The sequence below is a fragment of the Micromonospora sp. NPDC005161 genome (assembly GCF_053599855.1).
In genome coordinates this window covers 285471-342256 of record NZ_JBSFYQ010000001.1, presented here as the reverse complement: position 1 = coordinate 342256, position 56786 = coordinate 285471, and the positions used below count along the sequence as shown (strand labels likewise).

Here is a 56786-nt window from a genome sequence, read left to right as displayed (position 1 = left end):
ACCCGAACACCGTGCGCCGGATCGTCACCGCCGCCGGCCTGACCCCCGACGACGTGGCCCTGGAGGTCGGCCCAGGGCTCGGCTCGCTCACCCTCGGGCTGCTGCCAGTCGCCGGGCACGTGCACGCCGTGGAGATCGACCCGGTGCTCGCCGGCGCGCTGCCGGAGACCGCCACCCGGCACGCCGGCGCGGACGCCGGCCGGCTCACCGTGCACCGCGCCGACGCGCTGCGCGTCGACGCCGCCGAGCTGGCCGACCCGCCGCCGACCGCGCTGGTGGCCAACCTGCCCTACAACGTGGCCGTGCCCGTGGTGCTGCACCTGCTCGCCGAGCTGCCCAGCCTGCGCAAGGGCCTGGTGATGGTGCAGAAGGAGGTCGCCGACCGGCTGGTCGCCGGCCCCGGTTCCAAGGTGTACGGCATCCCGTCGGTGAAGCTCGCCTGGTACGCCCAGGCGCGAGGCGCCGGCCGGGTGCCGCCGAACGTCTTCTGGCCGGTGCCCAACGTCGACTCCGGCCTGGTCGCCTTCACCCGCCGCGAGCCACCCCGAGCCGACGTACCCCGGGAACGGGTCTTCGCCGTTGTGGACGCCGCGTTCGCGCAGCGCCGAAAGACCCTGCGCGCCGCGTTGGCCGGCTGGGCCGGCGGCGCCGACCGGGCGGCCGCCACGCTCACCGCGGCCGGCGTCGACCCCGGCGCCCGGGGGGAGTCGCTGACCGTCGAGCAGTTCGCCGCCATCGCCGCGTCGGCTCCGGTCGGTACGCCGGCCGCGAAGTAGGCTGACGCCGTGCCCGCCGAGGAGGCGTACGGGTGAATGCCGACCACGCCGAGGAGCTGATCGTGATCAAGTCGTTCGACATCCGCCTGGCCGTTCGGGACATCGCCCCGTGACCGAGGCCTGGCGACCGGACGAGGACGACGAGCGCCGCGGGGCCATCGGACCGGTGAAGGTCCGGGTGCCCGCCAAGGTCAACCTGCACCTCGGGGTGGGCCCGCTGCGCCGCGACGGCTACCACGAGCTGAACACCGTCTACCACGCGATCTCCATCTACGACGAGCTGACCGCCCGTCGGGGCGACACGCTCGCCCTGACCATGGAGGGCGAAGGCACCGGCGAGCTGGCGCTGGACGACACCAACCTGGTGATCCGCGCCGCGCACGCCCTGGCCGGGTACGCCGGGGTCCTGCCGCACGCCCGGCTGCACCTGCGCAAGCAGATCCCCCTCGCCGGCGGGCTGGCCGGCGGCAGCGCCGACGCCGCCGCCGCGCTGGTGGCCTGCGACGCGCTCTGGGGCACCGGGCTGTCCCGTGACGAGCTGGCCGGGATCGCCGCCGACCTCGGCTCCGACGTGCCGTTCCTGATCTACGGTGGCACCGCGCTGGGGACCGGCCGGGGTGAGGCGGTCAGCCCCGTGCTGGTCCGCCCCACCTCCTGGCACTGGGTCGTGGCCATCGCCGACGGCGGCCTGTCCACCCCGGCCGCCTACCGCGAGTTGGACCGGCTCCGCGACGCCGGCACCGCCGGCGCCCCGCTGGGCAGCACCGACGCGCTGCTGGGCGCGCTGCGTCAGCGCGACCCCCGGGTGCTCGCGCGCACGCTCGGCAACGACCTCCAGGACGCGGCGCTGGCCATGCGCCCGGCGCTGGCCGACACCCTCAAGGCCGGCGAGGCGGCCGGTGCGCTCGCCGGCATCGTCTCCGGCTCCGGCCCGACCTGTGTCTTCCTCGCCGCCGACGCGGCCGACGCTGAGCGGATCGCCGCCGAGCTGACCGCCGTGGGCGTGTGCCGGGAGGCGCGGGTCGCGCACGGCCCGGTCGCGGGCGCCCGCGTCGGCTGACGTCCCGTCCCTCCCGCGCTGCGGGCGCGCGGCGCGGGAGGCTGGGGTGTCCGCGTACCCTTGTGGGAGGCGTCCAGGTGCCCGCCGGCACCGGGACGCCTTGATCATGAAGGGTGGAACGTGGCGAACATCGTCAATCTGGACCGGGTGTCCAAGGGGTACGGCGCCGCGGGGCGGCTGCTCACGGACGTCTCGCTCGGTCTGGACGACGCCGACCGGATCGGCGTGGTCGGCCTCAACGGCGCCGGCAAGTCCACCCTGCTGCGGCTGCTCACCAAGCAGGAGGATCCCGACGACGGCCGGGTCACCCACCGCCGCGACCTGCGGGTGCTCTGGCTGCCGCAGCAGCTCACCCTCGCCCCCGAAGCCACCGTCCGGGACGTCGTGCTCGGCACCGCCTGGCTCGCCGAGGGCATGGGCGCCGAGCACGAGTGGGCCGGTGACGCCGGGGTGCGCGCCATCCTCGATGGCCTCGGCATGCCGCACCTCGGCCTCGACCAGCCGGTCGGCCCGATGTCCGGCGGCGAACGGCGCCGGGTGGCGCTCGCCGCGCTGCTCGTGCGCGACTCCGACCTGCTGATCCTCGACGAGCCCACGAACCACCTCGACGTGGGCGGTGTCGACTGGTTGGCCCGGCACCTGGTCGGTCGCAAGGGTGCCCTGGTCGTGGTCACCCACGACCGGTGGTTCCTGGACGCGGTCTGCACCACCACCTGGGAGGTCGCCGACCAGACCGTCCGCGCCTACGAGGGCGGCTTCGCCGCCTGGATCCTGGCCCGCGCCGAGCGCGAGCGCGTCGCCGCCGCCACCGAGGCCCGCCGCCAGAACCTGCTTCGCAAGGAGATCGCCTGGCTGCGCCGCGGCCCGCCGGCGCGTACCTCGAAGCCCCAGTTCCGCATCGACGCCGCGAACGCCCTGATCGCCGACGTGCCGCCGGCGCGCGACACCATGTCGCTGCAGCGGATGGCCACCTCCCGGCTCGGCAAGCAGGTCTACGACCTGGAGAACGTCGAGCTGCACGCCGGCCCCAAGGAGATCCTGCGGGACGTCACCTGGCTGGTCGGGCCCGGCGACCGGATCGCGATCCTCGGCGCCAACGGCGCCGGCAAGACCACGTTGCTGCGGATGCTCGCCGGCATCACCCGCCCCGACGGTGGCCGGCTCGGCACCGGTACCACCGTGCGGCCGGCTTTCCTCTCCCAGGAGCTCGCCGAGCTGCCCGGGCACCTGCGCGTGCTCGAAGCCGTCGAGGAGGTCGCCCGCCGGGTCCAGCTCGGCGACCGGGAGGTCTCCGCCGCCCAGCTCGCCGAGGTCTTCGGCTTCGACGACCGACGGCTCTGGACCCCGGTCAGCGACCTCTCGGGCGGGGAACGCCGCCGGCTGCAGATGCTGCGGCTGCTCGCCGGGGAGCCCAACGTGCTGCTCTTCGACGAGCCCACCAACGACCTGGACACCGACACCCTGGCCGCCCTGGAGGACCTGCTCGACTCCTGGCCCGGCACGATCATCGTGGCCAGCCACGACCGCTACCTCATCGAACGGGTCACCGACACGGCGTACGGGATGTTCGGTGACGGCCGGCTGGTGCACCTGCCCGGCGGCGTCGACGAGTACCTCGCCCGGACCGCCGAGCGAGCCGGGCCCTCCCGGGCTGGCGCCACCCCGGGCGCCGGCCCGGCCGCCGTGCCGACCGGCACCGGCGCGACGGGCATGTCCGCCGCCGAGGTCCGACAGGCCCGCAAGGAGTTGACCCGGCTGGAACGCCAGCTCGGCAAGCTCGACCAGCGCGAGGCCACGCTGCTCGGCCAGCTCGCCGCCGACGCCACCGACTACGCCCGGGTCGCCGAATTGGACACCCAGCTCAAGGATCTGCGCGCCGAGCGGGAGCGGATCGAGGAGACCTGGATGACGCTCGCCGAGGACCTGCCCGAGACCTGATCCGGGCGGGGCGCGCCGCCCGGGGGCCGTGTGCGGCGTCACATCTCCGCGTGCGGGACAATCGTCCACGACACCTCACCCCACGGCGTTGGAGACTCAGATGGCCCACACCCCCGTCAACCACCCCGCGCGGCCGATCTACCGGGCGATCGGCGGGCTGACCGGTCTTTACCTGGTGGTCTTCGGTGTGCTCGGCATCATCGCGAGCGCCGGCAACGAGATTTTCGCGCAGGACGACACCAAGGTCCTCGGCCAGGGCACCAACATCGGCTTCTCGCTGCTCAGCGTGCTGCTCGGGCTCCTCGTGCTGGCCGGCACCGCACTCGGCCGCAACATCGACGTGGCGATCAACCAGTGGCTGGCGTACGCCCTGATGGTGATCAGCCTGGGCGGCCTCGCGTTCATCCGGACCGACGCCAACTTCCTCAACTTCAGCATCACCACCGTGGTCGTGGTGATGGCGGCGGCCCTGGTGCTGCTGATGGTCGGCATGTACGGCAAGGTCGGCACGGACGACGAGGCGGAGGCGTTCCAGAAGGCTCGCCTGGTGCTCTGAGTTCTTGCTGGTTGCGGTGGTGGGTTTCGCCGGAGCCCGAGCTGCTCCGGGCGGTCAGGCTTGATCCCTGCGCAGCTCGGGCTCCGGCGAAAACCTGACTTGGTCCGGCCTGCGGCGAACCCTCCGCCTTTGTGGTTCTCCGGACAGCCCCCTCTGCCTCAGGTGACAATCCTCCTGAAATGGTTTTTCTCGGGGTGGATGGGGATCAGGGCATGGCGCACTTTCCGGTGAACCATCCGGCACGGCCGCTTTACCGGGTCCTCGCCGGCCTGATCGGCGTCTACATCCTGGTCTTCGGCGTCTGGGGCGTCGCCCAGACGCTCGGGGATCCGCTCTTCAACCGGGGCAGCCACTGGGTGCTCGGGCTGCGCACCAACCTGGCCTTCTCGCTCGCCTCAGTGGTCTTCGGAGTCGTTCTGATCATCGGGGCGTCCCGGCGCACCAACCTCGGCCACTACATGAACCTCACGGCCGGCGTGGTGTTCCTGGTGACCAGCATCCTGATGATGTCCGTGCTGCAGACCGACGCGAACTTCCTCAACTTCTCGATGTCGACCGTGGTCGTGTCGATGCTGTTCGGCCTGATCCTTCTCGGCACCGGCCTGTACGACAAGGTCGGCCCCGAGGACCACGCCGAGGCGGAACGTCGCAACCGCAGTCACCCGGTGGCCGAGGTGCACACCCGCCGCTGACCGTGGTCAGCGTCGGCGGGCGGTGATCAGCGTCGGCTTCGCCTCCAGGTGGGACAACCCGTTCCACGCCAGGTTGACCAGGTGTGCCGCCACCGTCTCCTTGCGTGGCTTGCGCACCTCCAGCCACCAGCGGCCGGTCAGCGCCACCATGCCCACCAGCGACTGCGAGTACAACTCCGCCAGCTTCGGGTCGTACCCGCGGCTCTTGAACTCGGCGCCCAGGATGTGCTCGACCTGGTGTGCCACGTCGTTCATCACGCTGATGAAGTTGCCCGTCGCGGACATCACCGGCGATTCGCGGACCAGCACCCGGAACCCGCTGGTCTCCTCCTCGATGTAGCCCAGCAGGGCCATCGCCGCCTGCTCGAGCAACTCCCGCGGGTGCCCGGCGGTCAAGGCCGTGGTGATCCGGTCGAGCAGTGCCCGGACCTCCCGGTCCACCACCACCGCGTAGAGCCCTTCCTTGCCGCCGAAGTGCTCGTACACCACCGGCTTGGAGACCTTGGCGCGGGCCGCCACCTCCTCGATGGAGGTGGCGTCGAAACCGCGCTCGGCGAAGAGTTGCCGGCCGGTCGCGATCAACTGCTCCCGCCGCTGGGCCGCTGACATGCGGACCCGGGAGGTGGGTTTGGCGGGTGGAGCCGGCGTCGCACGCCGGCCCCCCGCTCCGTCTTTGAGCTCAGGCATGTCGCCGCCTCGCTGGCGCTCGGTCACGCCCTGCCGTGGGATGATGCCTCCGCTGTGCCCGTTCACGTCGTCGCCTCACTGGCGGGCGGTCCGACCGCCCAGCCGCGCCGTCCGACCGTACCCGGATCGGGCCCGGCTCCCCGGCCGCCGAGCCGTCCGGTCCCCCCGCGTCGCTCGGTCACCCGGCCATCCTGCCAGGCGGCCTCCCGGAGCACCGCCCGCTTTTAGCGGGGTGCGACCGGCTTCACCAGCTTCGCCGCGAGACGCTCCGGCTTCGGCCAGCGCACCTGCGACGCGGCGCCGACCTTCTCGAACAGCCAGATCACCCGGGCGGAGATGTCCACCTGACCACGCAGCACGCCGTGTCGGGCGCTGGTCGGGTCGGCGTGGTGCAGGTTGTGCCAGCTCTCGCCGAACGACAGGATCGCCAGCGGCCAGAAGTTCGACGCCCGGTCGCCCTGGCGCATGGCGAACGGACGCTCGCCGTAGACGTGGCAGACCGAGTTGATCGCCCAGGTGACGTGGTGCAGCAGGCCGATCCGGACCAGCCCGGCCCAGAAGAACGCGGTGAGCGCGCCCTGCCAGGACCAGGTCACCAGGCCGCCGATCAGCGCCGGGCCGAGCAGCGAGATGGCCACCAGCAGCGGGAAGAGTCGGTCCACCCGGCGGATGTCATGGTCGGCCAGCAGGTCGGGGGCGAACCGCTCACGATTGGACAGCTCGCGCCGGAACAACCAGCCAACGTGGGCGTGGAACAGGCCCCGGGTCAGTGCCCAGAGGCTCGTGCCGAAGCGCCACGGCGAGTGCGGGTCGCCCTCCAGGTCGGAGAAGGCGTGGTGCCGTCGGTGGTCGGCCACCCACTGGATGATCTCGCCCTGCACCGCCAACGAACCCGCGACCGCCAACGTCACCCGCAGCCACCGCTTGGCCTTGAACGAGCCGTGCGTGAAGTAGCGGTGGAAGCCGACCGTGATGCCGAGCCCGGAGACCACATACCAGACCAGGCCGATGGCGATGTCGGTCCAGCCCAGCCAGCCGCCCCACGCCACCGGCACGGCGACCAGCAGGGCGACGAAGGGGATCACGACGAAGGCCCAGAGGGCGACCAGGATGCCGGGGGACTGGCTGCCGTCGGTGAGGGGTTTCGGGCCGGGCCCAGCGGTGTTGGGTTCGAGCAGAGCGGTCGACATGGGACCTCGCAGAGGGGATGGAAACGATCACGAAGCTACGCCTACGTCACCGTAACTTACGGCACCGTAGATCGCACGGGGAACTTTCCGAAATCGTGCTGAGGGCCAGGTCAGGGCCCTGATCAGGGCTGCGGGCAGTGGTGCCGTCGGCCCCGTCCCGGCAGGGCCGGCGCGGCGCTGCGGGTCGCGCTGCGCGGTCGGGAGGCATCGAGGCTCGGCGTTGCCGACGACGCCCCCGAGGTGATCCCCCTTCGTCCGGCTCCGCCCGTCCGGGCCGCCGCCGTGTGGGCGTGGCGGAATGAGCGATGGCGTCCGGCGGGCGGGGCGCTAAGGTGTAGCGGCGGGATCCCCATCCCCGGATGTGACGCGCTCGCGTCGCTGATCGGCCGTGGTGTAATTGGCAACACCCGGGTCTTTGGTACCCGTATTTCAGGTTCGAACCCTGGCGGCCGAGCTGCCCCCTAAGTCTGGTTTAGGTTCCAGTGGGGTAAGGCAGAGACGTTCCCGGCGGCGCGGTTAGCATGACCGCGAGAGTGTCCGCCGTCCCGACGGGAGCCACATCGTGCCCCAGCCCCACCTTCGTACCGTCGTCGTGCTCGCCGCCGGTGAGGGCAAGCGGATGAAGTCGACACTGCCCAAGGTGCTGCACCCCCTGCTCGGCCGGACCCTGCTCGGTCACGTGCTGAGCGCGGCCGCGCCGCTGGCCGCGGACCGCACCGTCGTGGTGGTGGGGCACGGCGCCGACCAGGTCCGGGGCCACCTGACCGAGGTCGCCCCGGAGGCCACGCCGGTGCTCCAGGCCGAGCAGCTCGGCACCGGGCACGCCGTCCGCATCGCGCTGGACGCCGTGCCCGAGGGCGCCGGCACGGTCGTGGTGATCAACGGAGACGTGCCGCTGTTGCGGCCGGAGACGGTGGGCGCGCTGGTGTCCGCACACGAGGAGGCCGGCGCGGCGGCCACCGTGCTGGCCGCCGAGGTGCCCGACCCGACCGGGCTCGGGCGGATCGTCCGGGACGCCGACGGCCGGCTGGAGCAGATCGTCGAGGAGCGCGACGCCGATGCGACGCAGCGCGCGATCCGGGAGATCAACGCCGGCATCTACGCGTTCGACGCGGTGCGGCTGCGCGACGCGCTGGGCAAGCTCTCCACCGACAACGATCAGGGTGAGGAGTACCTGACCGACGTCTTCGGCCTGCTCCGCTCGGCCGGCGAGCCGGTCGCGGTGCACGTGGCCGTGGATCACGTCGAGACGTTGGGCTGCAACGACCGGGTGGAGCTCGCGACGCTGCGCCGGCTGCTGCGCGACCGGGTCAACGAGGCGTGGATGCGCACCGGCGTGAGCCTGCTCGACCCGGCGACCACCTGGATCGACGTGACGGTGGCCTTGGACCGCGACGCGGTGATCGACCAGAACACCCAGCTGCGCGGCGGCACCGTGGTCGGGGCGGGCGCGCAGATCGGCCCGGACGTCACGCTGATCGACACGGTGGTCGGCGCGGGCGCGACCGTTCTGCGCAGCCACGCGGTGGGCGCCGAGATCGGGCCGGGGGCCAGCGTCGGGCCGTACGCGTACCTGCGCCCGGACGCGCGGTTGGCGGAGAAGGCCAAGGTCGGCACGTTCGTCGAGGTGAAGAACTCCGAGGTCGGCCCGGGTGCGAAGGTGCCGCACCTGTCGTACGTGGGTGACGCGACGATCGGCGCGAAGGCGAACATCGGCGCGGCGACGATCTTCGTCAACTACGATGGGGTGCACAAGCACCGGACGGTCGTGGGCGAGGGCGCGTTCGTCGGCTGCGACACGAGCCTGATCGCACCGGTCGAGGTGGGCGCCGGAGCGTACGTGGCGGCGGGTAGCGCGATCGCTCAGGATGTGCCGCCGGGCGCGCTCGGGGTGACCCGCGCGCCGCAGCGCAACATCGAGGGCTGGGTGGCGCGCAAGCGCCCCGGAACGGTCTCCGCGGCGGCGGCCGAGCGTGCGCTGCGGGCTGCTGAGGGTGCGTCGGGTGTGGCCGGTACCGCAAGCGACAGTGAGGCAATGCACGGGCAGGCCGAGACGGTGGGCGGCACCTCCGGCACGGGAGATACTGCAACCGAATAGTCCCCGACCCACCACCACCGGGCCGGGTACCACCGACAAACGGGAGCAGACGGGCCCATGGGCAGCATCGTCGCCGAAAACCGCAAAAGCCTGATGCTCTTCTCCGGACGTGGTTTTCCGGAGCTGGCCAAGGAGATCGGCGAGGTGCTCGGCGTCGCGCCGACGCCGGCCGACGCGTACGAGTTCGCCAACGGCGAGATCTTCGTACGGTTCAAGGACTCGGTCCGTGGCTCGGACGCCTTCGTGGTGCAGTCCGTGACGCACGGGGTGAACACCTGGGTCATGGAGACCCTGATCATGGTGGACGCGCTGAAGCGGGGGTCGGCCAAGCGGATCACCGTGGTGCTGCCGTTCTACCCGTACGCGCGGCAGGACAAGAAGCACCGGGGTCGGGAGCCGATCTCGGCCCGACTGGTGGCGGACCTGCTGAAGACGGCCGGCGCGAACCGGATCCTCACCGTCGACCTGCACACCGCGCAGATCCAGGGCTTCTTCGACGGCCCGGTCGACCACCTCTTCGCGATGGACATCCTGGCCGAGTACGTGGAGCGCAAGTACGCCGGCCGGCCGATGACCGTGGTGGCACCGGATTCGGGTCGGGTGCGGGTGGCCGAGCGGTGGACCGACCGGCTGGGCGGTTGCCCGCTGGCGTTCATCCACAAGACCCGCGACCCGATGAAGCCGAACCAGGTGGTGGCCAACCGGGTGGTCGGCGAGGTCGAGGGTCGGGTCTGCCTGATCGTCGACGACATGATCGACACCGGGGGCACGATCACCGGCGCGGCGGACATCCTCAAGGAGTCGGGCGCGGCGGAGATCGTCGTCGCGTCCACCCACGCGCTGCTGTCGGACCCGGCCACCGAGCGGCTGAAGAACAGCTCGATCAGCGAGGTCGTGGTGACCAACACGCTGCCGTTGCCACCGGAGAAGCAGCTGGACAAGCTGACCGTGCTGTCGATCGCGCCGCTGCTGGCGCGGGCGATCCGGGAGGTCTTCGACGACGGCTCGGTGACCACCCTCTTCGGTGGTCTGAGCTGAGCGTCGCGCTGCGGTGAGGGCCCGTTCCCGCCGGCGTCCCAGCCGGCGGGAACGTCCCTCAGCGGCGTCGGGCGCGCGTCCGGCGCCCGTTTGTGAGTGGTGACCTGGGGACTGCCGGAAACCTCGGAATCAGCTCGGGTAGACTAGTGCGGTTGCCACGGCGAGGGTGCCCGGCGGGCCGCTGAATAGCGCCGCACGGAGGCACCGTCATCGACGCGGTGCTCCGGGCAGTCGTTCATGACGCATGAGCCCCAGCGAGCCCCTCGCCCCAGCACCGCAAGACGACAAGCCGCCGCAGCGAAAGCATCAGGAGTTTCCCCGTGTCCGAGGTAAAGATCAGCGCCGAGCCCCGTACCGAGTTCGGCAAGGGTGGTGCCCGTCGTACCCGCCGGGCCGGCAAGGTGCCCGCCGTGCTGTACGGCCACGGCGAGAAGCCCAAGCACATCGCGCTGCCGTCCCGGGAGTTCGCCGCGGCGATCCGGAAGGGTGGCGCCAACCAGCTCTTCGCGATCGACATCACCGACGGCACCCAGGTGCTGGCGCTGCCGAAGGCGATCCAGCGTGACCCGATCCGCGACACCTTCGAGCACGTCGACCTCATCCTGGTCCGCCGGGGCGAGAAGGTCACCGTCGAGGTCCCGATCCAGCTGACCGGTGAGGCCGCACGGGACACCCTGATCGTGCACGACCACGACACCCTCTCGGTGACCGCCGACGCCACCAAGGTGCCGGACCACCTCGAGGCGTCGATCGAGGGCCTGGAGGCGGGCTCCCAGGTGACCGCCGCTGACGTGCAGTTGCCGGCCGGTGTCGAGCTGGCCGTCGACCCGGAGCTGACGGTCGCCGCGGTGACCGCCGCGCCGACCGCCGAGCAGCTCGAGGCGACGCTGCCGGAGGTCGAGGAGGCCACCGAGGAGGCCGAGGCCGAGGTCGGCGAGGGCACCGAGGGCTCCGAGGGCGCGGACGCCGCCCCGACCGCCGAGGGCGGGGAGAACACCGAGGCGCGCACCGAGGCCTGATCGGTTCGTACTGTGCGGCAGGCGTCCCCGAGCGTTCGGGGGCGCCTGTTGTCGTATCGGGAGTCGGTGGGACGGACGTCGGGAGGGGCGGGTCGTGACGGACGAGGCGGGGCCGTGGCTGGTGGTCGGCCTGGGAAACCCGGGCCGGGAGTACGCCGGGAACCGGCACAACGTCGGGTTCATGGTGGCGGACCTGCTGGCCGGGAGGATCGGCGCGCGGTTCGGCCGGCACAAGCGGGCGGTCGCCGAGGTGGCCGAGGGGCGACTGGGCTTCGGCGGGCCGAAGCTGGTGCTGGTCAAGCCACTGACGTACATGAATCTGTCCGGCGGGCCGGTGGCGGCGCTGGCGCAGTTCTACAAGGTGCCGCCGACGCAGGTGATCGCGACGCACGACGAGCTAGACATCGGGTACGGCCAGGTGCGGGTCAAGTGCGGTGGCGGCGAGGGTGGGCACAACGGCCTGCGCTCGATGTCGAAGTCGCTGGGCACCAAGGAGTACATCCGGGTGCGATTCGGCGTCGGCCGGCCGCCGGGGCGGCAGGACCCGGCGGATTACGTGCTGTCGGATTTCGGCGCGGCAGAGCGCAAGGAGTTGGATTTCCTGGTGGACCGGGCTGCCGACGTGGTGGAGTCGGTGATCGTCAAGGGTGTGGAGCCGACACAGAACCTCTACCACGGCGGTTGAGACCGTCGGGGAAGTCCCGCACCGGGTTGGCGGGCCGGTAGTCTGCGCCTTTCGGCGTGCCGCGATCGGCGACGCGGGTCGCGGCGTGGCGATCCGGGTGGGCAGGGGTCGCGGCGAGGCGACGGGAGCGGGCAATGAGCAGTCCTCCGATGATCGACGGCGCGTTCGCCCGGTGGTTGGCCGCCCGGGCCGGGCAGGCGCTGCTCGACCTGCGGGCGGAGCTGGGCTTCGCGGACGCCGGCGCGCTGAAGTCGGCCGGGGACAAGGTGTCGCACGACCTGATCCGTACGGAGCTGGCGAAGTGGCGGCCGGGCGACGCGGTGCTCTCCGAGGAGGACGAAGGGTCGCGGCTGGCCTGGGCGGCCGAGGTGAACGCCGAGGCGGTGTCCCGGTTGGCCGCCGACCGGGTGTGGATCATCGATCCGCTGGACGGCACCCGGGAGTTCGCCGAGGAGGGCCGCTCGGACTGGGCGGTGCACGTGGCGCTCTGGGCCCGCAGCGCGCCGAGTCCGCACGGGCTCGTCGCCGGCGCGGTGGGACTGCCGGCGCAGCACCGGGTGCTGGGCACGGACTATCCGCCGGCGTACCCACCGATGACGGTGGAGGCCGCGACGGCCGGCACGCGGGTGATCCGGTTGGCGGCGAGCCGGAGCCGGCCGCCGGTGTTCCTCACCGACCTTGCCGAGGACGTGGGGGCGAAACTGGTGCCGATGGGGTCGGCCGGGGCGAAGATCGCCGCGGTGATCAACGGTGAGGTGGACGCCTACATTCACGCCGGCGGGCAGTACGAGTGGGACTCGGCGGCGCCGGTGGCTGTGGCGACGGCCACCGGACTGCACGCTTCCCGGATCGACGGTTCTGCGCTGAGATACAACGAGGCGGATCCGCGCCTGCCGGACCTGCTGGTCTGCCGCAGGGATCTCGCCCCCCGGTTGCTTGCAGCGCTGCAGAGGCATTCCGGGTAGCCTGGGGCACTTCTTGACATGCCCGACCGGAAAGGTCTGGAAATCGGATGAGCGAGCGAATCGAGCCGGTGTCATGACCACCCCCGCGGCCTACCGGGTCTCCCATCTGGACGCGCTGGAGGCGGAGAGCATCTTCGTGATGCGCGAGGTGGTCGCCGAGATGGAGCGCCCGGTGCTGCTCTTCTCCGGCGGCAAGGACTCGATCGTCATGCTGCGGCTCGCGCAGAAGGCGTTCGCCCCGGCCAACATCCCCTTCCCGGTCATGCACGTGGACACCGGGCACAACTTCCCCGAGGTTCTCGAATACCGCGACCAGCGGGTCGCCGAGTTGGGGTTGCAGCTCGTCGTGGCGAGCGTGCCGGAGGCGCTGGCCAGCGGGCTGGTCCGGGAGTCCGGCGACGGCATGCGCAACCGGATCCAGACGCCGGTGCTGCTGGACGCGGTGGAGAAGCACCGCTTCGACGCGCTGTTCGGTGGTGCCCGCCGGGACGAGGAGAAGGCCCGGGCCAAGGAGCGAATGTTCAGCTTCCGCGACGAGTTCGGCCAGTGGGACCCGAAGAACCAGCGGCCGGAGCTGTGGTCGCTGTACAACGGCCGGCACCATCCGGGCGAATCGATCCGGGTCTTTCCGCTGTCCAACTGGACCGAGCTGGACGTGTGGCACTACGTCGCCCGGGAGCGGATCCCGCTGCCGTCGATCTACTACGCGCACGAGCGTGAGGTGATCGAGCGGGACGGGATGTTCTACGCGGTCAACGAGTTCTTCCGTCCCCGGGCGGGTGAGGAGCGCTTCAAGGCGCAGGTGCGCTATCGCACCGTGGGCGACGCCTCCTGCACCGCGGCGGTCCGCTCGGACGCGGACACCGTGGAGAAGGTCATCGAGGAGGTGGCGGCCACCCGGATCACCGAGCGCGGCGCGACCCGCGGTGACGACCGGGTCAGCGAGGCCGCCATGGAGGACCGCAAGCGGGAGGGCTACTTCTGATGACCACCGAGATCGTGGCCCCGGCTCCCGAAGCCCGGCCGATGGACCTGCTGCGGTTCGCCACCGCCGGCAGCGTGGACGACGGCAAGTCGACCCTGATCGGCCGGCTGCTCTACGACACCAAGTCGCTCTTCACCGACCAGTTGGCCGCGGTGGAGGCGGTCAGCGCGGCGCGTGGGGACGAGTACACCAACCTGGCTCTGCTCACCGACGGCCTGCGGGCCGAGCGCGAGCAGGGCATCACCATCGACGTGGCGTACCGGTACTTCGCCACGCCGCGACGCAAGTTCATCATCGCGGACACCCCCGGGCACATCCAGTACACCCGCAACATGGTCACCGGGGCGTCCACCGCCGACCTGGCGCTGATCCTGGTGGACGCGCGCAAGGGCCTGGTCGAGCAGTCCCGCCGGCACGCGTTCCTCTGCTCCCTGCTGCGGGTGCCGCACCTGGTCCTCTGCGTCAACAAGATGGACCTCGTGGACTGGTCGCAGGAGGTCTACGAGCGGATCGCCGACGAGTTCACCGCGTTCGCCGCGAAGCTCGACGTGCCGGACCTGACCGTGGTGCCCGTCTCCGCGCTGCGCGGCGACAACATCGTCACCCGGTCGGAGAACATGCCGTGGTATGAGGGCCCGTCGTTGCTGCACCACCTGGAGCGGGTGCACATCGCCAGCGACCGCAACCTGGTCGACGTGCGGTTCCCGGTGCAGTACGTGATCCGGCCGCAGTCCACCACGGTCACCGACTACCGCGGCTACGCCGGCCAGGTCGCCTCCGGCGTGCTGAAGCCGGGCGACGAGGTGATGGTGCTGCCGTCCGGCTTCACCAGCCGGATCGCTGCGGTGGAGACCGCCGACGGGCCGGTCGCGGAGGCCTTCCCGCCGATGTCGGTGACGGTACGGCTGGCTGACGAGATCGACATCTCCCGGGGTGACCTGATCTGCCGGCCGAACAACGCGCCGGCGGTGGCACAGGACATCGAGGCGATGGTCTGCTGGATGGACGAGACCCGCCCGTTGCAGGTCGGCGGCCGGTACGCGATCAAGCACACCACCCGGTCGGCGCGGGCGATCGTGCGCGGGCTGCACTACCGGCTGGACATCAACTCGCTGCACCGCGACGAGACGGCCGACGCGCTGCGGCTCAACGAGATCGGCCGCGTGCGACTGCGCACCACGGTGCCGCTGCTGGCCGACGAGTACCGGCGTAACCGGACCACCGGCGGTTTCGTCATCATCGACGAGGCCACCAACCGCACCGTCGGCGCCGGCATGATCGTCGAAGCCAGCTGATCCTGGGCTTCGCCAGGCTCAGGTTCGCGCGGGATCACGCTCGATCCACGAAGTAGTGGCCTCGCCCGATGGGCGAGGCCACTACTTCCACGAACGAGCACGATCTCGCCGCCGGGGGTCGCGGCCCGGTCGGGTGGGGTCAGTCGAGGCGGGTGGCGCCGGGGGCGGGGAGGACCGTGATGGTGCCCGGCGCGGTGAAGCCGCGCTCGGCGTAGGCGGCGGTCACGGTTGCGGCGACCGCGTCGGCCCGGTCTGTGTCGACCAGGGCGAGGACGCACCCCCCGAAGCCGCCGCCGGTCATCCGGGCGCCCAGCGCGCCAGCGGCAAGCGCCGCCTCGACCGCGGTGTCGATCTCGGGCACCGTGATCTCGAAGTCGTCGCGCATCGAGACGTGCGAGGCGGTGAGCAGCGGGCCGATGTCCCGGACCCGGCCGGCGCGCAGCAGCGCCACCGTGTCCAGCACCCGCTGGTCCTCGGTGACCACGTGCCGGACCCGCCGCCGGGTCTCCTCGTCATCGAGCCGGGCAAGCGCGGCGTCGAGCTGGTCGACGGCCACGTCGCGCAGCGCGGAGACGCCGAGCGCCTTGGCCGCCGTCTCACAGGACCGACGGCGGGCGGCGTACTCGCCGTCGGCGTGTCGGTGCGGCGCCCGGCTGTCGATCACCAACACGGCCAGCCCGGCGGCGTCCAGGTCGAACGGAATGTGCTCGACGGACTCGTCACGGCAGTCGAGGAAGAGGGCGTGCCCGGCACGGCAGCGGATCACGGCGGACTGGTCCATGATCCCGGTCGGCGCGCCGACGTAGAGGTTCTCCGCCCGCTGCGCCAGCCGGGGCTGCCGCTCGGCGGGCAGCTCCAGCCCTCCGAGGTCGAGCAGCGCGGCGAGCACGGCCGACTCCAGCGCGGCCGAGGAAGAGAGCCCGGAGCCCAGCGGCACGTCGGAGGCGATCGCCAGCAGGGCGCCGGGCACCGGGTGGCCGGCCTCGCGCAGCGCCCAGACCACGCCGGCCACGTACGCGCCCCAGCCGGTGACCCGGCCCGGCTCGGCGACGTCGTCCGCGCCGAAGGTGATCGTCTCGTCGGAGAGCTCGGACCAGACCGTCCACCGCTCGCCGTCCTGCCGGTCGGCGGCGACGACCGTCCGCAGTGGCAGTGCGAAGGGCAGCACGAACCCGTCGTTGTAGTCGGTGTGCTCGCCGATCAGATTGACCCGCCCGGGAGCCGCCCAGCGGCCGGCGGCCCGGCCGCCGTACTGCGCGGTGAAGCCGGCGGCGGCCCGCTCGGCGACGTCACCGGTCGGGTGGGTCATGACCGCTCCAGGATGTGCGTGCGGTAGAAGGCCCAGGCGTCTCCGACCATGTCGTGCAGGGTCGGCTTCTGCGGCGTCCAGCCCAGCTCGTCACGGGCCAGCGCGGAGGAGGCGACCAGCTCGGCCGGGTCGCCCTCGCGGCGGGGCGCCACCTCGACCGGCAGCGCGTGCCCGGTGACCTCGCGGACGACGTCGACCACCTGCCGGTTGGTGAAGCCGTTGCCGTTGCCCAGGTTGTAGATCCGGTGCTGGCCGGCGGTCGCCGCGTCCAGCGCCAGCAGGTGGGCCCGGGCCAGGTCGGCGACGTGGATGTAGTCGCGGACGCAGGTGCCGTCGACGGTGGGGTAGTCGTCGCCGAAGAGTTGGAGCTTCTCCCGCCGGCCGGCGGCGACCTCCAGCGCGATGGGGATCAGGTGCGTCTCCGGGTCGTGCCGCTCGCCGAGCGCGACGTCACCGGCGAGGTGCGCGCCGGCCACGTTGAAGTAGCGCAGCGACACGGCGGCCAGCCCGTGGGCGATCGTCTCGGAGGTGAGCGCCATGTCGACGGCGAGCTTGGTGGCGCCGTACGTGTTGGTGGGCGCCTTGACCGCGCTCTCCGGGATGGGCAGCTCGGTGGGGTTGCCGTAGACGGCGGCGGTGGAGGAGAAGACCATCCGGGGCACCCCGGCGGCCCGGACCGCGTCGATCAGGGCGAGCGTGCCGACCGTGTTGGTCTGCCAGTACAGCTCCGGCTTGACCATCGACTCGCCGGCGGCGATCAGAGCGGCGAAGTGCAGCACCCCGTCGAAGCCGGCGTCGGGAGTGACGATCCGGGCGGCGTCGTGGATGGACGCCTCGACGTGGGTCGCATCCGGAGCGAGCGCCTCGCGGTGGCCGGTGCGCAGGTCGTCCAGGACCACCACCCGGTGACCCGCGTCGAGCAGCATCCGGGTCACTACGCTGCCGATGAAGCCGGCGCCCCCGGTGACGAGCAGTTTCACGTCGTTGCCTCCCTGCCTGGCCCGCCCGGGACGTGGCCTCGGTGAATCACCCTACGGCGGCGGGTGGCCCCCGGCCGATCCCGCCACCATCGCCATTCCATCATAATCTCTCACGATTAAACAGACCCGAACATTCGATCCGCTCCGTGCGAACCCCGGTGCGGCGGGCCGTCGGTGTCTACCATCTCTGTCATGCGGGAAGCGGCCCGTACCGGGCTCCGGCGAGGCGCGCGGGGGAGGCCCCGCCGCGACCCTGGCCCGCTCGCCCGGGCCGTCGCCCGGGTCGTGGTCCGCGCCGCCGACGGCGCCACCCGTCTCGTCACCGACCTGCTGGGGGCCGGCCCAGCAGCCGGCCGGGAGCGCATCTCCGAAGCCGAACTGCGGGACCTGGTCGCGGCGAACACGCTGCTCGACCCGGATGAGCGGCGGATCATCGACGAGGTTCTGGTGGCCGGAGCCAGCCTGGTCCGTGAGGTGATGATGCCCCGCACCGAGGTGGTCTTCCTGCCCGCCCGGCTGACCATCGCCGAGGCCGCCCAACTGGTACGCGCCGAGACGCACACCCGCTACCCGGTCACCGACGGCACCCACGACGACGTGGTCGGCTTCGTGCACCTCCGAGACGTGCTGCTGCGCCCGGACGCCGACGCGTGCGCCACCGTCGGCGAGCTCACCCGGGAGGTGAAGCGCCTGCCCGGCAGCAAGCGGGTGCTGCCCGCGCTGACCGAGATGCGCCGGGAGGGTCAGCACCTCGCGGTGGTCGTCGACGAGTACGGCGGCACCGCCGGGATCGTCACCCTGGAGGACCTGATCGAGGAGCTGATCGGCGAGATCCGCGACGAGTACGACGTCGCGCCGGACCCGGTGCACGCCGGCCTGCCCGCCGTGGTGGATGGTCGGCTCAACCTGGCCGACTTCGCCGAGCGGACGGGCGTCGCGCTGCCCGCCGGGCCGTACGAGACGGTCGGCGGGTTCGTGATGGCCGCGCTGGGCCGACTACCGGTCACCGGCGACGAGGTGCCCGTACCCGTTGAGCCGGCCGAAGCCGGCGGACCCGACCCGGCCGACCCCCTGGGCGGTTGGCTGCTGCGGGTGCTGGCCCTCGACGGACGCCGGGTGGCCCGGGTCGCCGTCTCCGCCGTGCGGGTGCCGGAGCAACGCCGTGAGTTTGGCGCCGGGTTGGCGCGGGACGCCGGGGCGGAGCAGGCGTGGGAGGCGCTGCCGGGGCAGCAGATCGAGGCCGGTGTCGCGCCCGTCCGCCGGGTCGGCGCGAGGGAAGCGCGCGAGGTGAACGCCCCGACACCGGCGGGCCGCGGCCGACCCGCCGGCCCGTCATGACGGACCCCGCTGCTTGCTGACAGAATTATCGGCATGTCCGACGTTCCCGCCCGCCCCCGCGTCTTCTCCGGCATCCAGCCGACGGCCGACTCGTTCCACCTCGGCAACTACCTCGGCGCGGTGCGGCACTGGGTGGCCCTGCAGGAGACCCACGACGCCTTCTACTGCGTGGTGGACCTGCACGCCATCACGGCGGGGCACGACCCGGCGCTGCTGCGCCAGCGGACCAGGGTGGCCGCCGCCCAGCTCTTCGCGGTCGGTCTGGACCCGGAACGCAGCACCCTGTTCGTGCAGTCGCAGGTGCCCGAGCACCCGCAGCTGGCCTGGGTGCTCGGCTGCATCACCGGCTTCGGCGAGGCCAGCCGGATGACCCAGTTCAAGGACAAGTCGCAGAAGCAGGGCAACGAGCGGGCCAGCGTCGGCCTGTTCACCTACCCGATCCTGCAGGCCGCCGACATCTTGCTCTACCAGGCCAACGCGGTGCCGGTCGGCGAGGACCAGCGCCAGCACCTGGAGCTCTCCCGGGACCTGGCCCAGCGGTTCAACTCGCTGTTCGGCCCGACGTTCACCGTGCCCGCGCCGCACATCGTCAAGGACACCGCGAAGATCACCGACCTGCAGGACCCGACCGCGAAGATGTCCAAGTCGTCGTCCTCGCCGGCCGGCATCATCGACCTGCTGGAGGACCCGGCCCGGTCGGCGAAGAAGATCCGCTCGGCGGTCACCGACACCGGCCGGGAGATCGTCTTTGACGCCGAGACCAAGCCGGGCGTGTCCAATCTGCTGACCATCCACTCGGCGCTCAGCGGGCGCGACATCGACGAGCTGGTGGCCGCGTACGCCGGTCGCGGCTACGGCGACCTGAAGAAGGACCTGGCCGAGGTGGTGGCGGAGTTCGTCCGCCCGATCCAGCAGCGCACCAGCACGTACCTCGACGACCCGGCGCAACTGGACAAGCTGCTCGCCGCCGGCGCGGAGAAGGCCCGGGCGGTGGCAGGGGCCACCCTGCGGTCGGCGTACGAGCGGGTCGGGTTCTTCCCGCCGGTGCGCGGCGAATAGCGCCGCGGGACAGGTGGGCGGGTCGGTGGCCGAAGGGGCGACGCGGAGCGTGGATCGCAGTGGTGGGGTGCCGCCGACCGGCGACACCATCCAGATCGGCATCGCGGTGGACATCCCGGAGCCGTGGGGGGCCCAGCTCACCCGGCGGCGGGTCGAGGCCGGTGACCCGCTGGCCGTACCCGCGCACGTGACGCTGCTCGGGCCCACCGAGATCCCGACGACCAACCTGCCGACCATCGAGCGGCACCTCGCCAGCGTCGCCGCCGCGCACCTGCCGTTCACGCTGCACCTGCGGGGCACCGGCACGTTCCGCCCGGTGACCCAGGTGGTGTTCGTGGCGGTGGCCGCCGGGATCAGCGAGTGCGAGCTGCTCGCCTCCGCCATCGCCGCGACGCCGGGCCTGCACCGCCAGACCCGGTTCCCTTACCATCCGCACGTCACCGTGGCGCAGGACGTGGCGCCGGAGGCGCTGGACAAGGCGTACGAGGACCTGGCCGACTTCTCCGCGATGTTCGAGGTCGAGGCGTTCACCCTGTTCTCGCACAGTGGGCAGGCCCGATGGCGGCCGCGCCGGGACTTCCGCCTCGGCGGCTGAACCAGCCGGCGACGCGCCGCCGGGCGAGCGCGGGAAGCCGGTTGCCACCACGGCGGCGGGAGATCGGCGAGGATGACCGCGTGAACGTGATCGGCCGGATCGAGGCGGGCATCGACCGCTGGGTGAACGCCGCGCGCTGCCGGTCGGGGCTCTTCGACCACGTGTGGCGAGCCGGCGCCCTGTACGCCGAGGTGCTGGCCGGGCGGCTGGCGGCGGCGATCGCCTACTACGGCTTCTTCGCGGTGTTCGCCCTCGCACTGGTCGCGTACTCCATCTTCGGCGCGATCCTGGAGGACAACGACGAGGTCAGCGCGGCGGCGGCCGATTTCCTAAAGGACAACCTGCCGTTCCTGGACGCGCAGCAGATCGCCAACTCCAGCGGAACGGTCGGTGTGGTCGGCCTCGTCATCCTGGTCTTCACCGGGATCGGCTGGGTGGAGGCGATCCGCTCCTCGCAGCGGTTGATGTACCGGCTCAACCAGCAGCCCGGCAACCTGGTGATCCGGCGGCTGGTCGACCTGGGCGTGATGATCGGCGTCTTCGTGCTGCTCGGCGTCTCGGTGGCGGCGGTGGACGCGTTGGAGTCGCTGCTGCGCTTCCTGCTGCGCAGCACCGGCTCGGTCGGCCTGACCACGATCAGCGCCGTGCTCAGCGTGCTGATCAACGCCGTGCTCGCCACCGCGCTGCTGCTCGCGGTGCCCCGGCTGCGGATGAGCCGGTCCCGGCTGCGCCCGGTGGTGCTGCTGGTCGCGGTCGGCATCACGCTGCTGAACACCGTCGGGCGGTACTACGTGGTGCGCACCGAGCGGAACCCGGCGTACACGGTGGTGGCCGGTGCCGTCGGCCTGCTGCTCTACCTCTATCTGCTCAACCAGCTGGTGCTGTTCGGGGCGGCGCTCCTCGCGACCAGCATGCGCGGGCGGGTGGTTGACCTGGCGGAGGGCGCCCCGCCGGCGAATCTCGACGAGGACACCGATCCGGGTACGCCGGGCGGCGCGGGTTGATGACGGAAGGTGTGCAGGTGCTGATCTCGGTCGATCCGGACTCGTCGGTGGCGCCGTACGAGCAGGTGCGCGGACAACTCGCCGAGCTGATCGGCGACGGCCGGTTGCCGGTGGGCACCAGACTGCCGACCGTCCGACAGCTCGCCGCGGACCTGCGGCTGGCGGCGAACACGGTGGCCAGGGCTTACCGGGAGCTGGAGGCGGCCGGGCTGCTGGAGACCCGGGGGCGTAACGGCACCTTCGTGGCCCCGGGCCGGGACGACGCCGTCGACCGGCTGCACCGGGCGGCGGCCGGTTACGCGGCCGAGGCGGTCCGGCTCGGCGTGCCGCCGGCCACCGCGCTCGCCCTGGTCCGCGCGGCCCTGGACGCCACCCGCCCCGGCTGATCGGAGCCTGATCGGGCGCCGGACGGGCGAAAACTGAGGCGAACGGCGTCACGGCTCGCGTTGGCCGACCATGATGAGCCGGTGGGCGCACTCATGACACTGGACCTGCCGGCCGACTCGCCGATGCTCGGCCTGCCCTGGATCATCACCTTCGGCCCGCTCGGTGACCTCGATGAGTGGGAGCCGGTGGTCTGCGGGCCGTACGAGCGGCCGCACGCGTTGGCGCTGGCCGAGGCGGTGGTGGCTGAGGAGCAGCTGATGGCGGTTGTGGAGCCACTGCTGCCGGCGCTGTCCGCCGACGAGATCCGCAGCGAGATCGCCGCCGCGCAGGTCGCCGCCGAGGATGAGGCCCGGCAGGTCGAGGGGGCCGACCTGTACGGCGACTTCGAGGATGTGATCGACGAGGAGTTGGACGCCGCCGCCGACGAGGCGGGCCATGGCGAACCCGCCGAGCCGCCGGACGAGGCCGAGGTGCGCGCGGGCTTCACCCGGATCGCGGCGCTGCTCACCGCGAAGTGAGCGACACCCACCGGTGACGGCCCGGTCAGCGGGTCGGTGCGCTGTCCAGCACGCAGAACTCGTTGCCCTCGGGATCGGCGAGCACCGTGAACTGCTCGCTGCCGCTCTGCCCGACGTCCAGGTGCCGCGCGCCGAGCCCGATCAGCCGCCGTACCTCGGTCTGCGGGTCACCGTCGGCGACCAGGTCGAGGTGGAGCCGGTTCTTGCCCCGCTTGGTCGTGCCGGAGCCCTGCAACCAGACGCTGGGCATCGCGGCGGAGGGCTGCCCCGGCGGCCAGAGTTTGGCGCTGCCGTCGCCGCCCTCCTCGACCTCGTGGCCGAGGGCCGCCGACCAGAACGTCATCATGAGGTCCAGGTCCTCGACGTCGAGTGTGCACTGCGCTATCCGTACCACCATGCTCCGTGTGGTACCCCCGGCGGCGACGACGCACACCCCGCGCAGACGGACACCGGCGCCGCGCGGAGCGGACTCCGCGTGGCGCCGGCGCCACCTCACCCCCCACCACAAGGGGCCGGTAGCCCAGTCGCCCGTCGGCGCGGGGCACGACGGACGACCAGGTCGATGACGGGTTACCCGCTCAGCGTCGTTCCAACCAGGCGGCCGCGTCGACCGGCAGCAGGTGGCCGGAGCCCTGCCCGGTGAGCGCCTCGCTGGCGACGAGCGGTTCGCCGTACCCGTCGATGGGGACCGGTGCGCCGCTGAGGTTGACCACGCAGGTCAGCACGGTCGCGCCGGCGGCGCGGGAGAACGCCAGCACGCCCGGCCCGCTCTCCAGCCAGGTCACCCCGCCGGCGTCGACGGCCAGCGCCGGGTGTTCGTGCCGGATCCGCAGCGCCGCCCGGTAGAGCTCCAGCGTCGAGCCGGGCACGCCGGTCTGCGCGGTGACCGAGAGGGCCGCCCAGGTCGCCGGCGCGGGCAGCCAGCTCAGCTCGCTGCCGGCCGGCCCGAAGCCGTATGGGGCCAGCTCACCGCTCCACGGGATGGGCACCCGGCAGCCGTCCCGGCTCTCGCCGGTCCGCAGGAACGCCGGGTCCTGGCGCAGTTCGTCGGGGAGGTCGAGCACCTCGGGCAGGCCCAGCTCCTCGCCCTGGTAGAGGTATGCGCAGCCGGGCAGGGCGAGCATCAGCAGGCTGGCCGCGCGGGCACGGCGCAGCCCTTCGACGCCGTCGCCGTAGCGGGTGACGTGTCGCTGCTTGTCGTGGTTGGACAGCACCCAGGTGGTGGGCGCGCCGACCACGGTCGACTCGGCCAGCGCGGTGTCGATCACCTTGCGGAACGAGTCCGCCGACCAGGTCGCGTCGAGGAAGTCGAAGCTGAACGCCTGGTGCAGCTCGTCCGGGCCGATGTAGCGGGCCAGCCGCTGCGGGGTCTCGGCCCACGCCTCGGCGACGGCCATCCGGCCTCCGGGGTAGCTGTCCAGGATGGGCCGCCAGGCGCGGTAGATCTCGTGCACCTCGTCCTGGTCGAAGTAGGGCAGCCGGCCCTTGCCGAGCAGCTCGACCTGGCGCTGGCCGGTGGTCAGCGTGCTGAAGCCGACGTCCGGCAGACCCTCGGCCTTGATCATGCCGTGTGCCACGTCGATCCGGAAGCCGTCCACGCCCCGGTCCAGCCAGAAGCGCAGCACGTCCTCGAACTCGGCGCGGACCTCGGGGTGGCGCCAGTTCAGGTCCGGCTGGGCCGGGTCGAACAGGTGCAGGTACCACTCGCCGTCCGGGACCCGGGTCCAGGCGGGGCCACCGAAGATGCTCTCCCAGTCGTTCGGCGGCAGCTCGCCGTGCGCGCCCCGGCCCTCGGCGAAGAGGTAGCGGGCCCGCTCCGGCGAGCCGGGGCCGGCGGCGAGGGCGGCGGTGAACCAGCGGTGTGCGCTGGAGGTGTGGTTGGGCACCAGGTCGACGATGATCCGCAGGCCGAGGGCGTGCGCGTCGGTGATCATCGCGTCGAAGTCGGTGAGGGTGCCGAACATCGGGTCGACGTCCCGGTAGTCGGCGACGTCGTACCCGCCGTCGACCATCGGGGAGGTGTAGAAGGGGGTCAGCCAGAGCGCGTCCACCCCGAGGTCGCGCAGGTACGGCAGGCGCTGCCGGATGCCCTGGAGGTCACCGGTGCCGTCGCCGTCGCTGTCGGCGAAGCTGCGGACGTAGACCTGGTAGACGACCGCGGAACGCCACCAGTCGTCGTCGGCGGCGGTGCGGGGCGGGGTGGCGGTGCTGGCGGTCATCGGTTGGCGTTCCCCGTCTGTCTCTGGCCGGGTGCGGTGGCACCCGGCGGGGTGTGGCCGATGGCCCGCCGGGTGTCTGAGCAATATGCCGGCCGAGCGCTGCAAGAGTCAAGCAGTTCTTGCGCAAGGCAACAACCGCAGTTGCTGCGGCAGTTGGCAGCCGGGACCGTGTGGCGTCGATCAGCCGGGACCGTGCGGGGCCGATCAGGCAGGGACGGCCAGCGCCGAAGAGCCGCCCCGGTGCCGGTTGGAGCCGACGGCGCCGGGGCGGGCCGGGACGACGGCGGTGGAGCCGCGTACCACCAGCTCCGGGCGGAACAGGTACTCCGAGTGCGGAGCGCCATGCCCGTTGATCTCGTCCACCAGGGCCCGGACCGCGGCCACCGCCATCGCGATGACCGGCTGCCGCATCGTGGTCAGCGGAGGGTCGGTGAAGGCCATCAGCGGCGAGTCGTCGTAGCCGACCACGGAGAGGTCGCCGGGGACGGTCAGGCCGCGCTGGCGGGCCGCCCGGATCGCGCCGAGCGCCATCAGGTCGGAGCCGCACACCACACCGGTCACGCCGCGGTCCAGCAGCCGGCCGGCCGCGGCCTCGCCACCCTCCACACCGAACAGCGACAGCTCGGCCAGGGAGCCCAGGTCAGCCTCGGCGACGCCGGCCAGCCGGGTCATCGCGGAGCGCCAGCCGGCCACCTTGCGCTGCACCGGGACGAATCGGTCGGGGCCGGTGATCAGGCCGATCCGGCGGTGCCCGAGTGCGACCAGGTGGGCCACCGCCAGCTCGGCGGCCTCCCCGTCGTCGCAGGAAACGAAGGGGGCACCGATGCCGGGCACGTACCCGTTGATCATCACGACCGGCAACGGCCGGGCGATCAACGCCCGGTAGCGGTCGTGGTTGGCGGCGGTGTCGGCGTGCAGGCCGGAGACGAAGACGATCCCGGAGACCTGCCGGTCCAGCAGCATCTCGACGTACTCGTCCTCGGTGACGCCGCCGGCGGTCTGGGTGCAGAGCACCGGGGTGAACCCGCTCTGCGCCAGCGTCGACTCGATGACCTGGGCAAAGGCGGGGAAGATCGGGTTGTCCAGCTCCGGGACCACCAGGCCGACCAGCCCGGCGCTGCGCTTGCGCAGCCGGGCCGGCCGCTCGTAGCCGAGCACGTCGAGGGCGGTGAGGACGGCCTGCCGGGTCTCCGGGGCCACGCCGGGGCGGTCGTTGAGCACCCGCGACACCGTGGCCTCGCTGACTTCGGCCTGCTGGGCGATGTCGGACAGTCGAGCGCGCATGGCGGCACTTTAGCCCACCGGCAAGTTCTTGCGGGACTCTCTGCAAGCTCTTCCATTATCTGCAACCTCTTGCTAACGTCCCGGCAACATGCGAGAGCAGCGGCGCGACATCGATGCGCCGGTTGGCAAGAACTTCCAGAGCTTCCCACTGGCGGGCTGCCCTTCCCCCGGCGGACCCGCCATGACGACAGGAGTACCGATGCGCATCCGTACCGCGGGTGTGGTCGCCCTCTTCGCCCTGGCGCTCGCCGCCTCCGGCTGTGGTGGCGACAGCGACGAGCCGGCCGCGAAGGAATCCCCCAAGGCCGCCGGCGGCAAACTGGTGATCTGGGCGGACGACAAGCGGACCGCCGCCCTCAAGCCGTTCGCCGAGAAGTTCGGTCAGGAGAACGGCGTCACCGTCGAGGTCGAGGCCGTCAGCAAGGACCTGCAGACCAACTTCGTCACCGCCTCCCAGCAGGGCAGCGGCCCCGACGTGGTGGTCGGCGCGCACGACTGGATCGGTAACCTGGTGCAGAACGGCGCCATCGACCCCGTGCAGCTCGCCGCGGAGCAGAAGAGCGCGTTCAACGAGACCGCCATCAAGGCGGTCACCTTCAACGGTCAGCTCTACGGCGTGCCGTACGCGCAGGAGAACCTGGCGCTGATCCGCAACACCGAGCTGGCCCCCGAGGCGCCGAAGACGATCGAGGACCTGGTCGCCACGGGCAAGCAGCTCAAGACGGCGAAGAAGGCCACCGAGACGCTCTGCCTCCAGGTCGGCCAGAACGGCGACGCGTACCACATCTACCCGCTGTACACCTCGGCTGGCGGCTACCTCTTCGGCACCGGCGCCAACGGCGACTACGACCCGAAGGACCTGGGCGTGGGCAAGCCCGCGTCGATCGAGGCGTTCAAGAAGATCGGCGCGCTCGGCGAGAAGGGCGCGGGCGTGCTCAAGCGCTCCATCGCGGACACCAACTCGATCGCCACCTTCACCAGCAAGAAGTGCGCGTTCCTGGTCTCCGGTCCGTGGGCGGTGGCCGACGTCAAGAAGGCCAACATCAAGTACGACATCTCCGCCATCCCCGGCTTCGCCGGTGGCAAGGAGGCCCAGCCGTTCGTGGGTGTGCAGGCGTTCTACGTCGCCACCAAGGGCAAGAACAAGGCGCTGGCCCAGGAGTTCGTGGCCAACTACACCACCACCCCTGAGCTGGCTGTCGCGCTCTACAACGCCGAGCCCCGGCCGCCGGCGCTGACCGCCGCCCTCGACCAGGTCAAGGGCAGCGACCCGGATCTGGCCAAGTTCCAGGACGCCGGCAGGAACGGCCAGGTGCTCCCGGCCATCCCGGCGATGGCCGCGATCTGGGACCCGTTCGGCAAGGCCGAGGCCGCCGTCATCGGTGGCGCCGACCCGACCAGCACCATCACCGCGGCCGGCAAGACCATCTCCGGCCAGATCAAGTAATGAGCACGCCGCTGTCCGGCCCGGGGTCTGCCACGCAGGCCCCGGGCCGGGGGCCTGTCGGCTCCCGGCCCCCGCGCTCCCGTGCCGCGCGTGACCACGCGCCGATCACCCTGACCGGCCTGGCCGGCAAGGTGCTCCTGCTCGGCCTGACCGCCGGTATCGCGGTCTGGGCGGCCTTCCCGCTCATCGACGCAGGGAAGTGGGTCGGTCTGGCCCTGCTGGCGGCGACCACCGCCGGACTGTTCTACCTGTACCTCACCCGCCGGCACATCCCGGCCAAGTACCTGGTCCCAGGCACCCTGTTCCTGATCGCCTTCCAGGTCTTCCCGGTGCTCTACACGGCCAGCACCGCCTTCACCAACTTCGGCGACGGGCACCGGGGCAGCAAGGACGACGCGATCGTCGCGATCCAGACCTCCTCGGTCACCCAGGTGCCCGGCTCCGCCGAGTACGCCCTGTCGATCGCCACCAAGGGCGACCCGGCCACCGGACCGCTGGTCTTCCTGGTCACCAACCCCGCCACCGGCACGGTCTCCGCCGGCGACACCGGCGGGCTACGCCAGCTCGACGCCGCCGACGTCACGGTCACCCCGGCCGGCAAGGTCACCGCCGCCGCCGGCTACACCGTGCTGAACTTCGGCCAGGCCAGCGCCCGCAGCAAGGAGATCACCGACCTGGTGGTGCCCACCGCCGGCGGCGCGCTGCGCTCCAGCGGCCTGTCCCGCGCGTACGAGGGCAAGGCGGTGCGGGCGTACGAGGCCGGCTGCGACTGCGTCCGGGACACCGAGACCGGGCAGACCTGGACCGCCGACGAGGAGGTGGGCGCCTTCGTCGCCGCCGACGGCGAGCGGCTCGCCCAGGGCTGGAAGGTCAGCGTCGGGCTGAGCAACTTCACCCGGGTGCTCACCGACAAGAACATCTCCGGCCCGTTCCTCGGCACCCTGATCTGGAACTTCGCCTTCGCTGTGGCTTCCACCGGCGGGACGTTCCTGCTCGGCGTGCTGATCGCGCTCGTGCTGCACTCGCCCCGGATGCGCGGCACCAACCTCTACCGCGTGCTGCTGGTCCTGCCGTACGCCATGCCGTCGTTCGCGATGCTGCTGGCCTGGCGGGACATGTTCAACGCCGACTTCGGCCTGATCAACAACCTGTTCGGCCTGGACGTGGACTGGTTCGGCCACGCATGGACGGCGCGCCTCGCGGTCATCCTGGTGCAGCTCTGGCTCGGCTACCCGTACATGTTCCTGGTGGCCACCGGTGCGTTGCAGGCCATCCCGCGGGAGTTGACCGAGGCGACCTCGGTCGACGGGGCATCGCCCTGGCAGTCCTTCCGGGCGGTCACCCTGCCCCTGCTGCTGATCGCGCTCTCCCCGCTGCTCATCTCGTCGTTCGCGTACAACTTCAACAACTTCAACGCGATCTACCTGACCACCGAGGGTGCGCCGTTCCCGGCCGACAACCCGACCAACGGCGCGACGGACCTGCTCATCACGTACACCTACCGGCTCGCCTTCGGCGGGCAGGGCGCGGAGTTCGGCTTCGCGGCCGCGATCTCACTGTTCATCTTCGCCATCGTCGCGGTGGTCTCGGCGGTCAGCTTCCGGCGGACCCGTAAGCAGGAGGAGGTGTACTCGTGACCACGCTCACCGGGGCCATGCGTACCGGCGACACGGCAGGTCCGCCGCCGGCGGTCAACCGCAACGTCACCGGCCGGCGGCGCAACCGCTGGTTCGCCCAGGTCGGCTGGCGGCACCTGGTCGCCGTGCTTGGCGTGCTGTTCAGTCTCTTCCCGATCGTGTTCGTGCTCTCCGCCGCGCTCAACCCGCTCGGCACGCTCTCCACCACCGACCTGGTGCCGACTGACGGGGTGTCGCTCGGCAACTTCGGCGGGTTGTTCGAACGGACCGCCTTCGGGCGGTGGTTCCTCAACTCGCTGTTGATCGCCGGGGTGGCCTCGTTCGCGTCGGTGCTCCTCTCCGCGCTGGCCGCGTACGCCTTCTCGCGGATGCGGTTCCGCGGCCGCCGGGTGGGGCTGCTCGCCCTGCTGTTGATCCAGATGTTCCCGCAGTTCCTGGCAATCGTGGCGATCTACCTGATCTTCGGCACGATCACCGACCTGTGGCCGTCGATCGGCTTCAACACCCCCTGGGGGCTGTTGCTGCTCTACATGGGTGGCGCGCTCGGGGTGAACACCTGGCTGATGAAGGGCTTCTTCGACACCCTGCCCCGGGAACTGGACGAGTCGGCGACCATGGACGGGGCGTCGCACGCCCAGGTCTTCTTCCGGATCATGCTGCCGCTGGTGGCGCCGATCCTGGCGGTGACCGGGCTGCTGGCGTTCATCGGCACCATCAACGAGTTCCTGATGGCCAACGTGTTCCTCACCAGCAGCGACTCGAAGACCCTGGCGGTCGGCATGTACGGCCTGTTGCAGGGCAACGAGCGCAACAACAACTTCGGGATCTTCGCCGCCGGGACCCTGCTCACCGCGATCCCCACCGTGCTGGTCTTCCAACTGCTCCAGCGCTACATCGTGTCCGGGCTGACCGCCGGCGCGGTGAAGGGGTAGTCGGCCTGGGGCTGGGTGTGGGTCGTGACACGGGCGCGGGCTTGGGCGCGGGCCGGGACACCCTGCCCTGCTGCGGCAGCTGGCCCGGCTCACCGTCGTACCCCCGCGCCCCGGACGAAAGGAACATCGTGCAGCCGCACCACGACGGATCCGCCAGTTACGTCCCGCAGCAGGAGCCCACGCTGGGGGAGACGGTCGACGTCTTCGTCCGGGCGCCGGCCGGGGGCGACATCCAACAGGTATATGTGCGCACGACTGGCGATGGCGAGCCGCGTTTCCGCGAGGCCACTGTGGACCGCGTCGACGATGAGGTGGTCTGGTGGCGGGCCGAGATCGAGGCGCGCAACCCGGTGAGCAACTACCGCTTCCTGCTCTCCGGGCGACGGCGTACCCGGTGGCTGACCGCCGCCGGTCTGGTCGACCACGACGTGCCCGACCACGGCGACTTCAAGCTGGTCACGCACGCGCCGCCGCCGGCCTGGGCGCGGGACGCCGTGATCTACCAGATCTTTCCGGACCGGTTCGCCCGCTCCGCGGCGGCCGGCACCCGGCCGCTGCCGGACTGGGCGATCCCGTGCGACTGGGACACCCCGGTGATCGGGCGCGGCCCGGAGACGCCGCACCAGCTCTACGGCGGCGACCTGGACGGGATCGCCGAGCGGCTGGACCACCTGGACCGGCTCGGGGTGAACACCGTCTACCTGACCCCGGTCTTTCCGGCCCGATCCAACCACCGCTACGACGCGGCCAGCTTCGACCGGGTGGACCCGTTGCTCGGCGGGGACGCCGCGCTGGCCCGGCTCGCCGACGCGGTGCGAGCCCGGGCCTGGCGGCTGCTCGGCGACATCACCAGCAACCACACCGGCGACGCGCACGACTGGTTCACCGCCGCGTCCTCCGACGTCCGCGCTCCGGAACGGGAGCTGTACTACTTCGACGGGAGCACCGGGGACTACGAGTCCTGGAACGGGGTCAAGTCGCTGCCGAAACTGAACTGGGGCAGCGCCGAGCTGCGCCGCCGCTTCGCCACCGCCGACGACGCGGCGCTGCGCCGCTGGCTCCGACCGCCGTACGGGCTGGACGGGTGGCGGGTGGACGTGGCGAACATGACCGGCCGGCGGGGCGCCGACGCGTACACCCACGAGGTGGCGGCGCTGCTGCGCTCGGTGGTGGCCCAGGACCGCCCGGACGGCCTGCTGATGGCCGAGCACGGCCACGACCACACCGGTGACCTGGACCGCGACGGCTGGCACGGCACCATGAACTACGTCGGCTTCACCGACCCGGTCTGGTCCTGGCTCCGCCACGGCGACCAGCCGGTGCCGAACTTCCTCGGCACGCCGGGCGGGGTGCCCCACCGGGACGCGGACGCGGTGCTGGCCACCATGGACGCCTACCGGTCACTGGTGTCCTGGCGTTCGTACGTGCACTCGTGGCAACTGCTCGGCTCGCACGACTCGGCTCGGATCCGGACGGTGGTCGGCGACGCGGCCCGACAGGAGGTCGCCGCCGGGCTGCTCGCCACCATGCCCGGCATCCCGATGATCTTCGCGGGGGATGAGCTGGGCCTGACCGGCACGAACGGCGAGTCGTCTCGTACCCCGATGCCGTGGCACCGCCCCCGGAGCTGGGACGCCGGCACGTTCGCCGCGTACCGGGCGCTGATCGCGCTGCGGCGGGGTGAGCCGGCGCTACGCCACGGAGGCCTGCGGCGGCTGCACCACGACCCGGACACGCTCGTCTTCCTGCGCGAGGCGCCGACCGGGGCGGTGCTGGTGCTGGCCCGCCGGGCACCCGGCGGCCCGGTGCGGCTGGCCGGGCTGCCGGCGGCCGAGAACCTGTACGGGGGTGCGCCAGCGCTCCGACCCGGCCCGGACGGCTCGTTGACCCTGCCCGGTGACGGCCCCACCTTCCAGGTCTGGCGGCTGTGCTGAACGCGGTCGGCCAGCCTCGACGCGCCGATCCGCAGGACCCCCTACTACAAACTGTCGTTGATAGGGGAGGATGGGCGGCGTGGAAGCTCTGCGACTGACTCTCCTCTATGTCCATCTGATCGGTTTCGCCCTGCTGCTCGGCGGCTCGATCGCCCAATACATCAGCGGCCGGCTGCGGATCAACCCGGCCATGCTGTGGGGGGCGGTGATCCAGTTGCTGACCGGGCTCGGCCTCTCCGCCCCGCTGCGCGACGGTGACGAGCCGGCCCCGGCGAAACTCGTGACGAAGCTGGTGATCGCGCTGCTGATCTTCGTCATGGTCTTCTTCTCGCGGAAGCGGGACGTGGTCAATCGCGGTCACTTCCTCGCGATCGTCGGCCTGACGCTGGTCAACGCGGCGGTCGCGGTCTTTTGGCGGTAGCGTCCGAGGAGGGGGCCGCCCCCGAAAAACGGACGTTCGTGACTCCTGGGCTGCTCGCCTACCAGCACGAAGAGTGACTTGCCCCACGCGCGGATTACACCCGGGTAACAGGCACTCAACAGTCGTGCACGATTGTCGGCTGGTGGGTGGGCGCGGGCGTACGCTCCCGTCCGTAACGTGGGACAGCCGGCGGCACACCGCAGGTCGGCTGATGGGCTGCCACCGCACTAGGCGCGGTGTGCAATGGGAAGGAGACGTCTTGCGCTCGGTGCGTGGGATGCGGATCGCCTCGATCTTCGCGGTGGGTGGGCTCGCGCTCACCGCCGCCGCGTGTGGCGAGGCCCCCAAGGATGACAACAACGCGGGCAGTGGCGCCAAGAAGTTCAGCGCCTGCATGGTGACCGACGTCGGCGGCATCGACGACAAGTCGTTCAACGCTTCGGCCTGGAAGGGCCTGCAGGAGGCCAAGGCCGCCAACGACAACATCGACATCAAGTACGTCGCGTCGAAGGCCGAGGCCGACTACGAGCCGAACCTGACGCAGTACGTCAACCAGAAGTGCAACTTCATCCTGGCCGTCGGTGGCCTGATGTCGAACGCCACCTCGAAGATCGCCAAGGCGAACCCGAACCAGGAGTTCGGCATCGTCGACGCCAACCCGGGTGACGCCAACGTCTACCCGATGCAGTTCGACACCGCGCAGGCCGCCTTCCAGGCGGGCTACCTGGCCGCCGGGCTGACCAAGACCGGCAAGGTGGCCACCTACGGCGCCCTGCCGATCCCGCCGGTGACCATCTTCATGGACGGCTTCGTCGACGGCGTGGCGTACTACAACACCACCAAGAAGAAGAACGTCCAGGCGCTCGGCTGGGACAAGGCGACCCAGAAGGGTTCCTTCACCAACGACTTCGCCAAGCAGGACGAGGGCAAGAAGGTCTCCGACACGCTGGTCGCCCAGGGCGCGGACATCATCATGCCCGTCGCCGGTGGCTCCGGCCTCGGCACGACCTCCGCGGCCAAGGCCTCGAGCGGCAAGTACAACACCATCTGGGTGGACGTCGACGGCTGCGAGAGCACCCCGGACTGCGCGGCGATCATCACCACCGTGGTCAAGAACATCCCGGACGCCGTCAAGGAGGCCGTGGTCAAGGCCGCCGCCGGCGACAAGCTGCCGGCCAAGCCGGGCTTCGTCGGCACCCTGGCCAACAACGGTGTCTCGCTCGCCCCGTACCACGACTTCGACAGCAAGGTTCCGGCCGAGCTGAAGGCCGAGATCGACAAGATCAAGGCGGACATCGCCGCCGGCACCATCACCGTCACCTCGAAGGCCCAGCCGACCAAGTGACGACCGGCCGGTCCCTCCGGTGAGATCATCGGAGGGTCGGCGGGGACAGGTACGACCGATCCGGCCGCTCCGGCGCCGCGGGTGACCACCCGTGGGGCCGGAGCGGCCGATCGCGCGCCACGGTGACCGGGCCAGCCGGGCCGGGTCGACGGCAGCTACGCTGCACCATCGCTCGCACTCCAGGAGGTTGCGCTGAGACTCGAACTGCGCGGCATCACCAAGCGGTTCGGTGATCTGGTCGCCAACGACCACATCGATCTGACGGTGGAGCCTGGAGAGATTCACGCCCTGCTCGGCGAGAACGGCGCGGGCAAGTCGACCCTGATGAACGTGCTCTACGGGCTCTACCAGCCCGACGAGGGCGAGATCCTGGTCGACGGCAAGCCGCTGAAGCTGAAGGGCCCGTCCGACGCGATCGCGGCCGGGATCGGCATGGTGCACCAGCACTTCATGCTGGTGCCGGTCTTCACGGTCACCGAGAACATCATGCTCGGAGCCGAGCAGGTCCGGGGCGGCATCGCCGGCTTCCTGGACCGGCGGCGTGCCCGGCGCGAGGTCGCCGAGGTGTCCGAGCGCTACAACCTGCAGGTCGACCCGGACGCGGTGATCGAGGACCTGCCGGTCGGCATCCAGCAGCGCGTCGAGATCGTCAAGGCGCTCACCCGCGACGTCGACCTGCTCATCCTGGACGAGCCGACCGCGGTGCTCACGCCGCAGGAGACCGAGGAACTGCTGACGGTCATGCGGTCGCTGAAGGCGGCCGGCAAGTCGATCGTCTTCATCACCCACAAGCTCGGCGAGGTCAAGGCCATCGCCGACCGCATCACCGTGATCCGACGCGGAAAGACCGTCGGCACCGCCTCGCCGGAGGCCAGCCGTGACGAACTGGCCGCGCTGATGGTGGGGCGCAGCGTCCGGCTCACCGTGGACAAGGGCAATGCGACACCGGGCGAGCCGATGCTGGAGGTGGCCGGGCTGGTCGTCGACGACGACCGGCAGATCCGCGCGGTCGACGGGGTGGACCTGACCGTACGCGCGGGCGAGGTGCTCGGCGTGGCGGGTGTGCAGGGCAACGGTCAGACCGAGCTGATCGAGGCGATCATGGGCTTGCGCCCGGTGCTCGCCGGCACGGTCAGCCTGGCCGGCGACCGGATCGACGGCTGGACGACCAAGAAGGTGCTCCGCGCCGGCGTCGGCTACGTGCCGGAGGACCGCAGCGTGGACGGCCTGGTCAAGGAGTTCAGCGTCGCGGAGAACCTGGTGCTGGACATCTACGACCGGCCGCCGTTCGGTGCGGGGCTCGCGCTCAAACCGGACGCGATCGCGACCTCGGCGAAGGAGCGGATCGAGCAGTTCGACGTCCGCACCTCATCGGCCGACGCGCCCGTGGGCACCCTATCCGGCGGTAACCAGCAGAAGGTGATCGTGGCCCGGGAGCTGTCCCGGCCGCTGAAGCTCTTCATCGCCGCCCAGCCGACCCGCGGCGTCGACGTCGGGTCCATCGAGTTCATCCACAGCCGGATCATCCGCGAGCGGGACATCGGCACCGCCGTCATGGTGGTTTCCAGCGAACTCGACGAGGTGATCGGGCTGGCCGACCGGATCGCGGTGATGTACCGAGGTCGGATCATCGGGATCGTCGGCCCGGACACCCCGCGCGAGGAGATCGGCCTGCTGATGGCCGGCATCAGCCCGGACGCGGCCCACGAGCAGGGTACGGATGCCGTGCCCACCGACGGCGCGGCTACCGACGGGAGCCCGGCGAGCGACGCAGGCTCCGCGAACGAGGACGAGGCATGAGCGACCCCATCCCGCAGTCCGGCTCGCCGGACAAGGAGCCGGCGAGCGAGGCGCAGGCCGCGCAGAACGCGCTCGGCAACACTGAACGGGCCGAGCCGGCGACCAAGCCGGACCCGTCGGCACCGGAGCCCAAGCCCAGCCTGGGTCGGCTGTTCCTGGACAACCTCTGGGCGGCCAACACCTTCACGGTGACCCTGCTGTCGTTGGTGCTGGCGATCGTGGTCGGCGCGGTGCTGATGATCATTTCTGATCCGGCCGTGCTCTCCACCTACTCCTACATCACCGCCCGCCCGGCGGACGCGTTCAGCGCCAGCTGGACGCTGGTCAGCGAGGCGTACGCGAACCTGTTCAAGGGGTCGATCTTCGACCCGGAGGCGTTCTCCGGCTGGCTGAACGGCAGCAACGGCTGGCAGGCCGTGCTCGCGCCGATCTCCGAGACGCTCACCTACGCGGCGCCGCTGGTCTTCACCGGCCTGGCGGTGGCGCTGGCCTTCCGCGGCGGCCTGTTCAACATCGGTGCCCAGGGCCAGGCCACCGTCGGCGTGGTCCTGGCGGCGCTGGCCGGCTTCCTGCTGCCGCTGCCGCCCGGTCTGCACCTGCTGGTGGCGGTGCTGGCCGGGGCCCTGGGCGGGGCGATCTGGGGTTTCATCCCGGGCATCCTCAAGGCCCGCGCCGGGGCCCACGAGGTGATCAACACGATCATGCTCAACTACGTCGCCACGTACTTCCTCACCTGGTTGATCGTGCAGAACGGCGTGCAGGACCCGACCCGTCCCGACGCGATCAGCAGGGCGGTGGACACCTCCGCCCAGCTGCCCCGGCTGCTCGGTGACAACCTGCGGGTGCACGCCGGCATCCTGCTCGCCGTGCTGGCCACCTGGGCGGTCGCCTGGTTGCTGAACCGCTCGACGCTCGGCTTCGAGCTGCGCGCGGTCGGCGCCAACCCGGACGCCGCCCGGACCGCCGGAATCAGCGTCACCCGGACGTACATCCTGATCATGGTCTTCTCCGGAATCCTGGCCGGCCTCGGCGGCTCGAACATGGTGCTGGGCTCCACCGCCAGCGCCCTGACCCCGCTGGTGGTCGCGCAGATCGGCTTCGACGGCATCCTGGTGGCGCTGCTCGGCCGGGTGAAGCCGTGGGGGGTGCTGCTGGCAGGGCTGCTGTTCGGGGCGCTCCAGGCCGGCGGCAACCGGATGCAGTCGTACTCGGGGATCTCGCTGGAGCTGGTGACCGTGCTCCAGGCGCTGATCGTCATCTTCATCGCCGCGCCGGCCCTGGTGAAGGCGATCTTCCAGCTCCGGGCCGCGCGCGCCGCCCGGTTGCAGACGAGCCTGGCGAAGGGCTGGTAACTCATGTCCACCATGGCTGTCCCCGACATCGCGGTCGCCCCGGTCGACGAGGGCTTCTGGACCCGTAGCCGCAAGGTCGGTCTGACGCTGCTGGCGCTCGGTCTGCTGTCGGCGGTGCTCTTCGGCGCGCTCGCCACCGACCAGCAGGCCCGGTTCACGCTCAGCGACGACGCGGCCGGCGCCGCATTGGAGATCAACGGCACGATCGGGGCGATCCTGTTCGGGATCATCGCGATCGCCGCCGGCGCGGCGCTGCTCGCCGGGGTGCCGAAGCGCTGGTTCCTTCCCGTGCTCGGCGTCGGGCTGGTCGGCTTCGTGCTCTCCTTCCTCTGCTGGCAGGTCTCCGCCGCGCCGGCCGGGCAGAACTTCATGCCGCTGGTCAACATCATCCGGGGCACGTTCATCCTCGCGCTGCCGCTGATCTTCGGCGCGCTCGCCGGGGTGCTCTGCGAACGGTCCGGCGTGGTCAACGTGGCCATCGAGGGTCAGTTGCTGATGGGCGCGTTCAGCGGCGCGCTGTTCGGCAGCCTCTCCGGCAGCGTCTGGGTGGGTCTGGTCGCCGCCGCCCTCGGTGGCGCGTTCATCTCGCTGCTGCTGGCCGTCTTCGCCATCCGCTACCTGGTCGACCAGGTCGTCATAGGCATCGTGCTGAACCTGCTGGCGGTCGGTGTCACCGGCTTCCTCTACGAGCGGCTGATGCAGACCGACGCGACGAAATACAACAGCGCACCCCGCTTCAGCAACTGGAACATCCCGCTGCTCGAGGACATCCCGGTGCTCGGCCCGGCGCTGTTCCGCGGCAACATCTTCCTCTACCTCGGCCTGCTCCTGGTGCTGGTGATCCACATCGGGCTGTTCCGGACCCGGTGGGGGCTGCGTACCCGCTCGGTCGGCGAGCACCCGACCGCCGCCGACACGCTCGGCGTCAAGGTGCTGCGGGTGCGTTACCGCAACGTGCTGCTGGCCGGCGTGGTCGCCGGCATCGGCGGCGCGTCCTACACGCTGGCGCTCTACTCGTTCACCAAGAACATGATCGGCGGCAAGGGCTTCATCGCACTGGCCGCGCTGATCTTCGGCCGGTGGAACCCGACCGGCGCGCTGCTCGCCGCGCTCTTCTTCGGCTTCGCCGACCAGCTCGCCACCTATCTGGGCGCGATCAACAGCGTGATCCCCAGCCAGTTCCTGGCCATGCTGCCCTACCTGGCGACGATCCTGGCGGTCGCCGGGTTGGTCGGCCGGGTCCGGGCACCGGCCGCGGACGGCAAGCCGTACATCAAGGGCTGACGCCCGGCGTCGACGCGGCGGGGCCGAGGTGGTCCCGCCGCAGGCAGCGATGACGGTGCGGCAGAATGATGGGATGGCTGAGATCGACTGGGCGCAATTGCGCGCCGCCGCCTCCGACGCGATGCGGCACGCGTACGCGCCGTACTCGACGTTCCCGGTCGGCGCGGCCGCGCTGGTCGACGACGGCCGCGTGGTGGTCGGCTGCAACGTGGAGAACGCCGCGTACGGGGTGACCCTCTGCGCCGAGTGCGGGGTGGTGTCCAGCCTGCACGCCACCGGGGGCGGCCGTCTCGTCGCGCTCTCCTGCGTCGACGCCACCGGTGAGCCGTTGATGCCGTGCGGCCGGTGCCGGCAGCTGCTCTGGGAGCACGGTGGGCCGGAGTGCCTGATCGAGACCAAGGGTCGCCCGCTGCGGATGGCCGAGCTGCTGCCGCACGCCTTCGGTGTGGAGGACCTGGAGGCGGTGACCGGTGAGACGCCGGTGCTGGTGGTCCCGGAGCGGCTGGCCGCCTGGCGCGGGCGCGGCACCGTCTTCGTGCACCCGGACATGTCCGCCGGGCAGCAGGTCTGGACGGCGTACTGGGAGCGGTCGGCCGGGGACGACGCGGGCGCCGAGACCGGCGTGCTGGAGGAGGCCCCGAGCTGGGACGACCCGGCGGAGGCGATCACCTGGGGGATGGCCCGGACGCCTCGGGTGGTGGTGGTCGACGCGACCGGGACCATCTTCTGGGCCGGTGAGGGTGAGCCGCCTCTGGAGATTCCGGTTCGTTGGGCTGCTGGTTGAGCTTTGGGGATTGGGCGGACCGTGCCCGGCTCCGGGCGGTCAGGCTTGATCCCTCCGCCGGGCACGGTCGGCCCAATCCCTCGGTGTTCACGGTCCGTGGGTCGGGATCTACATACGACTAGGAAAGATCTTTTCTGATGAGTAGTGGTTTTGCTGCTGTTGATGTCATTCGCGTGAAGCGGGACGGGGGTGTGCTGTCGGACGCGCAGATCGACTGGGTGATGGACGCGTACACCCGCGGGGTGGTCGCCGACGAGCAGATGGCCGCGCTGGCCATGGCGATCCTGCTCAACGGCATGACCGGCCCGGAGATCGCCCGGTGGACCGCCGCGATGATCGCCAGCGGTGAGCGGCTGGACCTCTCGGCGGTACGACGCCCGACGGTCGACAAGCACTCCACCGGCGGCGTCGGCGACAAGATCACCCTGCCGCTCACCCCGTTGGTGGCGGCGTGTGGCGCGGCCGTGCCGCAGCTGAGTGGGCGCGGCCTCGGGCACACCGGCGGCACGCTGGACAAGTTGGAGTCCGTCCCGGGCTGGCGGGCCGCGCTGAGCAACGACGAGTTCATCAGCCAGCTCGGCGACGTCGGCGCGGTGATCTGCGCGGCCGGCGCCGGCCTGGCTCCCGCCGATCGGAAGCTGTACGCGCTGCGCGACGTGACCGGCACGGTGGAGGCGATCCCGCTGATCGCCAGCTCGATCATGAGCAAGAAGATCGCCGAGGGCACCGGCGCGCTGGTCCTCGACGTCAAGGTCGGCTCGGGCGCCTTCATGAAGTCCGTCGACCAGGCCCGTGAGCTGGCCCGCACCATGGTCGAGCTGGGTGGTGCGCACGGCGTGCGGACGGTCGCCCTGCTCACCGACATGTCCACACCGCTCGGCCTGGCGATCGGCAACGCGGTCGAGGTGACCGAGTCGGTCGAGGTGCTGGCCGGAGGTGGACCGGCCGACGTGGTGGAGCTGACGCTGGCCCTGGCGCGGGAGATGCTCGACGCCGCCGGCCTGCCGGACGCCGATCCGGCGTCGGCGCTGCGGGACGGCCGGGCGATGGACTCCTGGCGGGCGATGATCCGGGCGCAGGGCGGCGACCCGGACGCGCCGATGCCGGCTGCCCCGGAGTTCGAGGTGGTGCGCGCGGAGCAGGACGGGCACGTGGCGGCCGTCGACGCGTACGCCATGGGGGTGGCGGCCTGGCGGCTCGGCGCGGGCCGGGCCCGCAAGGAGGACCCGGTGAGCGTGCCGGCCGGGGTGGTGCTGCACAAGCGACCCGGCGATCCGGTGCGGGCCGGTGACGCCCTCTACGAGCTGCGCGCCGAGGACCCGGCGCGGATCCCGGCGGCGCTCGCGGAGGCGGCCCGCGCGGTGCGGGTCGCGCCGACCGCGCCGGTGCCGACGCCGCTGGTCATCGAGCGGATCGGCTGACCCGACCCGGGGTCGGGGCGGCGTGGTGCCGGTCACCAGGGAGCGCTATTCTCGCAGGCCAAGGGGGGATAACCGGCCTTGAGCCGTCGCAAGCAGACAGGAAAACGCGCCGTGACCGTACCTGCCCCCGACCCACGAGAGGTACGCGAGGCGAGCCTGGACGAGTTGTCCCGGCTCCGCCTGCCGTTGCCGCCTCCCCAGTTCCCGCTCGTCTGGGAGCCGGGTGACCAGATCGACCTGCGCCCCACAGCGGAGATCGAGGCGCGGATCGCCGTGCTGCACCTGATCCTGGCCCGCTGCTTCGGGATGCCCCCGCAGGCGGCGATGAGCTGGCTGCTCGGCTCGCACCTGATGGAGATGGTGACCCCGCCGGAGTGGCAGTTCGTGACCGGCGGCAAGGGCGACCACCGGTCGTTCGTGCTGCACCACGACGCGCTCTTCGCGCTGGCCTGGGTGCTCGGGCTGAGCAAGCAGCTCGACCCGACCCTCGCCGTGGACGAGCGGCTGGTCGAGCGGCTGCCGCACATCGCCGAGGGGGAGACGTTCCCGCGCTGGCGGTCCCGGATCCTCACCGCGCCGCAGCATCCCGCCGACGCGGCCGCCCTGCTCGACCTGCACTACTGCCTGGACTGGGCTTACCTGGAGACTGAGCGGGTCGGGCGGTCGCTGCCCGGTCTGGTCGATGCGAACGCGATCGGTCAGCGGCGCTGGGCACTGGAGTGGGCGGTGATCCTGCGTGGGCCGTACCACGATGAACCGCCCGGCTGGGAAGAGGTCGACCTCTCCACCTGACCTCAGCGGGGCCGCTGGACGTCGAGCCGGACCGCCACGGTGACCCGGACCGGTTCGGGCAGCGCGACCAGCCGGGCGGCGAGAGCGGCCGGGTCGGTGTGCCAAGCGCTGGGGCCCATCCCGACCAGGGTGGCGACCTCCGGCCGGGTCAGCGTCAGCTCCGCCCGGTGTACGGCCGAGTTGACCCCGGTGAAGTGCCCGCCCAGGCTGCCGGCCACCCGGTCGGCCTTGTCCGGGTCCACCCGCAGCAGGCCGAGAGCGTCCACCAGTTCGGCGAGGTGGTCGGCGGCGGGGGTGACCACCAGCAACGTGCCGTTCGGGTGAAGCACCCGGTGGAACTCCGCGCCGTTGCGCGGGGCGAAGACGTTCAGCAGCACGGAGGTCGACGCGTCGGCGAGCGGCAGCCGCTGCCAGGTGTCGGCGAGCGCCGCGGCCGCCCGGGGATGCGCCCGTGCCGCGCGGCGGAGCGCCGGCTTGGACACGTCCAGGGCCAGACCCACCGCGTCCGGCAGCGCCGCCAGCACCGCGCCGAGGTACCGGCCGGTGCCGGCGCCGGCGTCCACCACCAGGGGGTACGCCTCGAAGTCGGGCGTCGGCGGCTCAACCCGTACCTCTGCGGTTGTGTCCTTTGCTCTGCTTACCTCCGCGCAACGGTTCTGTCCGGAAACCGTTGCGTCGGTTGAAGCAGAGCAAAGGGCGGACGGTGTAGGCCCCGGGTGCGTGGCGGCCGGCGCGCGGAGCCGGCCGACGGCGTCCGTGGCGGCAGCGGCGAGGGCGGCCGAGATGACGTCGTAGTGCCCGGCGGCGAGGAAGTCCGCCCGGGCGGCCACCATCTCGGCGCTGTCGCCGGCGTGCGGGGCGTGCCCGGCCAGCAGGTTGACGTACCCCTGCCGGGCGATGTCGAAGCTGTGCCGGCGCGGGCAGCGCAGCGCCCTGGCGGTGCCGGCGGTCGACTCGGACAGCGGCTCGCCGCAGACCGGGCAGCGCAGCCGGTCGAGGATGCGCGGGTCCACGTCAGGCCGCCGGTTCGGGCTGCGGGCGGGTGGCCCGCGGCTCGGGGCCGGCGAGGTGGTCGACCACCCGGTGGGTGAGCGCGCCGAGCGCGTCGACCTCAGCGGGGGTGAGCAGGTCGATCAGGTGCCGCCGGACGGCGGCCACGTGGCCGGGAGCAGCGGACTCGATGGCCTGCCGACCCGCCAGGGTGAGCACGACGATGGAGCCGCGGGCGTCGTCGGCGCACTCCTCGCGGGTCACCAGGCCGCGTTGCTGCATCCGGCTCAGGTGGTGCGAGAGCCGGCTGCGCGACCACAGCATCCTGGCGGCCAGCTCGCTGAGGCGCAGCCGCCCCTGCTGGGTCTCGGAGAGGTCGGAGAGCACGTCGTAGTCCGGCTCGGAGAGGCCGGCGTCCTGGGTCAGCTCCCGGGCCAGCTCCAGATCGAGCAGTCGACGCATCCGGCGGTAGCCGCGCCAGGCGCGGGCCTCCCGTTCGTCCAGCCACCGCGGTGTGTCCATACGTGGAGTCTAGCGGTTTGGTTGACATGTCACCGATCCGCCTTCTAGATTGATGACATGTCAACAAGTTCATTCGAGGGCGACCCGACCACCCGCCGCCTCAACGTGATCGTCGCGAGCACGCGCCCCGGCCGGGTGGGTCGGATGATCGGCGACTGGTTCACGGACGCCGCCGGCCGCCACGGCGGCTTCGACGACGTCCGACTGGTCGACCTCGCCGAGGTCGGGCTGCCGTTCCATGACGAGCCGCATCACCCGTCCGAGGGTCGCTACCTCTACCGGCACACCCAGCGTTGGAGCGCGACGACCGCGGCCGCGGACGCGTTCGTCTTCGTGATGCCCGAGTACAACTACGGCTTCAGCGCCCCGCTCAAGAACGCGATCGACTACCTCTACCACGAGTGGCAGCACAAGCCGGTGGGCTTCGTCAGTTACGGCATGAGCTCCGGCGGCCTGCGTGCCGTTCAGATGATCAAGCAGGTGGTAACCACCCTCAACATGGTCCCGGTCAACGACGCGGTGACCATCTTCTTGCGACAGGCGCTGGACGGCTCCGGCCGGCTGGTGCCGGATCCGGGGCGGGACGCCGCCGCCGAGGCGATGCTCCACCAGCTCGGCCGGCTGGCCGCCGCGCTTGCGCCGCTGCGGGTGCCGGCATGAGCGACCGACTGTGGGGGCTGTTCGGCACGCGCGGGCGCGGGGTGCTGGTCACCCTGCGCCGGGACGGCCGACCCCAGCTGTCCAACCTCGACTATCTGGCCGAGCCGGGGCTGATCCGCTGCTCCACCACCGGGGACCGGGCGAAGGTGCGCAACCTGCGCCGCGACCCCAGGGCCAGCTTTCACGTGACCACGCCGGACGGCGGCGCGTACGCGGTCGCCGAGGGCACCGTGACCCTCACCGAGCCGGCCGCGGCCACCGCCGACGCGACGGTCGACGAGCTGGTCGAGGTCTACCGGCGGATTCGCGGCGAGCACCCGGACTGGGCGGACTACCGTGCCGCCATGGTCGCCGACGGGCGGCTCGTGATCCGCCTCGAAGTGCACCGGGTGTACGGCTGGCAGCCGTGACTGCCGGCCGGTCCCGTCCCGGTCCGCCAGGGTCGCTGACTAGGGTCTGAGCATGGTCGCAACTATCCGGTACGAGGACATCGTCAAGGTCCCGAAGGCGCTGCTGCACGACCACCTCGACGGCGGGCTGCGGCCGGCGACGATCGTCGAGCTGGCCGCGGAGGTGGGCCACGAGCTGCCCACCACCGACCCCGAGGCGCTGGGGCGCTGGTTCGTCGACGCGGCCGACTCCGGCTCGCTGGAGCGCTACCTGGAGACGTTCGCGCACACCGTGGCGGTCATGCAGACCGCGCCGGCGCTGCGCCGGGTGGCCCGCGAGTGCGCGCTGGACCTGGCCGCCGACGGCGTGGTCTACGCCGAGGTGCGGTTCGCTCCGGAGCAGCACCTGGAACAGGACCTGAGCCTGGACGAGGTGGTCGAGGCGGTGCTGGCCGGTTTCGCCGAGGGCACCGCCCAGGCCGTCGAGGCGGGGTTGAACATCCGGGTGGGCACGCTGCTCACCGCCATGCGGCACGCGGCCCGTTCGCAGGAGATCGCCGAGCTGGCCGTGCGGCACCGGGACTCCGGGGTGGTCGGCTTCGACATCGCCGGCGCCGAGGCGGGCTTCCCGCCCACCCGGCACCTGGACGCCTTCGAGTACCTCCAGCGGGAGAACTTCCACTTCACCATCCACGCCGGCGAGGCGTTCGGCCTGCCGTCGATCTGGCAGGCGATCCAGTGGTGCGGCGCGGACCGGCTCGGCCACGGGGTGCGGATCGTGGACGACATCACCCCCGGCGCGGCGCCGGTGCTCGGCCGGCTGGCCGCGTACGTCCGGGACAAGCGGATCCCGCTGGAGCTGTGCCCGTCGTCGAACGTGCAGACCGGAGCGGTGGACTCGATCGCGGACCACCCGATCGGCCTGCTACGGGACCTGCGGTTCCGGGTCATCGTCAACACCGACAACCGGCTGATGAGCGGCACGTCGATGTCGCGGGAGATGGCCCTGCTGGTGGAGACGTTCGGCTACGGCTGGCGGGAGTTGCAGTGGTTCACCATCAACGCGATGAAGAGCGCCTTCATCCCGTTCGACGAGCGGCTGCGGATCATCGATGAGGTGATCAAGCCGGCGTACGCGAAGCTGCTGGCCTGAGTGGTCAGCCGTGCGGGTGGCCGGCGAGCAGGCCGGCCACCCTGCGCAGCACCTCCCGGGCCCGGGCCGCCTCCGCGCCCAGCCCGGTCTGCCGGCGCAGCACCGCGGGCTCGGCGCGCAGCAGTGCCACCCCGCGCCGGACCAGCACCTGTGGCGCCTTGCGCTGCTCGGACAGGTCGCGGGCCAGCCGGCGGAGGAAGGTCGCCCCGCGCGGGCGGCGCAGCGCGTACGCACCGGCGAGCAGGCCACGACGGCGGCACTCATCGACGATCTCGGCCGCGAAGATCCCTTCGGCCACGAAAAGTGGCGATCCGGCGACGTCAAATGGCCGTGTGGCCACCCGTCGATCCGCGCCGATCGCATAAACCGGCACATCGGCGCGACCCTCGCGAGCCAGTCGGGCAATCGTTTCGACCGCCGTGAGGGCGTCCCACGACTCGGGTGATTCCCAGTCCACCTGGCCGTTTCGGCGCGGCAACGTAGGGTCATCGCCATCTTTGTAAAAGTCGTCCAGGCAGAGCACCGGTAGGCCGGTTTGCTGCGCTATGTACGACTTTCCAGAGCCAGAAGGGCCGGCGAGCAGGACAACGCGGTGCGGATGTTTCATTACCTTCAGTTACTCCGGCCAGACGGACTGCTATCAAATCGCATCAACATCTCATCACACCTTCGGCGGGTGACAACCTGGGCTTTCTTCTTGCCGGGCGGCGTGATGGAATCTCGGGGGTCCGACCCGCCGGGTCGGACGCTGGGCGTTGCGCGGGGGCAACGCGTTCAAGCTGTAATCGCGAGGGCGGTGACGTGAGCAAACGGCCAAAGACGGCGGGCTCCTTCCTGTCGCGGCTGCGCCGACCGGCCAGCCGGCTCCGGGACATGCCGATCTGGTCCAAGCTCGGTCTCATCATGATCGTGCCGACCATCGCCACGGTCGTGGTGGGCACCAGTGGTCTCGTCGACCACCTGGAGACGCTCAACAATGCCAACCGGGCCGGCGACCTGGCCAACCTGTCGAGCTACTCGGGTGACCTGGTCGACACGCTTCAGGACGAGCGGACCACCGCCGTGCTGCTGCTGGGGGCCAAGGGGACGCAGCCGACGGCGCAGTACCAGGAGGCCTACAACCGGGTGAACTCCCGGGTAGACCAGGCGAAGGGCCCCTACCTGCAGCAGCGGGCCGAGATCGAGGACCTGCCGAGCAGCCTGGAGGGCCTGCTCAACGGGATCGACCAGACCCTGAAGGACCTGCCAGGCGTCCGCAGCCAGGTGTTCAACGGCAAACTCAAGCTCACCGAGACCATTCAGGCGTACGAGGGCCTGATCAACGACCTGCTCGCCATCCGTGACTCCGCCACCCAGCTCGCCGGCAACAGCGACCTGAGCGACCGGATGCGGGCCGCCGCGGCGGTCGCCCGGGAGAAGGAGTTCCTCTCCGTCCGCCGGGTCGTCGTGCACCGCGCCCTCGGCTCGGAGCAGCGGCGGATGACCCCGGTGCTGCGCACCGACTACATCGCCAGCGGCACCGGTCAGCAGCAGGCCCTGCAGAGCTTCAAAGCCGTCGCCAGCCCCGACGAGGCGAAGTTCCACGACCAGACGGTCGCCGGCGGTGACCGTCGGGAGGCGCAGAACTACACCGGCTGGATCGACGGCAACACCACCGGCGACATGCACGGTGCGCCGTTCGGCCCGGACCAGTGGGACTCGGCCATGACGGCCAACGCCAAGCTGATCCGCACCGTCGAGACGAAGCTCGACGGCGACGTGGTCGCCGAGGCCGACAACCTGCGCTCGGACGTCCAGCGTCAGGTGTTCCTGGAGACCGGCCTGCTGCTCAGCATGCTGCTGCTGGCCATCCTCTTCGCGTACCTGGTCGCCCGCTCGATGGCCCGCTCGCTGCGTGAGCTGCGGCAGGGCGCTCTCTCCGTCGCCCAGTACGGCCTGCCGCAGGCGGTGGCCCGACTGCGTGACCCGCAGGTCGTCGGGCAGCTCTCCCCGGTGCAGCTGGCCAACCAGATCGCCGAGCCGCTCCCGGTCCGCAGCAAGGACGAGTTCGGCCAGGTGACCGAGGCGTTCAACGCCGTCCACCTGGAAGCCGTCCGAACCGCCGCCGAGCAGGCGGCGCTGCGCGCCTCCGTCGCGACCATGTTCGTCAACCTGGCCCGCCGTTCGCAGATCCTGGTCGACCGCCTCATCGGGCACCTCGACCGGCTGGAGCGCGGCGAGGAGGACCCGGACCGGCTGGCCGAGCTGTTCCAGCTCGACCACCTGGCCACCCGGATGCGCCGCAACGACGAGAACCTGCTCGTGCTCGCCGGCGCCGACTCCACCCGCGTGCAGCGCGAGCCGGCGGCGCTCATCGACGTGCTGCGCGCCGCGCAGTCCGAGGTCGAGCACTACACCCGGATCGAGTTCGGGGTCATCGACCGGGACATCGAGGTCGCCGCGCACGCGGTCAACGACCTGGTGCACCTCGTCGCCGAGCTGTTCGACAACGCGACCGCGTTCTCGCCGCCGGACTCGCAGGTGATGGTCGAGGCCCGCCGGGTCGGCGACCGCACCTCGCTCTACGTCGAGGACCGCGGCATCGGCATCAGCAACGACCAGCTGAACGAGCTCAACGAGCGTCTCGCGACGCCGCCGCAGGTGGACGTGGCCGTGTCCCGCATGATGGGCCTGGTCGTGGTCGCCCGGCTGGCGTCCCGGCACGGGGTCCGGGTCGAGCTGCGTCCCGGTGGTGACCGTGGCACGGTCGCCGACGTGACCCTGCCGACCTCGGTGCTGGTGCCCCGGGCGCTCTCCGGCCGGATGCAGCAGCCGCCGGCGCTGCCCGCGGCCGGTGGCCCGCAGGGCGGTGGCCCGGTTCCGGCCTTCGGCGCGCTGCCCGCGCTGGGCAACGGCCCTCGCCCGAGCGAGTCCGGCAACCAGGTCACGCTGGGTGGTCGCCCGTTCGACCCAGCCTCGCGCAACGGCGCCGGCACCCCCGCCAACGCCGGTGCGTACCGCTCGATGCCGGCCTGGTCGGACCTGACCGGTGCGGCCGGCACGAACGGCGGGGACGGGTTCACCCCGCGGACGGCCAACGGACAGCCGATCGACCCGCTGCCGCAGCGCCGCGCCGGCGACGACTCTTCGGACGCGGGCCAGCAGCCGGCCATTCCACGGCAGCTGCCCAGCAGCCCCGAGGCGCACCCGTACTCGCCGCCGCCGGTCTCCGCGCAGCCCTACTCCGGCGCACCGGTCTCCGCCTCGCCGGCCTCCGGCCAGCCGTACTCCGCGCAGCCCTACTCGGGTGCGCCGTACGCCGGTCCGCCGGTGTCGGCCGCCCCGGCCTCGGGTCAGCCGTACTCGGCCCCGCCGGCCGGTCAGCCCTATTCGGCCCCGCCGGCCGGTCAGCCGTACTCGGCGCCGCCAGCCGGTCAGCCCTATTCGGCCCCGCCGGCATCGAGTCAGCCGTACTCGGCGCCGCCGGCGTCCGCCCAGTCGTTCCAGTCGTTCAGCGGCTTCGCGCCCCGATCGGCCCCGCCCGCCCAGGCGCCCAACGCCCCCGCGCCGCCGGCCTGGCCGCCGGTGCCCGGTGGCGACCGGGACGCGGCCACCCCGCCGGTGCCCGAGCGGTTCGCCGCCGCCCTGGACATGACGACGGAGCTGCCGCGGGTGCAGCGACCCGCCGAGCAGCCGGCCGCCACGGCTCAGCCGACGGCACCGACCTCGGCGGCACCGGCGCAGAGCCGGCCGGCGCCGCAGCAGCCGCAGGCCCAGAATCGGCAGCGGTACGCGGACGAGACCATGGAGCTGCCGATCTTCCGGGAGCTCGAGTCGGCCTGGTTCCGTACCCGTCGGCCGGGTCCGGAGGAGGCGGCAGCGGCTCAGGCAGCCGCACCGGCCGCCCAGCCGGCGGCCAATGGCGGCACCGCGACCCAGCAGTTCGCGACGGTCGAGGCCAGCGGCCGGGCAGTCCACAAGACACCACCCGGGACGACAGGTAACACACCGATGGCAGACACTCCGACGGCCGGAGGAGCGCCGCGGGACAACGGGTCGACAGCGAACGGGGGCGCCCGCCCCAGCCTCGCCGAGAGCCTGCCGAACCGCCGGCCCCAACCGCCACAGACCAACGGCTGGCAGACCGCCGCCGACGACGGCTGGCGTGCCGCCTCGGCAGCGGCCAGCGCGGTCCCGGTGAGCGAGACCACCACGACCGGTCTGCCGAAGCGCAAGCCGATGGCGCAGCTGGTCCCCGGCGCGGTGGAGAAGCCCACCACCTCGGTCCAGCGGCGTTCCCCGGAGGCGGTCCGTGGCCTGCTCTCCGCCTACCACCGGGGCGTGCAGCGAGGGCGTAGCACCTCGGACAACCCGACCAGCCCGGAGGCGACTCCGGGAGGGCAGCAATCCTCGCAGTCTGGCTCAGGCCCAGCGGCCGGGAGCGGGCAGAAGGAGCAAGAAGGATGACAACTACGCAGGATCTTGGTTGGCTGCTGGCCAACTTCGCTGACCGGGTGCCCGGTGTCGCGCATGCGGTCGCCGTCTCGGCGGATGGCCTGCTTCTCGCGTCGTCACGGGATCTGCCGCGGGACCGGGCCGATCAGCTCGCCGCGATCGCGTCCGGTCTGGTCAGCCTCACCCAGGGAGCGGCCCGCTGCTTCGAGGGAGGCGCTGTGCTGCAGACCGTCGTGGAGATGGACAATGGCTTCCTGTTCCTGATGTCCATCTCGGACGGCTCGTCCTTCGCAGTGCTGGCCGCCCGCAGCTCGGACGTCGGGCAGGTCGGCTACGAGATGGCGTTGCTGGTCGACCGGGTGGGCGACGCGCTGACCCCGCAGCCGCGTGCGGCCGCGGGGATGCTGAGCTGACGCCTCGCCGATCGTGAGGTCGGCGCTACTGCAACAACGACAACGACGGGTTTCACCGGTGGGAGCCGGTGCCGGGTACGAAGGAGGTGAGCGGCGACATGGCCGATCGTGACGAACCGACCGGAGCGTTGGTCCGTCCATACGCCGTGACCCGCGGTCGTACCCGTCCCCGGCTCGACATCGCGCTGGAGGCGCTCGTCGAGACGACGGTGCGTGGCCGGGCCGCTGCCAATGGCAACGGTGGCCGCGAACACCAGTACATCGCCGCGCTGTGTGACGGACGCGTGCAATCGCTCGCCGAGATCGCGGCGCGGATGCAGCTCCCGCTCGGTGTGGCCCGGGTGCTCATCGCCGACATGGCGACGGACGGCCTGGTCGCAGTCCACGAGCCGACCATTTTGGACGACTCCGACGACGCGGTGGGCACTGAACTGCTGGAGAGGGTGCTGAGTGGACTTCGCAGGCTCTGACATGTCGCACCGCCCGCCGAACCCGAGTGGGCGCGTGACGTCGGCGAAGATCGTTATCGCCGGTGGATTCGGCGTCGGTAAGACGACGCTGGTCGGCTCGGTCTCGGAGATCACGCCGCTGACCACCGAGGCCATCATGACCTCCGCTGGCGTGGGCGTCGACGACACCCGGCAGGTGCCGGGCAAGACGACGACCACGGTGGCCATGGACTTCGGGCGGATCTCGATCGACCGTGACCTGATCCTGTACCTGTTCGGTACGCCGGGTCAGACTCGATTCTGGTTCATGTGGGACGAACTGGTTCGGGGTGCCATCGGTGCGGTCGTGCTGGTGGACACTCGCCGGCTGGCCGACTGCTTCGCGGCGATCGACTTCTTCGAGCACCGGCGGCTGCCGTACCTGGTGGCCATCAACTGCTTCGACGGGATGCAGTACCACGACCCGCAGGACGTTCGGGACGCGCTGGCGATCTCGAGCGACGTGCCGGTGGTGGCCTGCGACGCCCGCAACCGGGAGTCGACGAAGCACGTGCTGATCTCGCTGGTCGAGTACGTGCTCACCATGCGGCGTACGCGCGCCGTCGCGCCGGCCTGACCGGGCGATCGCGCCCGGTGGTGGCTTCGGCCGCCACCGGGCGCTGAGTGCTGTCCGGAGGCACCTCGCCGGGCAGCCCCGCACCTCTTTTCAAGACGCCGCCTTTCCGGGCTCTTGGACGCAGTCGGCCCCTTCAGGGGCGGATTGGTCCAGGACCTTCACGAGGCGGCGTTGGTCGTGCCGGGCTAACGCTGTGGCCTGAACGCGCTCCGCCCCCAGTCAGCTGACTGAGGGCGGGACAGACGCGTGGGTGATGGTGACCGGGGTCAGGACTGGTAGCCGGCGGACCGGTACTCGTATTCGCGGTCGTCGTCGCGGTCACCGTGGTCACGGCTGAAGTCCCAGCCGCCGGCGGCCTCGCGACCCGGCCGGCCGCCCACCGCGAACCCGCCGATCTCCTGCCCGCGACGCCAGCCACGGAAGTAGCCGGTGGTGTTCTCCGCGAGGCTCGCCGCATCACGCACTATCCGCAGCGGACGCTCCTCGCGCAACGGGGAACCCGGGACCAGGTTGGCCTGCGGCACGCGCTTCGGTAGACCGGCCGTCGTCTCGGCGCCCACCGCGGGACGGGCCGCCTGCTCGGCTGCCTGCCACCCGGTGTCGGCCGTGGTCGACCAGTCCAGGTCGGACTCCTCGGTCTGCCCGACGAACCAGGCCGACTTGGCCTGCGCGAAGATCAGCAGGTCCCCGTCGCCCTCGTCCGCCACCGGTGGCGGACGGTGCTCGACCGGGGGTGACGGCCGGTGCTCGACGGGTCGTTCCATGCGGGGCGCGGGGCGGCCGTTGCGGGCGGCCTGCTCCCGATCGACCAGCCGCAGCGGCGGCGTCTCGAGGCGCGGGTCGGTGGGCGGGTTGAGGCTTGCCTCGCGCAGCGCCCGGTCGGCCAGCGGTGGCGGCTCCACGAGCCGCAGCATGGGTGGCTCCTGCGGCAGGTCGTCCGCCAGCCAGGGCGGGGTGACGCGGCCGTCGGCCCGGCCCGGGTCGGTGGGGGCGTCGATGCCACGGCCGCCGCCGTACGAGTAGGCGGCCGGGTTGTTCGGCGAGCTGTCGGCCGGGTCCTCCGGGTTGTTGACCAGCGGCCAGTTGGCCCGGGAGCCCGGCGGTGCCGACTCCTGGCCCGGACGGGGAGTGGGCACCGGGATGCTGAGGTCGGTGGCGCTGAAACCGCCGGTGGGAGCCTCGTCGACCGGGCGTTGCAGGTGGCTGGGCCGGGGCTCGCCGTTGGTCTTGGGGCGGGGCGGGATGACCGTGCGTTGCCGCTCGGCCCGCGCGTTGTTGATCGCCGCGGTCGTCAACGTCGGCCGGAACGGCTCGCCCGCCTCGGCCGGCGGCACCGCGCCGCGCTGCGCCGGCGCGATCGGGGTGATCCCGGGCGGCGGGGGCGGTGGCGAGGAGACCGGCCGGTTGGTCGGACCGTCGATGCGGCTCGGGAGGGGTTCGCCACGCCCCGGCAGGGCGGACACCGCCGGGCCGGCGGCCGCCGCGGGGGCAACCGGAGCGGGTGCGACCGGCGGCGGGGTGATCGGAGCCGGGGCGACCGGCGGTGGCCCGAGCGGGCGCGGCGACGCCAGCGGGGCGCCACCCGGGATCGGTTCGGGGCGGCTGCGTCGGCCCCCGGTGGGGGCGGGCTCGGCGGCGACCGGGGTCGGCCGGACCGCGCGCAGCCCGGTGCCGGTGTTGGACAGGCCGGCCAGCTCGCCGACCGACTCGTCACGGCGGGCGGCGGCGCGGCGACCGGGCGCCGGCGCGGGCGTGCTGGCCCGTGCGCTGAGCGCGCTGACCAGCGCCTCGCAACCGGCGTCGCAGGCCCGTACCGAGGCGACCGCCTGCCGGACGGTCTCGGCCACCGCGGAGGTGAGCGCCCGGTTCACCGCGGCGCGGCGGGGCGTCTCGGAGATGGCGACCCGCAGTGCGGTGACCGCCTCGTTGATTTCCTCGGCGTCGGCCACACCGTCCGCGGCGAGGTGCGCGGCGATGGCGTCCGCCGCCACCGAGACCTCGCGGCCCCGGGCCACGGTGCCGCCCAGCATGCCCGGCTCGGGCAGGGCGTCCAGCACGGCCAGCGAGACCGGCTCGGCCGGGTCCGGATACGCGCGCAGCGCCGCCGGGTAGAGCTCGCGCAGCACCTCGCGCAGCGCCACGGCGGCCGAGTGCCGACCGCTGGCCAGCGCGGCGTGCGCGGAGAGCACCTGCTTGTAGCCGGCGAGATCCCGGGGTGCCGGCAGAGTGACCGCGGACAGCGCGCCCGCCTGCAACGCGCGGGCCAGGCCGACGGCGCGTCGTTCGGCTGGCGGCGACTGCATCTCCTCCAGGGAGTCGTCGTCGGCGAACCGCTCGGCGAAGTCGTCCACCGAGTCGTCGTCCGCGATCGCCAGGGGCCGACCCGCCGCGCTCAGCAGCGAGGTGACCGTGTGGTCGTCGCTGTCGGCGGCGATGGCCGCACCGCTCGGCCCGCCCGACCGCTCCACGAGCAGCGCGACGAGCTGGGCGTAGCCAGCCGCGTCGTCGCCGATCTCGCAGACATGCAGCAGACGGCCTGCGTCGTCGACCACAGCGGACGTCAGCGTCGAACCGGCCGAGGCCGGTCGGTCAGCAGGATCCGCTGAGGCCAGACCGCAGTACACGCGCACGAGCGCCACGGCGTCGTCCTCCTCCCGGGACAGGTCTTTCCTCTGCCAGCAACTGATGCTCCCCGGTACGGGTCAGTCGCGCCAGTCCACGACCGCAGAGATCTTGCCGACAATGGTGCGCCAACCCAAACTTGCGGTTTGTGCCCCGATTTTCTTCAACCGCCGTCGGCCCATGAAACCGCCGATCCCGCCGTTGGCGGTCGCCCGCAGCGCCTCGTCCAGGTCGTCGAGGCTGGAGCCGGCGGAGAGCATGTCCAGCACCGCAGGCAGCCGCAACGCGTACGACAGGTCACGTGCGACCTCGCCGGCCTTGATCAGCAGGGCCGAATCCCAGGCGTCGTGCCCGCCGCGCAGGTTCTCCACGACGAGGTCGAGCTCGTAGCTGTCCTCGTCGAGCGACGCGATGTCGGCCGGCTCCACCCGTTCGGACAATTCATTCCAGCTGTCCAGTTGGGACAGATCATTTGGGGCGCCGGACCGGATGAAACTGACCAACGACTCGGGGGTCTTGAACAGCAGCAGCTTGCCCCGGTGGCTGAGGAAGACCGGCACCTCCTCGTCGTCCGCCTCGTCCGTGGCGTTCTCGTCGTCGGCCTCGTCGGCGTCCGTGTCGGCGTCACGGCGACGGCGCGACGCCTCGTCCTCGTCGCTCTCGGCCAACTCCTCGTCGAGGATGACGACGGTCTCGTCGTCCTCGTCCTCCTCGATCACCTGACGGCGGGCGAGGAACGGGTCGTCCTGGTCGCGCTCGGTCACGTCGGTGGGGGTCAGCGCCCCCGCCGGCCGGTAGGCCCGCAGCGTGAAACCGGAGCCGGCGGGCAGGGCGATCTCGACCGGGTCGATCCGCAGCTCGTCCCAGAGCGACCGGTCGTCCGACGTCGACGCGAGGCCAATCTCCTCGGCCTCGTCGGCCTGATCTGGCTCGGCCGGGCCGGTGGTGTCGTCGAGCTCGGGCTCGTCGGCGTCGGGCCGTTGGGGCGACTGGCGGGCCACGCTGACCTCCGTGTGCTTCGGGTTGCCCACCCGCCGACGTCTTCGACCGGCGAGTGACTCTGGGCACATACCCTAGTCGGCGGTCCTGGGCGGCCGGTGCCCGCACCCCGATGACCGGCTGGCGCACCGGTTCGGGCCCGCGGGTCATCGCGGGTGGCCACCGGTGGCGTACCGGCGATTCGACAAGTAGCGTAGCTACGTATGAAGGCCCAGGAGTTGCACGGCCACCTCGACGCACTGCTGCTCGCCGTGCTCGAACAGGGCGCGCTGCACGGGTACGCCATCATCGAGGCGCTGCGGGCGCGCAGCGACGGCAGCCTCGACCTGCCCACCGGCACCATCTATCCCGCGCTGCGCCGGCTGGAGCGCGCCGGGCACGTGGCGAGCACCTGGAGCACGGTCAACGGTCGGGAGCGACGGACGTACCAGCTCACCGACTCCGGCCGGCGGGCGCTGGCCGGTGAGCGCGCTGGTTGGCGCGAGTTCCGCGTGACGGTCGGCCGGTTCCTCGACCCCGGCAGCCCACCCGGCACCCCGGCCTGAGCCGCTCAGCGGGTGGTGGCGAGCAGCCAGCCGCGCGCCGCGCGGACGAGCGAGAAGTAGGCTCCGCCGACCAGCACCGCCCCGATGAACATCGGTGGCCAGCTCAGCGCCGCGTCCCAGAGCCCGATCGACCATGCGAAGAGGGCGGTGACGGCCAGCATGCCGAGGACCAGGGTGCCGGTCAGGCCGGCGCCCACCGCGCGCTGCGCGACGGCCAGGCCCGGCCGGGCGGACCGGGCGCTCGCCGCCACCACCAGCAGGCCAGCCACCGCGAGCAGCAGCGAGCCGATCCAGATCCAGTCGACCGAGGCGGCGAGCAGCCGGTAGACGGCCGGCGGGTGCGGACCGTCGCTCCAGCTCGCCCCGCGCCACGTCAGGTCGCCGGCCACCACCGACACTCCGGCCACCGCCAGCATCCGCAGGGAGAGCCCGCGCAGCGCGCCGATCGCCAGCTCGGCCTGCCAGGAGGGAAGCAGCTGCGTCGGTGAGCCGAACTCGGCCACCGCGCGCCGCTGTGCCTCCGTGGGCGGCACGCCGTCCTCGCGGTACGCCTCGACGGCGTCCAGCAGACCGTGCCGGGCCTCGGTGAGCAGGTCGGACTTCAGTCGGGCCGGCCCCTGCAACCGGGCAGCAAGCTCCCGCAGGTGCTCCTCCACCAACACGTCCTCACAGCGCGGCATGGCACCACCCTGCCACGGACGCCGGCGCGCCGACGTCCGGGAGAACCCTGGTCCGTCCCCGAGCCCGGTCAGGGGGTGAGAGCCAGGTACCCGCGTTCGGCCGCCGCCTGGAGCAGCCACTGGTCCCGGTACCAGCCGGGGGCGGTGACCAACTCGGCGTGCCGACCGCGCTGGATCACCCGGCCGCCGTCGAGGACGACGATCTCGTCCAGCTCGGCCAGCCCGCTGAGCCGGTGACTGATCAGGAGTACCGAGTGCCCGGCGGGGGTGGCGGCGAGGGCGGAGGCGAGCACGGCGTCCGCGGCGGTCGGGTCCAGCCCCTCGGTGGGCTCGTCGAGCACCAGCACCGGCGGCGCGGCGAGCAGGGCCCGGGCGAGCGCGAGCCGTTGCCGCTGGCCGCCGGAGAGCTGACCGCCCTCCTCGCCGACCAGGGTGTCCCATCCCGCCGGCTGGGCGTGCGCCCACTCCAGCAGGCCGGCGGCGGCGGTCGCCGCCACCAGCTCGTCGTCGCTGGCCCCGGCACGGCCGAGCAGCAGGTTCTCCCGCACCGTGGCGTGGAAGACGTACGCCTCGGCGAGCAGCCCACCGACCGCGCGGGGCAGCTCTTCCTCGGCGTACGTCGAGACGTCGCGACCGTCCAGCGTGACCCGGCCGGACGTGGGCTGGACCGCGCCGGTCAGCACGGCGGCCAGGGTGCTCTTGCCGGCTCCGCTCGGGCCGACCACCGCGATCCGTCGCCCGGCGGGCAGGTCCAGGCTCACCCGGTCGAGCGCGGGCGCGGCACCGGCCCGGTACCGCACGGTCACCTCGGCGAAGCGCAGCTCGTGCGCGCCGCCTCGGTCCGGGCCGCCGGTGCCATTCGCGCTGGGCTTCACGGCGGCGTGCGGGGGAGTCGGCAGGTTCGCGTCGAGCAGGGCGGCCACCCGGGTCAGGCCGGGCCGCAGCTGGGTCCACTGCCGGGCCGCCGCGACCAGGGCCAGCGCCACCTCGACGGCCGCCAGGGTGCCGACGGCCAGTACGCCGACCAGCACCCCCGGCACGTCCGCGGCCAGCGCGGCCAGCACCACCGCGGCGGCGGTCAGCCCGGCGACCAGCACCCCGGCCGCGTCGACGGCGAACCCGGTGGCGGCCAGGCGGCGTTCCAGCCGGGCCAGTCGGCCGGCCCGCTGCTCGGCGGCGTGCAGGGCAGCACCGGTCGCGCCGAACGCGGCCAGGTCGGCGGCACCGTGGGTGAGGTCGATCGCGTCGGTGGCCAGCGCGCCGCGCAGCGGGGCCACCTCCGCCGCGTTGCGCCGGGTGACCGCGGTGGCCAGTGCGGGCAACGCCACCCCGGCGATGAGCAGCCCGGCGGCGAGCACACCGGCGGCCGGCGGCGAGATCAGCGCCGCCCCGGCCACCGCCAGCAGCCCGACCAGTGCCGCCGCCGATCCCGGCACCAGCACCCGCAGCAGAAGGTCCTGCACCGCCTCGACGTCGGAGACCAGCCGG

52 protein-coding genes and 1 tRNA gene (2 of these 53 cut by a window edge) are annotated in these 56786 nt (G+C 72.0%); 39 read left to right on the top strand and 14 right to left on the bottom strand.

What is annotated here, in order from left to right; genetic code table 11:
* The 5 genes from rsmA to ACWD5O_RS01575 form a co-directional block, all read left to right on the top strand.
* On the top strand, positions 1–776 hold the 3' portion of the coding sequence (gene rsmA / locus ACWD5O_RS01595) for a 16S rRNA (adenine(1518)-N(6)/adenine(1519)-N(6))-dimethyltransferase RsmA (RefSeq protein WP_354964609.1). It extends 94 nt beyond the left edge of the window; the window shows 776 of its 870 coding nt (coding positions 95–870); the start codon falls outside the window, past its left edge; its stop codon occupies positions 774–776.
* A gap of 109 nt (positions 777–885) precedes the next feature.
* Positions 886–1836, top strand: a complete 951-nt coding sequence (locus tag ACWD5O_RS01590) for a 4-(cytidine 5'-diphospho)-2-C-methyl-D-erythritol kinase (protein WP_450084298.1) — start codon at positions 886–888, stop codon at positions 1834–1836.
* 120 nt (positions 1837–1956) lie between these two features.
* Positions 1957–3774, top strand: coding sequence for an ABC-F family ATP-binding cassette domain-containing protein (locus tag ACWD5O_RS01585; RefSeq protein WP_354964611.1), 1818 nt, complete (start codon positions 1957–1959; stop codon positions 3772–3774).
* A gap of 100 nt (positions 3775–3874) precedes the next feature.
* Complete coding sequence (locus tag ACWD5O_RS01580; RefSeq protein WP_354964612.1) at positions 3875–4330, top strand: DUF4383 domain-containing protein; 456 nt, start codon at positions 3875–3877, stop codon at positions 4328–4330.
* Positions 4331–4542: 212 nt separating this feature from the next.
* Positions 4543–5022, top strand: coding sequence for a DUF4383 domain-containing protein (locus tag ACWD5O_RS01575; RefSeq protein WP_354964613.1), 480 nt, complete (start codon positions 4543–4545; stop codon positions 5020–5022).
* Between the two features lie 6 nt (positions 5023–5028).
* Here the strand turns inward: ACWD5O_RS01575 and ACWD5O_RS01570 are convergent, their stop codons facing one another.
* Together ACWD5O_RS01570 and ACWD5O_RS01565 are read right to left on the bottom strand one after the other, a co-directional pair.
* On the bottom strand, positions 5029–5709 hold the full coding sequence (locus tag ACWD5O_RS01570) for a TetR family transcriptional regulator (protein WP_387323209.1): 681 nt from the start codon (positions 5707–5709) through the stop codon (positions 5029–5031).
* Positions 5710–5933: 224 nt separating this feature from the next.
* Positions 5934–6899 carry an acyl-CoA desaturase gene (locus ACWD5O_RS01565; protein WP_354964614.1) on the bottom strand — a complete coding sequence of 322 codons (966 nt, stop codon included), beginning with the start codon at positions 6897–6899 and terminating at the stop codon, positions 5934–5936.
* Between the two features lie 382 nt (positions 6900–7281).
* Between ACWD5O_RS01565 and ACWD5O_RS01560 the strand changes: the two genes are divergently transcribed.
* The 8 genes from ACWD5O_RS01560 to ACWD5O_RS01525 all read left to right on the top strand — a co-directional run bounded on the left by ACWD5O_RS01560 (position 7282) and on the right by ACWD5O_RS01525 (position 14984).
* A tRNA-Gln gene (locus ACWD5O_RS01560) sits at positions 7282–7353 on the top strand.
* A gap of 105 nt (positions 7354–7458) precedes the next feature.
* Positions 7459–8997 (top strand): bifunctional UDP-N-acetylglucosamine diphosphorylase/glucosamine-1-phosphate N-acetyltransferase GlmU, encoded by a 1539-nt coding sequence (gene glmU, locus ACWD5O_RS01555; RefSeq protein WP_450084362.1) that lies wholly within the window; start codon positions 7459–7461, stop codon positions 8995–8997.
* 57 nt (positions 8998–9054) lie between these two features.
* On the top strand, positions 9055–10035 hold the full coding sequence (locus ACWD5O_RS01550) for a ribose-phosphate diphosphokinase (protein WP_354964615.1): 981 nt from the start codon (positions 9055–9057) through the stop codon (positions 10033–10035).
* Between the two features lie 320 nt (positions 10036–10355).
* Positions 10356–11054, top strand: coding sequence for a 50S ribosomal protein L25/general stress protein Ctc (locus ACWD5O_RS01545; RefSeq protein ID WP_354964616.1), 699 nt, complete (start codon positions 10356–10358; stop codon positions 11052–11054).
* 94 nt (positions 11055–11148) lie between these two features.
* The gene (pth, locus tag ACWD5O_RS01540) at positions 11149–11739 is read left to right on the top strand and encodes an aminoacyl-tRNA hydrolase (protein WP_450084297.1); all 591 of its coding nucleotides are present in this window, start codon (positions 11149–11151) and stop codon (positions 11737–11739) included.
* A 134-nt stretch (positions 11740–11873) separates the two neighbouring features.
* Entirely contained in the window at positions 11874–12704 is an 831-nt protein-coding gene (locus tag ACWD5O_RS01535) for an inositol monophosphatase family protein (RefSeq protein WP_450084296.1), read from the top strand.
* Between the two features lie 73 nt (positions 12705–12777).
* Positions 12778–13689: a sulfate adenylyltransferase subunit CysD gene (cysD, locus tag ACWD5O_RS01530; RefSeq protein WP_450084295.1), complete on the top strand. Its 912-nt coding sequence runs from the start codon at positions 12778–12780 to the stop codon at positions 13687–13689.
* Positions 13689–14984 carry a sulfate adenylyltransferase subunit 1 gene (locus ACWD5O_RS01525; protein ID WP_354964620.1) on the top strand — a complete coding sequence of 432 codons (1296 nt, stop codon included), beginning with the start codon at positions 13689–13691 and terminating at the stop codon, positions 14982–14984. Before cysD ends, ACWD5O_RS01525 begins: the two co-directional genes overlap by 1 nt.
* A 139-nt stretch (positions 14985–15123) precedes the next feature.
* Here the strand turns inward: ACWD5O_RS01525 and galK are convergent, their stop codons facing one another.
* Positions 15124–16293, bottom strand: coding sequence for a galactokinase (gene galK / locus ACWD5O_RS01520; protein WP_450084294.1), 1170 nt, complete (start codon positions 16291–16293; stop codon positions 15124–15126).
* Positions 16290–17219 (bottom strand): UDP-glucose 4-epimerase GalE, encoded by a 930-nt coding sequence (gene galE / locus ACWD5O_RS01515; RefSeq protein ID WP_450084361.1) that lies wholly within the window; start codon positions 17217–17219, stop codon positions 16290–16292. Before galE ends, galK begins: the two co-directional genes overlap by 4 nt.
* A 246-nt stretch (positions 17220–17465) precedes the next feature.
* Here galE and ACWD5O_RS01510 point away from each other — a divergent pair, with 246 nt between their 5' ends.
* From ACWD5O_RS01510 to ACWD5O_RS01485, 6 genes are all read left to right on the top strand, one after another.
* Entirely contained in the window at positions 17466–18611 is a 1146-nt protein-coding gene (locus ACWD5O_RS01510; RefSeq protein WP_450084293.1) for a hemolysin family protein, read from the top strand.
* A gap of 33 nt (positions 18612–18644) precedes the next feature.
* Positions 18645–19670, top strand: a complete 1026-nt coding sequence (gene trpS / locus ACWD5O_RS01505) for a tryptophan--tRNA ligase (protein ID WP_074316652.1) — start codon at positions 18645–18647, stop codon at positions 19668–19670.
* Positions 19671–19683: 13 nt separating this feature from the next.
* Complete coding sequence (locus ACWD5O_RS01500) at positions 19684–20265, top strand: 2'-5' RNA ligase family protein (RefSeq protein WP_450084292.1); 582 nt, start codon at positions 19684–19686, stop codon at positions 20263–20265.
* A gap of 80 nt (positions 20266–20345) precedes the next feature.
* On the top strand, positions 20346–21269 hold the full coding sequence (locus tag ACWD5O_RS01495; RefSeq protein ID WP_449938213.1) for a YhjD/YihY/BrkB family envelope integrity protein: 924 nt from the start codon (positions 20346–20348) through the stop codon (positions 21267–21269).
* Positions 21270–21286: 17 nt separating this feature from the next.
* Positions 21287–21655 carry a GntR family transcriptional regulator gene (locus tag ACWD5O_RS01490; RefSeq protein WP_387323219.1) on the top strand — a complete coding sequence of 123 codons (369 nt, stop codon included), beginning with the start codon at positions 21287–21289 and terminating at the stop codon, positions 21653–21655.
* 81 nt (positions 21656–21736) lie between these two features.
* A complete protein-coding gene (locus ACWD5O_RS01485; RefSeq protein WP_089017805.1) occupies positions 21737–22174 on the top strand; it encodes a hypothetical protein in 438 nt (145 codons plus the stop codon).
* 25 nt (positions 22175–22199) lie between these two features.
* Here the strand turns inward: ACWD5O_RS01485 and ACWD5O_RS01480 are convergent, their stop codons facing one another.
* From ACWD5O_RS01480 to ACWD5O_RS01470, 3 genes are all read right to left on the bottom strand, one after another.
* Positions 22200–22571, bottom strand: a complete 372-nt coding sequence (locus tag ACWD5O_RS01480) for a VOC family protein (protein ID WP_450084291.1) — start codon at positions 22569–22571, stop codon at positions 22200–22202.
* Between the two features lie 181 nt (positions 22572–22752).
* Positions 22753–24393, bottom strand: a complete 1641-nt coding sequence (locus tag ACWD5O_RS01475) for a glycoside hydrolase family 13 protein (protein WP_450084290.1) — start codon at positions 24391–24393, stop codon at positions 22753–22755.
* A gap of 204 nt (positions 24394–24597) precedes the next feature.
* Complete coding sequence (locus tag ACWD5O_RS01470) at positions 24598–25677, bottom strand: LacI family DNA-binding transcriptional regulator (protein WP_450084289.1); 1080 nt, start codon at positions 25675–25677, stop codon at positions 24598–24600.
* A 199-nt stretch (positions 25678–25876) separates the two neighbouring features.
* On the opposite strand from ACWD5O_RS01470, the gene ACWD5O_RS01465 reads away from it, so the two are divergent.
* From ACWD5O_RS01465 to ACWD5O_RS01410, 12 genes are all read left to right on the top strand, one after another.
* Positions 25877–27124 carry a sugar ABC transporter substrate-binding protein gene (locus tag ACWD5O_RS01465; protein WP_450084288.1) on the top strand — a complete coding sequence of 416 codons (1248 nt, stop codon included), beginning with the start codon at positions 25877–25879 and terminating at the stop codon, positions 27122–27124.
* On the top strand, positions 27124–28761 hold the full coding sequence (locus ACWD5O_RS01460) for an ABC transporter permease subunit (RefSeq protein ID WP_450084287.1): 1638 nt from the start codon (positions 27124–27126) through the stop codon (positions 28759–28761). The genes ACWD5O_RS01465 and ACWD5O_RS01460 overlap by 1 nt, the downstream gene beginning before the upstream one ends.
* A gap of 17 nt (positions 28762–28778) precedes the next feature.
* Positions 28779–29693, top strand: a complete 915-nt coding sequence (locus tag ACWD5O_RS01455; RefSeq protein WP_450084360.1) for a sugar ABC transporter permease — start codon at positions 28779–28781, stop codon at positions 29691–29693.
* A gap of 128 nt (positions 29694–29821) precedes the next feature.
* Positions 29822–31627 carry a glycoside hydrolase family 13 protein gene (locus ACWD5O_RS01450; protein WP_450084359.1) on the top strand — a complete coding sequence of 602 codons (1806 nt, stop codon included), beginning with the start codon at positions 29822–29824 and terminating at the stop codon, positions 31625–31627.
* A gap of 79 nt (positions 31628–31706) precedes the next feature.
* A complete protein-coding gene (locus ACWD5O_RS01445; RefSeq protein WP_354962606.1) occupies positions 31707–32048 on the top strand; it encodes a hypothetical protein in 342 nt (113 codons plus the stop codon).
* A gap of 277 nt (positions 32049–32325) precedes the next feature.
* On the top strand, positions 32326–33393 hold the full coding sequence (locus ACWD5O_RS01440; protein ID WP_354962934.1) for a BMP family lipoprotein: 1068 nt from the start codon (positions 32326–32328) through the stop codon (positions 33391–33393).
* A gap of 192 nt (positions 33394–33585) precedes the next feature.
* Complete coding sequence (locus ACWD5O_RS01435) at positions 33586–35193, top strand: ABC transporter ATP-binding protein (RefSeq protein WP_450084358.1); 1608 nt, start codon at positions 33586–33588, stop codon at positions 35191–35193.
* A complete protein-coding gene (locus tag ACWD5O_RS01430) occupies positions 35190–36545 on the top strand; it encodes an ABC transporter permease (protein ID WP_450084286.1) in 1356 nt (451 codons plus the stop codon). The genes ACWD5O_RS01435 and ACWD5O_RS01430 overlap by 4 nt, the downstream gene beginning before the upstream one ends.
* A 3-nt stretch (positions 36546–36548) precedes the next feature.
* Positions 36549–37829 carry an ABC transporter permease gene (locus ACWD5O_RS01425; protein WP_450084285.1) on the top strand — a complete coding sequence of 427 codons (1281 nt, stop codon included), beginning with the start codon at positions 36549–36551 and terminating at the stop codon, positions 37827–37829.
* A 49-nt stretch (positions 37830–37878) separates the two neighbouring features.
* Complete coding sequence (locus ACWD5O_RS01420; protein ID WP_450084284.1) at positions 37879–38613, top strand: cytidine deaminase; 735 nt, start codon at positions 37879–37881, stop codon at positions 38611–38613.
* 137 nt (positions 38614–38750) lie between these two features.
* Positions 38751–40034, top strand: a complete 1284-nt coding sequence (locus tag ACWD5O_RS01415; RefSeq protein ID WP_450084283.1) for a thymidine phosphorylase — start codon at positions 38751–38753, stop codon at positions 40032–40034.
* 111 nt (positions 40035–40145) lie between these two features.
* Complete coding sequence (locus ACWD5O_RS01410) at positions 40146–40826, top strand: DUF4272 domain-containing protein (RefSeq protein ID WP_450084282.1); 681 nt, start codon at positions 40146–40148, stop codon at positions 40824–40826.
* A gap of 2 nt (positions 40827–40828) precedes the next feature.
* On the opposite strand, the gene ACWD5O_RS01405 is transcribed toward ACWD5O_RS01410, so the two are convergent.
* Complete coding sequence (locus ACWD5O_RS01405; protein WP_450084281.1) at positions 40829–41839, bottom strand: putative RNA methyltransferase; 1011 nt, start codon at positions 41837–41839, stop codon at positions 40829–40831.
* A 1-nt stretch (position 41840) separates the two neighbouring features.
* Positions 41841–42338: a MarR family winged helix-turn-helix transcriptional regulator gene (locus ACWD5O_RS01400; RefSeq protein ID WP_450084280.1), complete on the bottom strand. Its 498-nt coding sequence runs from the start codon at positions 42336–42338 to the stop codon at positions 41841–41843.
* Between the two features lie 57 nt (positions 42339–42395).
* On the opposite strand from ACWD5O_RS01400, the gene ACWD5O_RS01395 reads away from it, so the two are divergent.
* Genes ACWD5O_RS01395 through ACWD5O_RS01385 form a run of 3 tightly spaced genes read left to right on the top strand, consistent with a single transcriptional unit; the run spans position 42396 to position 44540 of the window.
* Complete coding sequence (locus ACWD5O_RS01395) at positions 42396–42998, top strand: NADPH-dependent FMN reductase (RefSeq protein ID WP_450084279.1); 603 nt, start codon at positions 42396–42398, stop codon at positions 42996–42998.
* Positions 42995–43408, top strand: coding sequence for a PPOX class F420-dependent oxidoreductase (locus ACWD5O_RS01390; protein ID WP_354962615.1), 414 nt, complete (start codon positions 42995–42997; stop codon positions 43406–43408). Before ACWD5O_RS01395 ends, ACWD5O_RS01390 begins: the two co-directional genes overlap by 4 nt.
* A gap of 52 nt (positions 43409–43460) precedes the next feature.
* The gene (locus ACWD5O_RS01385; RefSeq protein WP_450084278.1) at positions 43461–44540 is read left to right on the top strand and encodes an adenosine deaminase; all 1080 of its coding nucleotides are present in this window, start codon (positions 43461–43463) and stop codon (positions 44538–44540) included.
* Positions 44541–44544: 4 nt separating this feature from the next.
* Here the strand turns inward: ACWD5O_RS01385 and ACWD5O_RS01380 are convergent, their stop codons facing one another.
* Positions 44545–44880 carry a hypothetical protein gene (locus ACWD5O_RS01380; RefSeq protein WP_450084277.1) on the bottom strand — a complete coding sequence of 112 codons (336 nt, stop codon included), beginning with the start codon at positions 44878–44880 and terminating at the stop codon, positions 44545–44547.
* Between the two features lie 461 nt (positions 44881–45341).
* Between ACWD5O_RS01380 and ACWD5O_RS01375 the strand changes: the two genes are divergently transcribed.
* The 4 genes from ACWD5O_RS01375 (at position 45342) to ACWD5O_RS01360 (ending at position 50452) form a co-directional block, all read left to right on the top strand.
* Positions 45342–48986, top strand: a complete 3645-nt coding sequence (locus ACWD5O_RS01375; protein ID WP_450084276.1) for a nitrate- and nitrite sensing domain-containing protein — start codon at positions 45342–45344, stop codon at positions 48984–48986.
* Positions 48983–49387, top strand: a complete 405-nt coding sequence (locus ACWD5O_RS01370) for a roadblock/LC7 domain-containing protein (RefSeq protein ID WP_354962619.1) — start codon at positions 48983–48985, stop codon at positions 49385–49387. Before ACWD5O_RS01375 ends, ACWD5O_RS01370 begins: the two co-directional genes overlap by 4 nt.
* A 98-nt stretch (positions 49388–49485) precedes the next feature.
* Complete coding sequence (locus tag ACWD5O_RS01365; protein ID WP_089021735.1) at positions 49486–49857, top strand: DUF742 domain-containing protein; 372 nt, start codon at positions 49486–49488, stop codon at positions 49855–49857.
* Position 49858: 1 nt separating this feature from the next.
* A complete protein-coding gene (locus ACWD5O_RS01360) occupies positions 49859–50452 on the top strand; it encodes a GTP-binding protein (protein WP_007455465.1) in 594 nt (197 codons plus the stop codon).
* A 266-nt stretch (positions 50453–50718) separates the two neighbouring features.
* Here ACWD5O_RS01360 and ACWD5O_RS01355 read toward each other — a convergent pair whose 3' ends face one another.
* Positions 50719–53115, bottom strand: coding sequence for a transposase (locus ACWD5O_RS01355; RefSeq protein ID WP_450084357.1), 2397 nt, complete (start codon positions 53113–53115; stop codon positions 50719–50721).
* 39 nt (positions 53116–53154) lie between these two features.
* Positions 53155–54105, bottom strand: coding sequence for a DNA primase (locus ACWD5O_RS01350; RefSeq protein WP_450084275.1), 951 nt, complete (start codon positions 54103–54105; stop codon positions 53155–53157).
* Between the two features lie 171 nt (positions 54106–54276).
* Here ACWD5O_RS01350 and ACWD5O_RS01345 point away from each other — a divergent pair, with 171 nt between their 5' ends.
* Entirely contained in the window at positions 54277–54618 is a 342-nt protein-coding gene (locus ACWD5O_RS01345; RefSeq protein WP_109820418.1) for a PadR family transcriptional regulator, read from the top strand.
* A 5-nt stretch (positions 54619–54623) separates the two neighbouring features.
* Here ACWD5O_RS01345 and ACWD5O_RS01340 read toward each other — a convergent pair whose 3' ends face one another.
* Together ACWD5O_RS01340 and cydC are read right to left on the bottom strand one after the other, a co-directional pair.
* Positions 54624–55298 (bottom strand): permease prefix domain 1-containing protein, encoded by a 675-nt coding sequence (locus ACWD5O_RS01340; RefSeq protein WP_450084274.1) that lies wholly within the window; start codon positions 55296–55298, stop codon positions 54624–54626.
* A 68-nt stretch (positions 55299–55366) separates the two neighbouring features.
* Positions 55367–56786, bottom strand: the 3' portion of a protein-coding gene (cydC, locus tag ACWD5O_RS01335) for a thiol reductant ABC exporter subunit CydC (protein ID WP_450084273.1). 419 nt of this gene lie beyond the right edge of the window; the window shows 1420 of its 1839 coding nt (coding positions 420–1839); its start codon lies beyond the right edge, outside the window — the gene reads right to left on this strand; it ends in the stop codon at positions 55367–55369.

Coding starts and splice junctions, on each gene's coding strand:
- ACWD5O_RS01360 (WP_007455465.1), top strand. CDS start 49,859: ATGTCGCACCGCCCGCCGAACCCGAGTGGGCGCGTGACGTCGGCGAAG.
- ACWD5O_RS01550 (WP_354964615.1), top strand. CDS start 9,055: ATGGGCAGCATCGTCGCCGAAAACCGCAAAAGCCTGATGCTCTTCTCC.
- ACWD5O_RS01535 (WP_450084296.1), top strand. CDS start 11,874: ATGAGCAGTCCTCCGATGATCGACGGCGCGTTCGCCCGGTGGTTGGCC.
- ACWD5O_RS01580 (WP_354964612.1), top strand. CDS start 3,875: ATGGCCCACACCCCCGTCAACCACCCCGCGCGGCCGATCTACCGGGCG.
- ACWD5O_RS01420 (WP_450084284.1), top strand. CDS start 37,879: ATGACGGTGCGGCAGAATGATGGGATGGCTGAGATCGACTGGGCGCAA.
- ACWD5O_RS01370 (WP_354962619.1), top strand. CDS start 48,983: ATGACAACTACGCAGGATCTTGGTTGGCTGCTGGCCAACTTCGCTGAC.
- ACWD5O_RS01390 (WP_354962615.1), top strand. CDS start 42,995: ATGAGCGACCGACTGTGGGGGCTGTTCGGCACGCGCGGGCGCGGGGTG.
- ACWD5O_RS01345 (WP_109820418.1), top strand. CDS start 54,277: ATGAAGGCCCAGGAGTTGCACGGCCACCTCGACGCACTGCTGCTCGCC.
- cysD (WP_450084295.1), top strand. CDS start 12,778: ATGACCACCCCCGCGGCCTACCGGGTCTCCCATCTGGACGCGCTGGAG.
- ACWD5O_RS01465 (WP_450084288.1), top strand. CDS start 25,877: ATGCGCATCCGTACCGCGGGTGTGGTCGCCCTCTTCGCCCTGGCGCTC.
- ACWD5O_RS01470 (WP_450084289.1), bottom strand. CDS start 25,677: ATGCGCGCTCGACTGTCCGACATCGCCCAGCAGGCCGAAGTCAGCGAG.
- ACWD5O_RS01575 (WP_354964613.1), top strand. CDS start 4,543: ATGGCGCACTTTCCGGTGAACCATCCGGCACGGCCGCTTTACCGGGTC.
- ACWD5O_RS01460 (WP_450084287.1), top strand. CDS start 27,124: ATGAGCACGCCGCTGTCCGGCCCGGGGTCTGCCACGCAGGCCCCGGGC.
- ACWD5O_RS01525 (WP_354964620.1), top strand. CDS start 13,689: ATGACCACCGAGATCGTGGCCCCGGCTCCCGAAGCCCGGCCGATGGAC.
- ACWD5O_RS01395 (WP_450084279.1), top strand. CDS start 42,396: ATGTCAACAAGTTCATTCGAGGGCGACCCGACCACCCGCCGCCTCAAC.
- ACWD5O_RS01340 (WP_450084274.1), bottom strand. CDS start 55,298: ATGCCGCGCTGTGAGGACGTGTTGGTGGAGGAGCACCTGCGGGAGCTT.
- ACWD5O_RS01565 (WP_354964614.1), bottom strand. CDS start 6,899: ATGTCGACCGCTCTGCTCGAACCCAACACCGCTGGGCCCGGCCCGAAA.
- galK (WP_450084294.1), bottom strand. CDS start 16,293: ATGACCCACCCGACCGGTGACGTCGCCGAGCGGGCCGCCGCCGGCTTC.
- trpS (WP_074316652.1), top strand. CDS start 18,645: ATGTCCGACGTTCCCGCCCGCCCCCGCGTCTTCTCCGGCATCCAGCCG.
- ACWD5O_RS01455 (WP_450084360.1), top strand. CDS start 28,779: ATGCGTACCGGCGACACGGCAGGTCCGCCGCCGGCGGTCAACCGCAAC.
- ACWD5O_RS01400 (WP_450084280.1), bottom strand. CDS start 42,338: ATGGACACACCGCGGTGGCTGGACGAACGGGAGGCCCGCGCCTGGCGC.
- ACWD5O_RS01365 (WP_089021735.1), top strand. CDS start 49,486: ATGGCCGATCGTGACGAACCGACCGGAGCGTTGGTCCGTCCATACGCC.
- ACWD5O_RS01415 (WP_450084283.1), top strand. CDS start 38,751: ATGAGTAGTGGTTTTGCTGCTGTTGATGTCATTCGCGTGAAGCGGGAC.
- ACWD5O_RS01480 (WP_450084291.1), bottom strand. CDS start 22,571: ATGGTGGTACGGATAGCGCAGTGCACACTCGACGTCGAGGACCTGGAC.
- ACWD5O_RS01430 (WP_450084286.1), top strand. CDS start 35,190: ATGAGCGACCCCATCCCGCAGTCCGGCTCGCCGGACAAGGAGCCGGCG.
- galE (WP_450084361.1), bottom strand. CDS start 17,219: ATGCTGCTCGACGCGGGTCACCGGGTGGTGGTCCTGGACGACCTGCGC.
- ACWD5O_RS01425 (WP_450084285.1), top strand. CDS start 36,549: ATGTCCACCATGGCTGTCCCCGACATCGCGGTCGCCCCGGTCGACGAG.
- ACWD5O_RS01510 (WP_450084293.1), top strand. CDS start 17,466: ATGCGGGAAGCGGCCCGTACCGGGCTCCGGCGAGGCGCGCGGGGGAGG.
- ACWD5O_RS01440 (WP_354962934.1), top strand. CDS start 32,326: ATGCGGATCGCCTCGATCTTCGCGGTGGGTGGGCTCGCGCTCACCGCC.
- ACWD5O_RS01385 (WP_450084278.1), top strand. CDS start 43,461: ATGGTCGCAACTATCCGGTACGAGGACATCGTCAAGGTCCCGAAGGCG.
- ACWD5O_RS01475 (WP_450084290.1), bottom strand. CDS start 24,393: ATGACCGCCAGCACCGCCACCCCGCCCCGCACCGCCGCCGACGACGAC.
- ACWD5O_RS01570 (WP_387323209.1), bottom strand. CDS start 5,709: ATGCCTGAGCTCAAAGACGGAGCGGGGGGCCGGCGTGCGACGCCGGCT.